We start from the raw sequence: 57,671 nt of genomic DNA, 5'->3' as shown, positions 1-57,671 counted from the left end.
ACTCGCGGCACGGTGCGACGCAGGTATCACCCGGCTGCTGCCCCGGGAAGCCGGGTCCCGGGAACTGAGGGACCGGTTGGCCCTGGAACTGGGGACCATCACCGATCTGGGGTTCAGCACCTATTTCCTCACCGTCGCCGAGGTCAGCGCGATGATCACCGACCTGGGGGTACGCAATGCCGCCCGGGGATCCGGGGCCTCCTCGCTGGTGAACTTCCTGCTGGGCATCAGCCAGGTGAACCCGTTGGCCCACGATCTGCTCTTCGAACGGTTCCTCTCCCGGGACCGGACCACCCTGCCCGATATCGACATCGACGTCGAGTCCGCCGAACGGCATCGGGTCTACGAGCACATCTTCGAACGGTTCGGTTCCGAACGGGTCACCTTGATGAGCATGCAGAACGGCTACCGTGCCCGCGGCGCCGTGCGTGATGCCGGGCAGGCCCTCGGCATGGAGGACGGCGAACTGGATGTGATCGCCAAGCAGCTGTGGCGCTTCTCGGCCAGCAACTTCCGCGAGGCGTTGGAGGAGAAACCCGAGCTGCGCCCCTTCGCCGAAAGGATGGGGGCCGAACGGCAACTGGACCTGCTGGTGGATCTGACCGAACGCCTGGATCGGCTGCCCCGGCACATCTCCATGCATCCGTGTGGTGTCATCCTCGGGGACAACACCTTGCTGGACCGCACCCCGGTCCAACCCAGCGGGCTCGGCCTGCCCATGAGCCAGTTCGACAAGCACGACATGGACCCCATGGGCATGCTCAAGCTCGATGTCCTGGGGGTGCGCATGCAATCGGCGATGGCCTATGCCGTCTCCGAGGTCGTCAGGATCCATGGCGACGCCGAATCCGTGGCCACCGCAGGAGCCCACCCCCGGGGCCCCGGGGGGACGTTGCCCGGCTACCTCGAGGCGGACGGGACGATTGCCCTGGATCGCGTGCCGCTGGATGACGAACCAACCTACGAGCTCATCCGCACCACCGATACGCTGGGGTGTTTCCAGATCGAGTCACCGGGCCAGCGCGAACTGATCGGCAAGCTCGCCCCCCGCGAGTTCAACGACCTGATCATCGACATCTCGCTCTTCCGGCCGGGCCCGATGCAGTCGAACATGGTCAAGCCCTACCTGGAGAACCGGCACGGATTCGCCCCGGAAACCTATCCACACCCGGATCTGAAACCGGCGTTGGCGGAAACCCACGGGGTCACGGTCTTCCACGAACAAGTGCTGCGCATCTTCGATGTCATGACCGGCTGCGGGCTGGCCAAGGCCGATGTCTACCGCCGGCTGCTCGGCAACGAACAGGCCGAGCCCCGGGTCGAGGAACTTTACCGGGCCCGCGCCCTGGAACGTGGCTACCCGTTGGTGGTGATCGACGAGGTCTGGCAGACCCTGAAGGCCTTTGGCTCCTTCGGTTTCTGCAAGGCCCACGGCGCAGCCTTCGCGGTCCCCACCTACCAGTCGGCCTGGCTGAAGGCCCACCACCCGGAGGCCTTCCTCGCCGGTATCTGGGAGCACGATCCCGGCATGTACCCCAAACGCCTCCTCGTCGCCGAGGCACGGCGGATGGGCATCCCGATCCTGCCCCTGGACATCAACCGCTCCGATGCCTCCTACCGGGTCGAGAAGATCCAGGGGCTGCTGCCGCCGGCCACCGTTCCGCCGGTCTACCGTGCCCCGGGGACGACACGGGCAGGACGGTTGGGCATCCGGCTGAGCCTGAGCGGCATCCACGGCGTCTCGGGCACGGAGGTCAAGCGGGTTGTTGCCGGCCAGCCCTATGATTCGCTGGCCGATGTGCGGGACCGCTCGGGTTTGAGCCGGTCCTCGTTGCGCACGTTCGCGGCGCTGGGGGCGTTCGATTCCCTCCAACAGGCAGCCGGCCGGGGAAACCGTGCCGATCTGATGCTCCACCTCGCCGGGCGGCCGGCCAAGGCCCTGCCGCAACGCCACCGCCCGATCACCGGGCAGCTCCCGCTGCCCCTGGGGGATGTGGAACTGGGCGGCCTGGCGGTGGGCGCTGCAGCCCCCGGCTTGGAGGAGACCATCCGCACCGAACTGGACCTCATGGCAGTGGATGTCAGCGGCCACCTCATGTCCTCCCATGCACCACTGCTCGCGAAATTGGGGACGACGCCGGCGAAGGACCTGTTGGGGCTGCGCAACGGAACCGAGGTCCTGGTCGCCGGGGTCCGGGTGGCCACCCAGACGCCCCCGATGCGCGGTGGACGCCGGGTGGTGTTCATTTCCCTGGACGATGGCACCGGCTGCGTGGACTGCACCTTCTTCCACGAGGCCCAGCAGAACTCGGGCCCCCTGCTCTTCGCGACCCGCCTGCTGCTGGTCCACGGCCTCACCCGGCGCACCGGGCCACGCGGGATCAGCCTGCAGGCGTTGCAGGCCTGGGACCTGGCCGATCAGGGCTCGCTTCCGGGCCCCGGACACTTGTCCAACCCCGCCCGGGTGAAGGAGACCTTCACCGGGGTGCGGGGCAAACCCACCCGGCACGACGGCGGTGTGCAGCCGCTGGCACGCAGGATGGAAGCAGAGGACCTGGACCACCGGGGCCCCGACGGCATCCCGGACAACTGGCCGGAATTCGACGTCGGCTAAGGCCGGGCAGCTGCCCGACACATAGGCTGGTGCAGAACAGGGCCAACGGCCGGCAACCGAGGGGAATCAACATATGACCAGTCCGGAACTCAGCGCCTGGCCGGCCACCGATCGCCGCTACCGCAGGTCGGAAGACACGGCGTTCCTCGGCCGTGGTGCCGCCGTCTGGGAACGCACAACGGCGCAGGTCCTGCGCTGGCGGGTCAAGACGGCCAGCGGTTTCACGGTGGACTCGACGGAACCGGTGTCCGTGGGAGAGCGGTTGGACATCAGGGTCCACCTGCTGGGCCGGGTGATCATCGAACCGGTGGAGGTGACCTCGGTGGTCGCGGAAGCCGACCGGGTCGGCTTCGCCTACACGACCAGGCCCGGCCACCCCGTGGAGGGCGAGGAGGCATTCATCGTGCATCGGCAGGACGACACGGTGCATCTCACGGTCCGCTCGCTCACCCGCGCGGCCGCCGAGCAACCCTGGCGGGCCCTCTTCCCCTTCTTGCTCGTGGCACAGCGCGTCGTTCGACGGCGCTACCTGCGCGCCCTGCGCTGATCAACGGCTCCAGCGCGCCGGGCCAGATTGGAACGGGTGCGAACCCGTCGGTTAAGCTGGTTCCTGGCTGGCTGTGGTCACCGTATGCCACAAGTCATGAAGCCCCCAACGAACCAGGAGACCCACGTGTCAGAGCAGATCACCCTCAGCGTCGACGGAGCACAGCGAGAGGTGGCTGCAGGCACTACCGGCGCCGAGCTGTACTTCGATGACCGTGACGTCGTCGTCATGCAGGTCGACGGGGTCCTGCGCGACCTGTCGCGCGAGCTCGAGGCCGGCACCGTCCTCGAACGGGTGACCATCGATTCCCCCGCCGGCCTGGAAGTCCTGCGCCACTCCACGGCCCACGTGATGGCCCAGGCCGTGCAGCAACTGCGCCCCGACGCCAAGCTCGGCATCGGCCCCTACATCACCGACGGCTTCTACTTCGACTTCGACGTCGACGAGCCCTTCACGCCCGAGGACCTCAAGACCCTCGAGAAGATGATGCTCAAGATCGTCAACCAGAACCAGAAATTCGCCCGCCGTGTCGTCAGCGAGGACGAAGCCCGCCAGGCGATGGCCAACGAGCCCTACAAGCTCGAGCTGCTGGGCAAGTCCGGCGACGCCGACGAGGTCGGCGAGGGCGCCAACATCGAGGTCGGCGCCGGCGAAATCACCATCTACGACAACGTCGACCGCAAGAGCGGGGACGTCATCTGGTGCGATCTCTGCCGCGGCCCGCACCTGCCCAACACCAAGCTGATCTCCAACGCCTTCGCCCTGACGCGCACGGCGGCGGCGTACTGGCTGGGCAACGAGAAGAACAAGCAGCTCCAGCGCATCTACGGCACCGCCTGGCCGACGAAGGCCGACCTGAAGGCCTACCAGGAGCGGCTGGCCGAGGCCGAGCGCCGCGACCACCGCAAGCTGGGCGCGGAACTTGACCTGTTCTCCTTCCCCGACGAGCTCGGGTCCGGCCTGCCGGTCTTCCACCCCAAGGGCGGCATCATCCGCCGGGCCATGGAGGACTACTCGCGCCAGCGCCACGAGGAAGCCGGGTACGAATTCGTCTACACCCCGCACATCACCAAGGGCCACCTCTATGAGGTCTCCGGCCACCTGGACTGGTACCGCGACGGCATGTTCCCCCCGATGCACGTCGACGAGGAACTCAACGAGGACGGATCGGTGCGCAAGCCCGGCCAGGACTACTACCTGAAGCCGATGAACTGCCCGATGCACACGCTGATCTACAGGTCCCGTGGGCGCTCCTATCGCGAGCTTCCGTTGCGGATGTTCGAGTTCGGATCGGTCTACCGCTACGAGAAGTCCGGCGTCGTGCACGGTTTGACCCGTGTGCGCGGCATGACCCAGGACGATGCGCACATCTTCTGTGCCCGCGACCAGATGAAGGACGAACTCACCACCACGCTGAACTTCGTCCTCTCGCTGCTCAAGGACTACGGCCTGGACGACTTCTACCTGGAGCTCTCGACCAAGGACCCCGAGAAGTACGTCGGCAGCGACGAGATCTGGGAGGAAGCCACCCGGACCCTCGAGGAGGTCGCCACCGCATCGGGTCTCGAACTCGTCCCGGATCCGGGCGGAGCCGCGTTCTATGGTCCGAAGATCTCCGTCCAGGCCCGCGATGCCATCGGCCGCACCTGGCAGATGTCCACCATCCAGCTCGACTTCAACACGCCGGAGCGCTTCGAAGTCGAGTACCAGGCCGCCGACGGCACCCGCCAACGCCCGGTCATGATCCACCGTGCGCTCTTCGGGTCCGTGGAGCGCTTCATGGGCGTGCTGATCGAGCACTACGCCGGCGCGTTCCCTGCCTGGCTGTCACCGGTCCAGGTGCTCGGGGTTCCCGTGGCCGAGACGTTCAACGACTACATCCAGGACATCGTGGCCCAGCTAAAGGCCCGCGGCATCCGAGCCGAGGCCGATCTGGGCACCGAACGCTTCCCGAAGAAGATCCGCAACGCCTCCAAGGACAAGGTCCCCTTCGTGCTCATCGCCGGCGGTGAGGACGCCGAAGCCGGGGCCGTCTCCTTCAGGTTCCGCGACGGCAGCCAGGACAACGGGGTGCCGGTGGCCGAGGCCATCGAGCGCATCGTCGCCGCCGTGAAGAACCGGGAGGCGTAGCACATGGGGACCCCGGAACACGACGAGGACATCACCGACGACTTCGAACTGGCCGGGGTCCCGGACTCCTTCCAACGGCTCTGGACGCCGTACCGCATGGCCTACATCAAGCGCGGCCAAGGCCAGGTCACCAACGAGGACGACTGCCCGTTCTGCGCGGGCCCGCAGCGCAGCGACGAGGAAGCGCTCATCGTGCACCGCGGCAAGACAGCCTTCGTGGTGCTCAACCTCTTCCCGTACAACTCCGGGCACCTGCTGGTGTGCCCGTACCGGCACGTGCCCGACTACACGGACATCACCGTGGAGGAGACCGCCGAGATGGGGGCGCTCGCCCAGCAGGCCATGCGCGTGCTGCGGGCGGTGGCCAAGCCGACCGGCTTCAACCTGGGCATGAACCAGGGCGTTTCCGGCGGCGCGGGGATCGCGGCGCACCTGCACCAGCATGTGGTCCCGCGGTGGAGTGGGGACGGGAACTTCTTCCCGATCATCGCCCAGACCAAGGCGATTCCTGCAGTGCTCGGCGACGTGCGCCAGGAGATTGCCGACGCCTGGCCTCATCACTGACGCGTTCCATGCGCAGGCCGTCTTCCCCGCGCGTCACGGTGGGCGGTGATGGGCGGCACAGAGGCTTAGGATGGAACGTACTTTCCCACCGTTTTGAAAGGACCCGACGTGTCCAGCACTGAAAACACCCCCGCGCAGCCTTCCACCACAGGCAGCTCCCGGGTGAAGCGCGGCATGGCCGAGATGCTCAAGGGAGGCGTCATCATGGACGTCGTCACCGCCGAGCAGGCCCGCATCGCCGAGGATTCCGGCGCCGTGGCCGTGATGGCCCTCGAGCGGGTTCCGGCCGATATCCGCGCCCAGGGCGGCGTTTCGCGCATGTCCGACCCAGACATGATCGACAGCATCGTCGAAACCGTCTCCATCCCCGTCATGGCCAAGGCCCGCATCGGACACTTCGTCGAGGCGCAGGTCCTGCAGTCCCTCGGCGTCGACTACATCGACGAGTCCGAGGTCCTGACCCCCGCCGACTACGTGAACCACATCGACAAGTGGGACTTCACCGTCCCCTTCGTCTGTGGAGCCACGAACCTCGGAGAGGCATTGCGCCGGATCAACGAGGGCGCGGCCATGATCCGCTCCAAGGGCGAGGCCGGCACCGGTGACGTCTCCAACGCCACGGGCCACATGCGCAAGATCCGTTCCGAGATCGCCCGCCTGTCCTCCCTGCCCGAGGACGAGCTGTACGTGGCCGCCAAGGAACTCCAGGCCCCCTACGAGCTCGTCCGCGAAATCGCCCAGACCGGCAAGCTGCCGGTCGTGCTGTTCACCGCCGGCGGCATCGCCACCCCGGCTGATGCAGCGATGATGATGCAGCTCGGCGCAGACGGCGTGTTCGTCGGCTCCGGCATCTTCAAGTCCGGCAACCCGGCAGAGCGTGCCGCCGCCATCGTGAAGGCCACGACCTTCCACGATGATCCGTCGGTCATCGCCCAGGTCTCCCGCGGACTGGGTGAGGCCATGGTCGGCATCAACGTCGAGGAGCTCCCCGAGCCGCACCGGCTCGCCGAGCGCGGCTGGTAGACGCCCGGCAGCACCACGAGGATGGCGGTTCCCCCGGGGGGCCGCCATCCGGCGTTAAAGCAGCAGTTCGGCCGGTGCCGATGGTATTACTGGCTCTTCCCAGATGAGGGTGTAGGTCGGCCGGGCGCGTCGGTCCGCAGATAGACGTCGAGGTCTCCCGACGATGGAGGTTCCTACGCCATCCATCCGAAAGACCTCGACGTGACCGACGCTACCCCGCCGGCCGGCTTCGGCCGCCCTGACCTGACCGCCTTCGCGTCTCATCCCCATCGACCCTGATCGGGTCTGCTGATCCTCTCGACGAGAACGCAGCGACATCATAGCCACCCAACCCCGACCGTCCGGGAAGCCGGGGCACGTCGCATGGCCTGTGCTGCGGGCGTGTCGAGTGGGGCGTCCAGGGGCGACGCAGGAGCGTCGACGCGACGTGCTGAGAGGTGGTTCTAAGGCATGGCGATAGGTCAGGAACGGCGTCGCTCCCTGCGCAGGAGGGAGCGCAGAGTCTCGGCGTTCGCGTAGCCGACCCGTAGCGCGATCTCGGCGGAGGTGAGGTCCGTGGTTGCTGAGAGGTGCCGAGCTCGTTCGATGCGAAGCCGTTGGACGAAGCCGAGCGGAGTGAGGTTGAGCGCCGCACGGACTCGTCGTTCGAGGGTGCGCCGGCTGGTGCCGAGCGACTGCGCGACGAAGGCGACGTTGAACGGTTCGTCCAGGCGGGCGCGCACGAAGCGTTCGAACTCGACGACGATCGGGTCCTCGTGCCGGAGATGTTCGTAGGCGACGAAGGCCGCCTGCGACGGACGCTCGTCGATGATGAGGAGCTTGGCGACATGTTGGGCCAGGTCGGGGCTGATCGATCGCACGAGTGAGAGCGCGAGGTCGATGTGGGCGAAGGCGGCGCCGGCGGTGACGAGGTTCCCGTCGACCACGACCATGGTGTCGAGATCGAGGGCGACGGTCGGATAGCGCTTCAGGAACTCCGGCCCCAGGAACCAGCTGGTCGTCGCCCGCCGATGATGCATCCGTCCGGTCTCGGCGACGGCGAACACGCCGGTGCACGCCGCGGCGATCCGGGTGGTCGCCTCGTCGAGGCGCCCGAGCGAGGCGATGACCGAACGAGCATCTCGGCTCTGGAGGGCGTCGTTGGTAGCGGCGGCCGTAAGGGTTCCAAGCGCAGGGACGACGACCACGTCGAACTCTCCGGACTCCGACAGCGGGTGGTCCACCGACAGGGTCATCGATGCCGTCGTGGTCACTCGCCGTTTCGGTCCGAGGATGGCGAGTTCGATCGGATCGATCCGCGGGTCGACATCGCCGCGGGCTCCGTCGGCCACCCGCACGATGTCGATGATCGACGCGATAGCCGAACCGAAGCAGCCGTCGATCGCGATCAGTCCGATACGCATGACGTAAACAATAGCAATACTGCCGTATACGCCACTTCTCACATGCCCTTGCTCGTCATACACTGAACTCGCTTCACCAAGAAACCTCGACACCTAGGAGAACCCCTCATGTCAACACCCGCATCACTTCCGTATGCCTTCGTCGCCAAGATCGTCGCGGCCGATGGACAGCACGACGCGCTCGCCGATCTGCTCGCCGGCGCTGTCGCGCTCGCCAACGAAGAAGTAGGAACGATTGTCTGGTTCGCGGTCAGGACCCACGCCGACACCTTCTGGATCTTCGATGCATTCCCCGACGAGGCCGCTCGCGACGCCCACGCCAACGGCGCCATCGTCGCAGCCCTGATGGCCAACCAGCACCTCCTCGGCGCAGCACCCGAGATCCTGGCGGCCGACGTCCTCGCGTCCAAGCTCCCGTAGTCCGCCAACGCACGAGACGATCGCGCCCCGCCGAGCCGTCGCCAGGTCGCGACGCAACGCCACGCTGCGTTGCCGAGCGGTGCGAGGCCTATCGGCACACGGACAGGATGCCGGCCGCGAGCGCTCAGCCTGCGAGGGGTCCGTCGCAGAGGAGAGCGACGTCGGTGTCGGGCAGAGCCGTGAGGCCAGCGCATCGCGCGACCACCAGAACCGAACAGCCCCTGCCCTGCGTTTCCGCAGGTCAGGGGCTGTTCGCCGGAGCCGCCTGTCGGAATCGAACCGACGACCGAATCACGTCGGCTTTGCGTCTATCGCTTGATGCGCCCACTGGGCGAACGAGCCGCTGACCTGCGCAAACGCCGAGCGTGGGGGACGCCGCCATCCGGTGGTGACCGACGACGACCGACCAGTACCGACCGTTTCACCGGAGCTTGCGGCGGCGTCGAAGCCGAGCAAGCTCCATTCCTTTAGCTCACCGCGCCCTCCTCCTCGCCGGTCCCGTCGTCGTCGAAGACGTTTCAGGGGTCTTCTCAGATGACTGTGTAGGTCGGCCGGGCGCGTCGGTCCGCAGATAGACGTCGAGGTCTCCCGACGACGGAGGTTCCTACGCCATCCATCCGAAAGACCTCGACGTGTCCGACGCTACCCCGCCGGCCGGCTTCGAGCGCCCTGACCTGACCGCCTTCGCTCGACTCGACGGCCTCGGTCTGAGCGTGACCGGACAACGACTTGAACCGGATCGTGCGGTCCTCGCGTGCCGCGTGGTGGAACCAGATCAGTGGTGCCGACGGTGCGGCAGCGAAGGCGCTGCTCGTGACACCGTGATCCGGCGGTTGGCCCACGAGCCGCTGGGCTGGCGACCGACCGTGCTGGAAGTTGTAGTGCGCCGCTACCGCTGTGCCGACTGCGGACACGTGTGGCGCCAAGACACCAGCGCCGTGGCGGAGCCACGCGCGAAGCTCTCGCGCACCGGGCTGCGGTGGACGCTGGAAGGGATCGTGGTCGCACACCTCACCGTCGCCCGTGTCGCCGAGGGACTCGGGGTCGCGTGGGACACCGCCAACAACGCGGTCCTGGCTGAAGGCAAGCGGCTGCTGATCAACGACCCCACGCGGTTTGTGGGCGTGAAGGTCATTGGCGTCGATGAGCACGTCTGGCGCCACACCAGGCGTGGCGACAAGTACGTCACCGTGATCATCGACCTCACCCCGGTCCGCGATGGCGCCGGCCCAGCAAGGCTGCTGGACATGGTCGAGGGCCGGTCGAAGGCGGCGTTCAAGACCTGGCTCGCCGACCGCGACGACGCCTTCCGTGACGCGGTCGAGGTGGTCGCGATGGACGGCTTCACCGGGTTCAAGACCGCCGCTGCAGAGGAGATCCCGGACGCGGTCACGGTGATGGATCCCTTCCACGTCGTGCGCCTGGCCGGTGACGCCCTCGACAGGTGCCGGCGCCGGGTCCAACTCGCGATCCACGGGCACCGTGGGTTCAGGGACGACCCGCTCTACAAGTCGCGGCGCACGCTGCACACCGGCGCGGACCTGCTCACCGACAAGCAGAGCGACAGGCTACGCGCGCTGTTCGTTGATGACGCTCACGTCGAGGTCGAGGCGACCTGGGGTGTCTACCAGCGCATGATCGCCGCCTATCGCCACGAGGACCGGCAACGTGGCCGCGAGCTCATGGAGAAGCTGTTCACCGACCTCAGCGCCGGCGTCCCCAAGGTGCTCACCGAGCTCACCACCCTGGGCCGGACCCTGAAGAAGCGAGCCGCTGACGTGCTCGCCTACTTCGAACGACCCGGCACCAGCAACGGGCCGACCGAGGCGCTCAACGGACGGCTCGAACACCTGCGCGGCTCCGCACTCGGGTTCCGCAACCTGACCAACTACATCGCCCGAAGCCTGCTCGAGACCGGCGGCTTCAGACCCCAACTCCTACACCCCCGATTGGGATGAGCCGTATTACTGGACCAGGTGCCGGCCCTTGCCGATCAGATCCATCCCGTTCGCCCGGAAGAAGGCGGACGCACCGGGGGTCGAAGCGGCCAACAGCTGGTCCGGACTCCCGATGGACCCCAGCGGTCGCGCCAGGGCAGCCAACAAGGCGGTGCCGACACCCTGCCGCCTCGAGGACGGCCCCACGGCCAGCGCATGGACGGACACGTCGCCTCCGTCGTGCCGGTAGGCCATTCCCCGCCCGGCCAATTCACCGGTCCGCGTGCGGGCCACCGCGTGCTCGATGTGCCCGGGATCGACGATGGCGAGCTCGTCATGGTCGGGGCCGGTGGCTTCGGGCAGGTCCGGCGTCAACTGGACGGCTCCGTCCCAGCCGTGCCGTTGGCTGGCCTCCGCGGCAACGTCGTCGAACCCCCCGGCGTGCCAGAACACCGGCGGGGCGTCGCGGAACCCCAGGTCCACCAGGGCGGTGTCCCGTGCGGCGGCGTTGAGCCAGACATGGACCTCGCGCGCACCCAGCCGGGCACCTTCGGCCAGCCCGGGGCGAAGGCCCGCAGCCTCCGGACGGGCGGGAAAGAGCAGCACCAGGCGCTCCCTGCTGGGCTGCCACACCCACTGGCATCCGTGGGTGGTGAACTCGCGGCCACCGGTCGCCGCCGCGAGCGAGCGGTTCCAGTCGGCAAAGGCGGCCTGCGCGCCGGCAATGGTCGTCACCGGGCGGCCGCATCGAGTCCGCGACGCACGAGCAGGGGCTCGAGCCGCGCCGGGCGGCCCCGGAAGTCCTCGTACGACTCCAGGGGGTCGCGGGTGTTGCCGCGGGCGAGCAGCCCGGCACGGAATCGGTCGCCGTTCTGCCGGGTCCCCCCTCCATGCTCCGCGAACCATTCCACCGTGTCGGCGTCGAGCACTTCGCTCCAGATGTAGGAGTAGTACCCGGCCGAATATCCGCCGTCGAAGATGTGCTTGAAGTAGCCGGTGCGGTAGCGCGGGGGGACGACGTCGGGATCGAAACCGGCCTCGCGCAGTGCCCGGTCCTCGAACTCCAGCGGATCGCCCGGGTCCTCCCCGGGGGCCAGCGAGTGCCAGGCGAGGTCGAGGACCGCAGCCGCGAGGTACTCGGTGGTGGCAAAACCCTCGCCCCAGAGTCCGGCGGCGTGGATCCGGTCCAACGCGCCGTCGGGCAGCGCCTCGCCGGTCTCGACATGGCGGGCGTAGCCGGCGATCAGTTCCTCGTCGTACTGCCACATCTCGTTGACCTGCGAGGGGTATTCCACGAAGTCGCGGGGGACCGCGGTGCCGGCCAGCGACGGGTAGACCCCGTCGGCGAAGAGCCCATGCAGGGCATGTCCGAACTCATGGAAGAGGGTGCGGACCTCGTCGAGGGTGAGCAACGCGGGTTGGCCGTCGGCCGGTGCCGGGATATTGAGGTTGTTGGTGACCACGGGCCGCTCCCCGAACAGCGAGGCGCCCACCCGGATGCTGTTCATCCACGCGCCCCCGGCCTTGGTCGGGCGGGCGAAGTAGTCGCCGAGGAACAAGCCCAGGGCGCTGCCATCGGCGTCGGAGACCTCCCAGACGCGGACGTCCGGGTGGTACACCGGCAGGTCGTGCCGTTCGGTGAACCCGATGCCATACAACCGGGTGGCCGCCGCGAAGACGCCACCGTGGATGACCCGGTCCAGCTCGAACCAGGGCTTCAGGGCTGCGGCATCGACCGCGTAGCGCTCGCGGTGGACGCGGGCGGAGAAGTAGGCGCGGTCCCACGGGGCCACGACGCCTCCGGCGACCTCGGCCATGACGGCCGCTTCCGTGGCGGCATTGGCCACCGCCGGCGGGACCAGTGCCGCGAGGCGTTCGCGGACCGCCTCCAGCGACGGGGCGGTCTGTGCCTCGAGCACGGAGGCCGCGTGGTTCGGGTACCCGAGCAGGCCGGCCCGTTCGGCACGCAATCGGGCCATCGACGCGGCCAGGTCCAGGGTGCGGTGCTGCCCGTCCTGCCCCCGGCCGATGGAGGCCTCGAAGAGCCGCCGGCGTGATGCTGCGTTTTCCAGGCGGGCCAGTGCCGGCTGGTGGGTGGGCAGGACCAGCGTGAGGAGGTAGCCGCCGTCGTGCCCTGCCTGGGTTGCGGCGCGGGCGGCGGAGGCGATCTCGGCCTCGGAGAGCCCGTCCAGCTCCGCGGCATCCCCGAAGAGCACTGCCGCGTCGTTCATCCCGGCGAGCAGTGCGGTGGAATACCGGGTGGACAGTGCCGAGATCTCCGCGTTGAGCCCGCGCAGGCGCGCTTTCCCCGCGGCATCTAGGCCCGCCCCGGCGCGGCGGAAGGCCCGCAGGGTTTCCCCGCTGAGCCGTTCCTGCTCGCCCTCGAGACCTCCGGCCGAGTCGACCGCCTCCAGGCGCGCATACAGTGCGCCATTCAGGTGCAGCGCGTCGCCGTGTTCGGTCAGCAGGGCCTGGATCCCCCCGTCCGCATCGACGATGTCGGGGGTGCCGTGGGAGGGCTTGACGTTGGAAAAGGCCATGACCGCCCGGCGCAGGGTCTCGCCGCTGGCCTCGAAGGCCTCCGTGGTGTTGGCAAACGTGGGGTCCTCGTTCGAGGAGGTGATCGCGTCGATGGCCGCGAGCTGCTCCGCGATGCCGGCCCGCACCGCGTCGACGTAGTCCCGCGCCGTCAGCGTGTCAAAAGCGGGCATCTCGAACGGCAACTGGCTGGCGGAGAGCAGGGGATTGTTCATGAAGGCAGTTTTTCACACCTGGGGCCCGGGCGCGACGCATAACATCAAGGCATGACATCCACCGGGGAGACGACGCGTGGCCGGACCGGACGGCGGCTGGCGGCACGACAACTGGCAGCAGCCGGCGCCATGATCCTGGTGTTGGCCGGCTGCACGCCAGCCGGTGGCCCCGCCGAGACACCGGGGACCAGCACGTCCCCGACCGTTCCTGCCACCACTGACGCTGCGCCGGGGTCCGATGCCGCGTCTTCCCCGACCTCATCCTCGCCGTCCGCCGCGGCCACCTCGACGAACACGGAGCGGGTCTCGGTCGTCGTCACCGGCGACGTCCTGCTGCATCCGCCCCTGTGGAAGCAGGCCCGCGCCGATGGCACGGCTGCCGACCCGGACTTCCGGTCCTTGTTGGCCGGTCTGGCCCCCTACCTGGACGACGCCGATCTGGCCGTCTGCTCCCTGGAGACCCCGGTCGGCGACGCCGACGGCCCGTACAGCGGCTATCCGTCCTTCGTCGTTCCGCCGCAGATCCTCCCGGCCCTGAAGGCCACCGGCTACGACGCCTGCACCACCGCCACCAACCACGCCGTCGACGGCGGAACCCCGGGACTGCTGCGCACCCTCGACGGGCTCGACAAGGCCGGACTACGGCACACCGGAACCTACCGCAGCGCGGCGGAAGCGGCCCGGCCGTTGATCCTGGAGGCCGGGGGAGTGCGGGTCGGTCTGGTCACCGGCACGTACGGACTCAACGGACTGCGGGCCGACACCGGCTGGCGGGTCGACCTCATCGACACCGGGCACATGATCGCCCAGGCGAAGAAGGCACGAAAGGCAGGTGCCGACGTCGTCCTCGCCGGTTTCCATGCCGGTCAGGAGTATTCACAACGGCCCACCGCCGACCAGCGCTCCACCGCCCACACCCTGGCGGAAAGCGGGGCCTTCGACTTCGTGTACTCGCACCACACCCACTCCGTGTTGCCCCTGGAAAAGCACGACGGCGTCTGGATCGCCTATGGGCTGGGCAACAGCGTCTCCGCCCACGCAACGGATCTGGCGGTCAATCGGGAGGGCGTGAGCCTGAAGCTGGACTTCATCCGGAGCGGCGCCTCGTGGAAAACGGCGCCACCCCGCTGGGCGGCAGACATCATGGCGCAGGACCCCGTGCGCTGGTGTGCGCTGCCGGCGACGACACCGTGCACCACGGCCGACGGGGACGCCGCATCGCTGAAACGCACCCGCACCACCCTCAACGCCCTGGGCGCTGAGAAGGACGGTGCAAGGCCCTGGCACCCCGGAGACCGCTGATCCTGCCCCCGCCGGTGGGCGGGCCGAAGACGCGGCGTGTCGCCGGACGCACGGCGGGGCGCCGCGTCGAACTATGCTGGAGCGTCCCCATGTCCCGGCCGCCCCGGCGCGGCCCGATCCCCGGTATGTGCCGGAAGAGGCGGTTGTGCATGCTCACAGTTGGTGTCCTGGCCCTGCAGGGGGACGTGCGCGAACACGTTGCGGCCCTCCAGTCCTGCGGTGCGCGGGCCGTTCCGGTCCGCCGCCCGGACGAGCTGGCCGGACTCGACGGGCTGGTGCTGCCGGGCGGGGAATCGACCACCATCGACAAGCTCGCCCGGATGTTCGGCGTCGCCGAGCCGTTGAAGGAACGCATCGCAGACGGGTTCCCGGTCTACGGATCCTGCGCCGGACTGATCCTGCTGGCCGAGCGCATCCTCGACCCCGCCACCGACAGCCGGGGCGCTGCCCAACAGAGCTTCGGCGGGATCGACATGAGCGTGCGCCGCAATGCGTTCGGCCGTCAGGTCGAATCGTTCGAGACCGACCTGGACTTCGCCGGGCTCGAGTCGTTGCCACGACCGGCAGGCGGATCGGCCGACGTCCCGCCCGAGCCGGTGCACGCCGTATTCATCCGCGCCCCGTGGGTCGAAAGCGTCGGCGACGGCGTCCAGGTCCTGGCCTCCGTCCAGGTCCCCGCGGCCGGCCCCGGCACGGATTCGGGAACTGACAGTAGAATCGTTGCAGTACGTTCGGGATCGCTGCTGGCCACCTCCTTCCACCCGGAGGTCACGGGGGAGCGCCGGATCCACGAACTTTTCATCCAGCTGATCAAGGGAGAAGCGTAAGCATGTCAGGCCACTCCAAATGGGCAACGACCAAGCACAAAAAGGCAGTCATCGATTCGCGACGTGCCAAGTCGTTCGCCAAGCTCATCAAGAACATCGAAGTCGCCGCACGTGCCGGTGGTGCCGACATGGCCGGCAATCCGGCACTGGAAGTCGCCGTTTCCAAGGCGAAGAAGACCTCGGTCCCCAATGACAACATCGACCGCGCCGTCAAACGCGGTGCAGGGCTCACCGGCGAGGTCATCGACTACGCCGAGATCATCTACGAGGCCCGTGGCCCCCAGGGGTCGGCACTGCTGATCGAGTGCCTGACCGACAACAAGAACCGGGCCGCCTCCGAGGTGCGCCTGGCCATCACCCGCAGCGGCGGCACCGTCGCCGACCCGGGTTCGGTCGCCTACCTCTTCGCCCGCAAGGGAGTCGTCTCGCTGCCCAAGAAGGACCTGACCGAAGACGACATCCTCCTGGCGGTCCTCGAGGCCGGCGCCGACGAGGTCAAGGAATCCGGGGACAACTTCGAGATCCACTCGGAGCCGACCGACCTGCGCGCCGTGGTCACCGCCCTGGAGGAAGCGGGCATCGAGTACGAGTCCGACGAGGTCGAGTTCGTCCCCTCCATGCAGGTGGACCTCGACGCCGACGCGGCCCGCAAGTTCCTCAAGCTGGCCGACGCGCTGGAGGACCTGGACGACGTGCAGAACGTCTACTCCAACGCGGATCTGTCACCCGAGGTCATGGCCGAGCTCGAAGCGGACGACTAGCACCGCGTGGCATTGCGTGTGGTCGGTGTCGACCCCGGCCTGACCCGTTGCGGGCTGGCCGTCGTCGACATCGAACCCAACCGCCGGGCCACCCTGGTCGATGTCACCGTCGTCGGCACGACCCCGGACACCCCCCTGGACCAGCGGCTGCTGGCCATCGCGGAGGGCATCGACGCGTGGCTGGAGAGGCACAGCCCGGACGTGTTGGCCGTCGAGCGGGTCTTCAGCCAGCTCAACGTCAGCACCGTCATGGGCACCGCCCAGGCGTCGGGCATCGTCATCGTCGCCGCAGCGCGCCGGGGCATCCCGGTGGCCCTGCACACGCCCACGGAGGTCAAGGCGGCGGTCACCGGCAGCGGACAGGCCAACAAGGCGGCCGTTGGCAAGATGGTCGCCAAGATCCTGCGCCTCGATGCGCCGCCCGCACCCGCAGATGCTGCGGATGCCGCGGCGTTGGCCATCACCCACGGTTGGCGCGGTGCCGTCCCCGGCGCCCAGACCTCGGCGGGTGTCAGTGGAGGTTCCAGCGGTTTGACGGCAGCCCAGCGGGCCTGGGCCGCCGCCGAGGCGGCCGCCCGGGCGCCGCGTGCACCGCGTCGCTGACCCGGTGCCGGCCCGCGAACGGGTAGGCTATTCGTAGATATGTTCGGATGCCCCGGTCGGGCGCCGAGACCAGGACGACGCCGGAGGAAGGCATTTCATGATCAGTTCCCTGAGCGGCGTGGTCACGCATGTGGCCCTGAACAGTGCGGTCATCGACGTCTCCGGGTTCGGGATGCTCATCCAGGCGACCCCGCAGACCCTCGCCGGGCTGCACGTGGGGCGCGACGCCCTGGTGCACACCTCCATGGTGGTCCGTGAGGATTCGATGACATTGTTCGGCTTCGCCACGCCGGGGGAGCGGGAGGTCTTCGAGGTGCTGCTCTCCGTCGCCGGCGTCGGACCACGCCTGGCCCTGGCCGTGCTGGCGGTGCATACCCCGGAGGACGTGCGTGTCGCGGCCTCCAGCGGCGATACCAAGGCCTTCACCCGGGTCCCGGGCATCGGCCCCAAGGGCGCCCAACGCATCGTGTTGGAACTGGCCGGCAAACTCGCACCCACCGGCGAGGCAACCACCTCCACACCGGCCGTCGCCGTCCCGATCTGGAAGGAACAGGTCCTGCAGGCCCTGGTTGGCCTCGGCTGGACGGAAAAGGACGCGGACAAGGCATTGGCTGCCACCGCCCAGGCCGAGCCCGAGCTCGTCGCGGCGGGCCAGGTCGGGGATATCCTCAAATCCGTCCTGCGCGACTTGGGCCGCGGGGCCTCGGTCGGCGGACGCTAGGCTACGACCATGTCCGAGAACCAGCAGATCACCGCCTCGACCTCGGAGCCGGAGGAACGCGCCCTCGAGGCGGCGTTGCGCCCCAAGAACCTGCACGACTTCGTCGGCCAGGCCCGGGTCCGCCAGCAGCTTTCCCTGGTCCTGGAGGCGTCGAAGATCCGCGAACGCTCGGCAGACCACGTCCTGCTGTCGGGCCCTCCGGGCCTGGGCAAGACCACGCTGGCGATGATCATCGCCGCGGAGATGAACGCCCCCCTGCGCATCAGCTCCGGACCGGCCATCCAGCACGCCGGGGACCTGGCCGCCATCCTCTCGTCCCTGACGGAAGGCGAAGTCCTCTTCCTCGATGAGATCCATCGCATGAGCCGTCCCGCCGAGGAGATGCTCTACATGGCAATGGAGGACTTCCGTGTCGACATCGTCGTCGGCAAGGGAGCCGGTGCGACGGCCATCCCGCTGGACCTTCCGCCGTTCACGCTCGTCGGCGCCACCACCCGTGCCGGCCTGTTGCCCGGCCCGTTGCGCGACAGGTTCGGATTCACCGGTCATCTCGAGTTCTATTCCACCGATGAACTGGAACTGGTGCTGCGCCGCTCGGCGATGTTGATGGACATGTCGGTCAATTCGGCGGCCTTCGCCGAGATTGCCATGCGATCGCGGGGAACGCCTCGAATTTCGAACCGTCTGCTGCGGCGGGTCAGGGACTGGGCGCTGGTGCACGGCATCGAGCAAATCGATGCCCGGTCGGCATCTGCCGCCCTGGACATGTATGAGGTCGACTCCCGTGGCCTGGACCGGCTGGACCGCAACGTCCTGACTGCCTTGTGCACCAAATTCGGGGGAGGGCCCGTCGGCCTGTCGACCCTCGCCATCGCCGTCGGGGAGGAAACCGAAACGGTCGAAACCGTCGCGGAACCATATCTGGTCCGTGAGGGCCTGCTCGGGAGGACCCCCCGCGGCCGCATTGCCATGCCCGCTGCCTGGGAACACCTCGGCCTCACCGTGCCGGCCGACGCCCCGCTCAACGAGGGTGCGGCCAGCCAATTCGGACGCCAGGTGCCCGCCCCGGAGGACGAATTCGACGCCTGAGGGCAGCTGATTCGACGGGCGTTGTGAGGTGCCGGTCACTGAATGTCCAGTATCGACCTATACAATGAGTACTTGCCCTCCAGTGCGCCCTCTAGCCAGCGTGCACGGAAGCCCCAAGAACAGAAACAGGTAGTAACCCTTGACCTCCACGATATTGGCCCAGGCTGGCGCAAAATCAGGCTTCGATCCGATGACCCTCATCCTCATCCTGGCGTTCGCCTTCCTCATCTTCATGATGTTCCGCGGTCGCAAGAAGGCACAGAAGCAGCAGCAGCAGCTGCGCTCGCAACTGGAGCCGGGCTCGGAGGTCATGACGAACTTCGGCCTCTTCGGCACTGTGCTCTCGATCAACCCCGATGACAACAAGGTCACCTTGGAACTGTCGCCGGGCAACACGGCCACGGTGCATTCCCAGGCCATCGCCAAGGTCGTGCCGGTAGCCTCCGCCGAGTCCGTCGACGAGGCACCCGCCTCGGAGCCCGACGCCGCCGAGACTCCGGAGGAGACGCTCCGCCGCCTCGACAACGACGGCAAGAACCAGAACGACTAAGTGCATCGCGGCGTCGGTCCCCTGGGGGGGACCGACGCCGCGTTCTGCCGTACTTCGATGCCTTCCGCGGTGTCTTGAGCAGAAAGTCCCATCATGACTAAGACTGGCCCGATCAGACACGCCCGCCGCGCGCTGCTGTGGCTCGGCGTGATCATCATCGCGCTGTCGGCGGTGCTGGTTTCCGGCATTGCCACCAACCACGCAACCTTCGCACCCAAGCTCGCCCTCGACCTCGAGGGCGGAACGCAGATGATCCTCTCCCCGAAGGTCCAAGGTGGAGCCGCCATCAACCAGGACCAGCTCGATCAGGCGGTCAAGATCATCCGCCAACGTGTCGACGGTTCCGGTGTCTCCGAAGCAGAGATCACCACGCAGTCGGGACGCAACGTCGTTGTCTCGATGCCCGGTGTTCCCGATGAGAAGACCCGGGAACTGATCCAGGCGTCCGCGAACATGGAGTTCCGTCCTGTCATCCAAGCCGGTAGCTGGGATGCCACGCCGAAGGACCAGCGCACCAAGGCCGCCGATCTGCCCAAGCCCACCAAGAAGCCGGCCAACGGGTCAGACACCAACTGGATCGATGCCGATCTCCAGAAGCGGTTCGAGGCCTACGACTGCACCGCGGAATTGGCCAAATCGGATATCGAATCGGCCGACCCCGACAAGCCGACCATCTCCTGCGATCCGGACCAGCATGTGAAGTACATTCTGGGTCCGGTGGCCATTCCGGGCACCGACATCGCCAATGCCACGTCGGGCATGCAGACCTCCCAGCAGGGCTTCAACACCGGCAAATGGGTGGTGAACCTCGAGTTCAACGGCCCGGGCACCACCAAGTTCCGTGAGGTCACCGAACGCCTGGTCAAGATGCAGGGTTCGCAGAACCAGTTCGCCATCGTCCTGGACGGCAAGGTCCTTTCCGCACCGACGACCAATGCCTTGATCGCCGACGGCAAGGCCGAGATCAGCGGCAACTTCACCGAGGAGTCCGCGAAGGCCCTGGCCGAGAAGCTCAAGTACGGCGCCTTGCCGATCAGCTTCGAGATCCAGAGCGATCAGCAGATTTCCGCAACGCTGGGCTCCGACCAGCTGCGGATGGGACTCATTGCCGGGCTCATCGGTCTGGCGCTGGTTGCCCTCTACTCGTTCTTCCAGTACCGGTTGCTCGGATTCGTCACCATCTTCTCCCTGGTGGTCGCGGGATTGCTGACCTATCTGGCGATCGTGCTGCTGGGGTGGGCGCAGAACTATCGGCTGTCCTTGGCCGGCATCGCCGGCATCATCGTCTCCATCGGCCTGACAGCCGACTCGTTCATTGTCTACTTCGAGCGAATCAGGGATGAACTCCGTGATGGCAGGAGCCTGCCGTCCGCCGTGGAAACCGGGTGGAAGCGGGCCAAGCAGACGATCATCGCCTCCAAGGCCGTGAACATGTTGGCCGCCGTCGTGCTGTACATCGTCGCGGTCGGCAACGTGAAGGGCTTCGCCTTCACATTGGGGCTGACGGCGATCGCCGACCTCATCGTCGTGTTCCTGTTCACGCACCCGACACTTCAGCTGCTCGCCAAGACCCGCTTCTTCGGGGAAGGGCACCGGCTCTCCGGGCTGGACCCGTCGCTGCTTGGCGCCGAGCCGCTCTACAAGGGAGCCGGTCGGCTCCGCGAATACCGTCCCACCCCGGAGTCCGGGAAGCGGAACGCCGGCGCATCCAAGGAAGCCGCCCGACGGCAGACGATCGCCGAACGACGGCAAGCTGCCCGCTCCGGCGCAGACCAGTCCTCCGCGACGAAGGAAAACGACAATGCCTAATCTCGCCACCTGGGGCAATGACCTCTACACCGGCCGGCGGTCCTATCCGTTCATCGCCAAACGCAATCTGTGGTTCGCCATTGCCGGGGCGCTGGTGCTCATCTCGATCATCATCCCCATCGCCAAGGGCGGCTTCAACCTGGGCATCGAGTTCAGGGGCGGCTCTGAATTCACCGTCTCGCAGGTCCAGCACACCGACATCAAGCCGGGTGAGGAGGCCGTCAAGGCCTCGGCCTCCGATCATGAGCCGACCGTGACGAACATTGCGGCGAACACCATGCGCATCCAGACCGACCGGCTCTCCAACGAGCAGACGTTGCAGGTGGCCGACGCCCTGGCCAGCGCCTACGGGGTATCCGCCTCGGAAGTGACCTCCTCGTTCGTGGGCCCGTCTTGGGGTGCCGATGTCTCCAAGCAGGCGTTCTGGGGCCTCATCGCGTTCGTCGTGCTGGTCGCGTTGCTGATGGCCATCTACTTCCGGACCTGGAAGATGTCGCTGGCGGCGATCATCGGGCTCTTCACGGTGGTCATCGTGACGGCAGGGATCTATTCGCTCTCGAACTTCGAGGTCACGCCCAGTGCGATCATCGGGTTCCTGACGATCCTGAGTTATTCGCTCTATGACACGGTCGTGGTCTTCGACAAGATCCGCGAAAACACGGCGCATACCTTTAACCAATCGGAGCGGACCTTCATCGAGCAGATCAACCTGGCCGTGAACCAGACGCTGGTCAGATCGATCAACACCTCGGTGGTGGCCGTTCTGCCGGTCGGCTCGATCCTGTTCATCGGTTCCTACCTGCTCGGCGCCGGCACCTTGAAGGACCTCTCACTGGCCTTGTTCGTCGGCATCATCGTGGGCACGTTGTGCACCATCTTTGTGCAGGCACCGCTCTATGCCGTCTTCCGCCATGCAGAGCCCGCGGTGCGCAAGCACAACGCCAAGGTCCTCGCCAAGCGGGGAGAGGCCTCCGTGTCCAAGGCCGCAACCGCCGGTTGAGGGAACGGCCGGGGTCGCATGTGACCCCGGAGCGCCACGGGTGCTATAACTTTGAATAATGGACGGGCCACGGTTGGGACTACCCAACCGTGGCCCACCGGCACCAGAGCCCGGACGCATGGAGCGAACGGCACCAGCGAGAGGAGCTGCCATGGCGGAACCCACAGCCCGGGCAGCGCGTGAGGCCGACGAAACGGCACCCACGCCCCCGCCCGCCCGACGCCGCGGCGGTACCATGTCGCGCCTGGCCAGGTTCGCCGGCCGGACCACGTCCGGGCAGCCCCCGATCCTGGAGCCATTGCTGCGCACGGTCCGCGCCAACAGCCCCCGCGAAGACCTGGATTTGATCACCCGCGCGTTCACCGTGGCAGAACGCTGCCATGAGAACCAGAAGCGCAAGAGTGGCGACCCCTACATCACCCATCCGGTCGCCGTGGCGACGATCCTGGCGGAGATGGGGATGACGGGTACGACGTTGGCGGCGGCACTGTTGCACGACACCGTCGAGGACACTGACTACTCCCTGGTTGACCTCAGCCGGGACTTCGGCGACGAGGTCGCCATGCTGGTCGACGGGGTCACGAAGCTGGACAAGGTCCAGTTCGGCGATGCCGCCCAGGCCGAGACCGTCCGGAAAATGGTCATCGCCATGGCCCGGGACATCCGGGTCCTGGTGATCAAGCTCGCCGACCGGCTGCACAATGCCCGCACCTGGCGGTATGTCTCACCGGAGTCCAGCGCCAAAAAAGCCAGGGAGACCTTGGAGATCTTCGCCCCGCTGGCCCACCGGCTGGGCATGAACACCATCAAGTGGGAACTCGAGGACCTCTCCTTTGCCGCCTTGCACCCCAAGGTCTACGAGGAGATCGTGCGCATGGTGGGGGACCGGACCCCCGAACGCGAAAAGTACCTGACCACTGTCAGGACCCTCATTGGCGAGGACCTGCACCAGGCGCGGATCAAGGCGACCATCACCGGACGCCCGAAGCACTACTACTCCATCTACCAGAAGATGGTCGTGCGTGGGAAGGAATTCGACGACATCCACGACCTCATGGGCGTCCGCGTCCTGGTCGACTCCGTCAGGGAATGCTACGCGACCCTGGGGAGCCTGCATGCGCGATGGAACCCGCTACCGGGGCGGTTCAAGGACTACATCGCCATGCCGAAGTACAACATGTACCAGTCGCTGCACACGACGGTCATCGGCCCCGGAGGCAAGCCGGTCGAAATCCAGATCCGCACGCACGACATGCACCGCCGTGCCGAATACGGCATTGCCGCCCACTGGAAATACAAGTCAGGGGCCGCCAAGACGAAGGCAGTCGGCCAGGACGGCCAGGACATGAACTGGCTGCGCAGCGTAATGGACTGGCAGCAAGAGACCCGCGATCCCAGTGAGTTCCTGGATTCGCTGCGCTTCGAGATCAACGCGGCCGAGGTCTTCGTCTTCACGCCCAAGGGCGAGGTCATGGCCCTGCCCGCCGGTTCGACGCCAGTGGACTTCGCCTACGCCGTCCACACCGAGGTCGGCCACCGCACCATCGGGGCCCGGGTGAACGGCAAACTGGTCCCGCTCAACAGCGAACTGCACCACGGCGACTGGGTCGAGGTCTTCACCTCCAAGGCCGAGGGAGCGGGTCCCAGCCAGGATTGGCAGGGATTCGTCAAGAGTCCGCGTGCCCGCAACAAGATCCGGCAGTGGTTCACGAAGGAACGCCGCGAAGAGGCCATCGACAAGGGCAAGGACCAGCTCACCCGCGCCCTGCGCAAGAACAACCTGCCACTGCAGAAGCTGATGACGCACGACACGCTCACCGCCGTCGCCCAGCAGTTGCGCCACAGCGACATCGCTGCGATGTATGCAGCCGTCGGCGACGGGCATACCTCGGCCCAGAACGTCATCGAACACCTCACGGCGCTGGTCGGCCCCGATCATCCCGACGAAGCCGACTTCGACGAGACACCGTCCTTCACCCCCGGGACATCCCGTCAGACCTCCGACGCCGGCGTGGTGGTCGCCGGCGCAGGTGATGTGATGGCCAAGCTGGCACGGTGCTGCACCCCGGTGCCCCCGGACGCCATCCGCGGGTTCGTCACGCGTGGATCGGGCATCTCGGTACACCGTGCCGATTGTGCGAACCTGCTCGCCCTGGGGGAGCACTCGGAGCGGCTCGTGGACGTGAAATGGGCCCCCACCCAATCCAGCGTGTTCCTCGTGGAGATCCAGGCCGAGGCCCTGGACCGCAAGTCCCTGCTGTCCGACGTGACCAAGGTGCTCTCCGACAACCAGGTGAACATCCTCTCGGCCAGCGTCGTCACCGGCCGTGACCGGGTGGCGATCTCCCGCTTCTCCTTCGAGATGGGCGACCCGAAGTACCTCAACCACATCCTCAATGCCGTCCGGCGCATCGATGGCGTCTACGACGTCTACCGGACCTCGGAGGGAAAGCGCAGGAGCTAGGGTACGGCGGCCAGATGTGGCAGACCGTGGACCAGGTCCAGGGCCGCGCGCTTGCCCGGGCGTCGCCCGGTCGCCTCGATCGCTGCCACGAGTTCTTCACGGTTGCAGGCGATGCGGCCGGTCCCGAGCATGCGTGCCAGGACCCGCCGGGCCGGACCCGGTGGCGCGTGGAAGGCCACATCGAGGGCAGTACGGACCGGTGTGGTCACCTGCATCCGACCGATTCTCAGGACGTCGTCATCGCCGAGCACGCACTCATGCAATGAGATGCCCAGGTCCCCGCGCCGCAACGGGAGCCGGTGGAACCTGGCCACCAGCAACTCCAGCTCCGCCGGCAGCGGGTGGCAACCGTGGACCCAGGCGGCCGTCAACCGGCCGATGACGGCCGCCTCGCGCAACCGTGGACCGAGAAACGAGGCAACAGCCGCCGTCCTGACCTCGGCCGTGTCGGGCCGGGCCGCGCAGACGTAGGCGCCTGGAAGGACGATCCGCAACGCACCCTCGGCCCGCAAAACGGCAAGTTCAGGTGCCGTGAAGGGTTCTCCCGGTTGGTAGATGGCGGTGTCGGACGGACCGGCCAGCAGCTCTGTCATGAACACACTCTGGCAAAGGCCGATCCGATGATAAAGGGCCCGCCACCAGTTGTGGATACTGGTGGCAGGCCCCTCACAGGTCCCGCCCTCGTCCGTGCGCGGCCCGGTGCTGGTCGCCCGGGCCCGACGGGATGCGCTCTACTCGAAGTCCTCCGCGGACTTCTGCAGCGTTTCAAGCCAGGCACGGCGGGCGGAGAGCGCCTCTTCGGCAGCGTGGATCTTGCGCTCGTTGCCGGAGGCCTTCGCAGTCTCCAGATCCGACTCGAGGTCGGCGATGGTGTCCTCGAGTTGGGAGAGCATGCTGTTCGTCCGGGCCTTCGTTTCCGGATTGGAACGACGCCACTTCTCGTCCTCGGCGTCGCGCAAGGCCTCTTCCACCGTCCGCATGCCACCCTCCATGCGCTGCATGGCCGAACGAGGCACCTTACCGGCGGCTTCCCACCGGTCGCGAATCGGCTCGAAGGCCTTCTTCGCGGCGGCCAGGTCCTTGATCGGCAACAGGGCGCGGGCCTCGGCCAGGATGGCCTCCTTGGTGGCCAGATTCGCCTCGAATTCCTGATCCAGTTCCTCATTGGCCTGGGACCGGGCGTTGAAGAAGACGTCCTGCGCCGCACGGAACCGTGCCCACAGGGCGTCATCATCCTTGCGGGAAGCGCGCTTGGAGGCCTTCCACTCGTCCATCAGCCGACGGTATTCCCCGGCGGTGGGTCCCCAATCCGTGGAGCCGGACAGTGCCTCGGCACGGGCAATGAGCTCTTCCTTGGCACGCTTGGCCTCCGAATTGTCGGCGTCCAGCTGGGAGAAGAAGGCCCGACGATGCCGGTCGAACGTGGTCCGGGCACCCCGGAAACGCTTCCAGAGTGCATCCTCGGTGGGCCGCCCCAGACGCGGCCCGTTCTTCTGGGCGGTCTTCCACAGGTCGAAGAGCTCGTTCATCCGGTTGCTGCCCTGCTTCCATTGCACGGAAGCCGGGTCCTGGGCGGCCAATGCCTCGGCCTCGGCGACGATGGCCTCACGGGCCGCGAGCTCCTTCGCCCTGTTGGCCTCCTGGGCCTGGCGTTCGGCCTTCTGGCGCTCGGCGACCTCGCCGCGGACGACATCCAGGCGCTGCTGCAGGGCCACCAGGTCCCCGACCATGATGCGCTCGGTGACCAGTTGCTGGAGGTGGTCCAGGGTCTTGTTCATGTCGGCGGACGGGGCCTGGGCGGCCACGCGCTGCTCCAACAGGAGCAGTTGGCTCACGACGTCGTCGTGCTTGCGGACGAAGTACGCCAGGGCCTCTTCGCGGGAGGCGTCGGGGTACTGCCCGACCGGGAATTCCTCGCCTTCGACCAGGACGAAGACATGGCCGTCGTCGGTGACGCGGCTGAACTTGGCGGCCTCGGCCGGGTCGCTGCTGTAGGCGGGCGGGGCGGGAACCACCGGGGTGGTGGGGGGCTGCTGGCCGGCGGTGGCCGTGGCCGGTGTCGGCTTGGCCGGCGGGTGGGGGACCGACCCGGGAGTGGGCATCGGCCGCGGCGTGGCGGCCGGCTTCGGGACCGGGGCGGGGCGGGGGGCCTCGGCGGGCGGAGCCGCTGTGTCCTCTGCCGCTGTGTCCTCCGCAGGTGTTTCCTCTGCCGGTGCCTCCTCCGCCGCGGGGGCGTTGGGCTCGACCGCTGCCGGGGCCGCGTCGTCGGGGGTTGCCGGGGCGTCAGTGGTTGCCGCGTCGCCGGTCACTGCCTCGGGCTGCTGGTCGTTGTCGTCGGATTGCTTGGAGCTGGTCACCGCTAGAACTCTTTCGTCGGGGATCGTCCCGGGAGTGCCCCGGGACCCATGTTTCCCCCGTCACTTTACCGAGTCGCCGCGGAAACACGGTAGTTTGCCACCGCCCGGGTCGCCGGGCCGGGATCGCACGGCCTAGAATTGTGCGGTCAGTGCCCGCTTCCCGACCCGTTTCCGGCGGTCCGGGGACGTGGCGCCCATGAACTTTCGCGAAGGAGCTCCACCCGATATGGCACGCAAGGCCTCCCTGTCCGGTTTCCCCGAATGGCTGCCCAACGAACGCCTGGTCGAGCTCCATGTGCTGGATACGCTCCGGCGCACCTTTGAACTGCATGGCTTTTCCAACATTGAGACCCGTGCCGTGGAAACCGTGGGCCAGCTGCTGCGCAAGGGCGAGATCGACAAGGAGGTCTACGGGCTCTCCCGCCTGCAGGCCGAGGAGGGCGAGGCAGCCGGTACCGACCCGAACGCGCTGGCCCTGCACTTCGACCTCACGGTGCCCTTCGCCCGCTACGTGGTGGAAAACGCCGGACACCTGGCCTTCCCCTTCCGGCGCTACCAGATCCAGAAGGTCTGGCGGGGCGAACGCCCCCAGGATGGCCGGTTCCGCGAGTTCACCCAGGCCGACATCGACGTCGTTGGCGACGGCGCCCTGCCCTTCCGCTACGACGTCGAACTGGCCCTGGTCATCGCCGACGCCCTGGGGTCGCTGCCGATCGGGGAGTTCACCGTCCGCGTGAACAACCGCAAGCTGGCCGAGGGCTTCTACCGCGGCCTCGGGTTGGAGGACACCGCTGCGGTGCTGCGCAGCATCGACAAGCTGGAGAAGATCGGTCCCGACAAGGTGGCCGAATTGCTCATCAGCGAAACGGGCGCCACCGAAGACCAGGCCCGGGCCGCCCTGGCCCTGGCCTCCATCCGGACCGCCGACACCTCCTTCGTCGAACAGGTCCGCGCCCTGGGCGTTCAGCACGAACTCCTGGACGAGGGCCTGGCCGAACTGACCGAGGTCATCGAGGCAGCCAGCCGGCGCGCGCCCGGCACCGTGGTCGCCGACCTGTCCATCGCCCGCGGACTGGACTACTACACCGGCACCGTCTACGAGACCGTGCTGGTCGGCCACGAGAAGCTCGGCTCCATCTGCTCGGGCGGACGCTACGAGTCGCTGGCCTCCAAGGGCAACCGGGTCTTCCCCGGCGTCGGGCTGTCCATCGGTGTCTCCCGCCTGGTCTCCCGGCTGCTGGCCGACGGCGGCCTGCAGGCGTCCCGGGACGTGCCCAGTGCCGTGCTGGTGGCACTGATCGACGACGACTCCTGGTACCAGGCGCAGGATGTCGCCACCGCCTTGCGGGCACGCGGCATCGCCGTGGAGGTCGCCGCCAAGGCCGAGAAGTTCGGCAAGCAGATCCGCTACGCTGACCGGCGCGGCATCCCCTTCGTCTGGTTCACCACAGCTGAGGGAACGCACGAGGTCAAGGACATCCGCAGCGGCGACCAGGTGGCCGCCGACCCGCAGTCCTGGACCCCACCCGCCGAGGACCTGCAGCCGGGAATCACCACCTCCTGACCCCCGATTGCCCCGGCGCCACCGGCTGCCGGTAAACTCCAAGGAAATCCACGAACCACAGCGCGTGCCGTGGCCCGGCCATCCGCCGGTTCGCACGCGAAGAACCCTTCGAAAGGACATCAGTGCTGCGCACTCACGACCTGGGCACGCTCAGGGCCGAGCACATTGGACAATCCGTCACCCTGGCCGGCTGGGTTGCCCGCCGCCGGGACCACGGAGGGGTCGCCTTCCTGGACCTGCGTGATGCCTCGGGAGTGGCCCAGATCGTCGTGCGCGACGAGGCCGACTTCCACTCGCTGCGCAACGAATTCGTCCTGCAGATCACCGGCACCGTCGAGCGGCGCCCCGAGGGAAATGAGAACCCTGCCCTCGCCACCGGCGAGATCGAGGTCATCGCCGAGTCCGTCGTCGTGCTCAACACCTCGGCACCGCTGCCGTTCCAGGTCGACGAGCACGTCGAGGTCGGCGAGGAGGCGCGCCTGCGCCACCGCTACCTGGACCTGCGCCGCCCCGGCCCGCACGCCAACATCCGGCTGCGCTCCGAGGTCAACCGGGTGGCGCGCGAACTGCTCCACGGTGAGGGCTTCGTCGAGATCGAGACCCCGACGCTGACGCGGTCGACCCCCGAGGGCGCCCGTGACTTCCTGGTCCCGGCCCGCCTGGCCCCCGGGTCCTGGTACGCCCTGCCGCAGTCGCCGCAGCTGTTCAAGCAGCTGCTGCAGGTCGGCGGGTTCGAGAAGTACTACCAGATTGCCCGTTGCTACCGCGACGAGGACTTCCGTGCCGACCGCCAGCCGGAATTCACCCAGCTGGACATCGAGGCCTCCTTCGTCGAACAGGACGACATCATCGCGTTGGGCGAGGGGATCGTGAAGGCCCTCTGGCAGCTGATCGACGTCGAGGTCCCGACCCCGATCCAGCGGATGACCTACGCCGACGCGATGCAGAAGTACGGTTCGGACAAGCCGGACCTGCGCTTCGGCCTGGAGCTGACCGAGCTGAAGGACTTCTTCAAGGACACCACCTTCCGCGTCTTCCAGGCACCGTACGTCGGCGCCGTCGTCATGCCCGGCGGGGCCTCGCAGCCGCGCCGCACCCTGGACGCCTGGCAGGAATGGGCGAAGCAGCGCGGCGCCAAGGGCCTGGCCTACGTCCTGCTCCAGGAGGACGGCACGCTCACCGGACCGGTGGCCAAGAACCTCACCGACTTCGAGCGCGAGAACCTCGCAGCCACCGTGGGCGCCAACCCCGGCGACTGCATCTTCTTCGCCGCCGGAACCCCCGCGGAGTCCCGTGCCCTGCTGGGCGCGGCCCGGGTGGAGATCGGCCACCGCACCGGACTGATCAAGGACGGCGACTGGGCCTTCGTCTGGGTCGTCGACGCCCCGATGTTCGAATCCGCGGAGGCGGCAGTGGCCTCCGGCGACGTGGCCGTCGGCGCCGGCAAGTGGACGGCAGTCCACCACGCCTTCACCTCCCCGAAGCCGGAGTTCCTGGACACGTTCGATAAGGATCCGGAAAACGCACTGTCCTACGCCTACGACATCGTCTGCAACGGCAACGAGATCGGCGGCGGCTCCATCCGCATCCACCAGGGCGACGTGCAGGAACGCGTGTTCAAGCTGATGGGCCTGGACGAGGAGGCCGCGCAGTCCAAGTTCGGCTTCCTGCTCGAGGGCTTCAAGTACGGCGCCCCGCCGCATGGCGGAATCGCCTTCGGCTGGGACCGCGTGGTGCAGCTGCTGACCAACTCGGATTCGATCCGCGACGTCATCGCGTTCCCGAAGACCGGCGGCGGCTACGACCCGCTGACCCAGGCACCGGCACCGATCACCGCCCAGCAGCGCAAGGAGGCCGGGGTCGACACCAAGCCCGAGGCCAAGAAGGCACCGAAGGACGAGGAAGCGGCGAAGTAGCCGCCCCTCCACTCCAGCAGCTCACCCGGGGGCGCCCGCAACCGTTGCGGGCGCCCTTGGTGCATCTACCGCAACCGATCCCACCAGCGAGAGGACTCCCATGCCGACGAGGGAAGAGCACATCAGCACGGTGCTGGACCACGACCGCTTGGCTTCCACCGGGCGCCGCCTGGTCCGGCTGCTCTTGTTCGGGTTCGGGGTGATGCTGGTCTTCGTCGCCGTGCGCCTGTCCTTCGAGGGCGGCTGGGCCGGCAGTTCCTTCAACGGGCCCTTCGTCCCGCTGCTGCCCGTCATCGCCCTGGGACTGGCACTGCTCTATGGCGGGTGGATGATGTGGACCCGGGGCCGGCTCCGGCGCGCGGTGTGCCTCGGGGCGGCCGCGGTGCTGGTCTTCGGCGGAGGCATCGCAGTCGTGAGCCGCTTGCCCGAGGACCTGTTCCCTGGGTTCCCGCACTGGATGATGGCCCTGGCAGGGGTGGTCGCGATCGTGCTCGGTGTGCTCCTGCGCGAGGGCCCGGCCCGCCCGCTGGACGGCGTGGACGGCAACGACCCGGACGCCAAGGCGACCCGCATCCGGCACCTGCTGATCGGCCGCTACGGATTCCCCCGGGCCGTGGCCGCCTCCGCCACCGCTGCCCTGCCCGAGGCTCCCGCGTCCAACTCTGCATCCTCCAACTCCGCGTCCCCCGTCGCCGATGCCCTGGACGGACACCCGGAGGTCGTCGCGGCACGGCTGGCCGCCCGTACCCCGGAAGCCGCGGCACGGACCATTCTTCTCAAGCGGCTGGCCTGGCTGGTGGCCGTGGCACTCTGGTTGGGCCTGGTGGGCGTGCCGGGGATCCTCGAGGACGGACTCGACGGGCAGGGTGCGCTCATGGTGGCCCTCGGCGTCCTGGTCCTGGCGTGGTCGCTGTGGCGGCTGGTGCCGGCCCGCCGCGCCGGAGACGCCGACACGTTGCTTCGGCTCCGCAGCGCCCGTGCCCGGCGCATCGACCTGGTCATCGACCCGCACGCTTAGGCCGCACCCGCGCGATTCAGCCGGGCAAGTCCGCGGTGTCGACGATGAGGGTGAACGGCCCGGAATTCACCAGCGACACCTCCATGTGCCCGCCGAACACCCCGTGCTCCACGCGGGCCCCGAGCCCGCGCAGCCGTTCCATGAACTCCTCGTACAGGGGTTCGGAGACGGCACGTGGCGCCGCGGCCGACCAGCTGGGCCGCCGCCCCTTGCGCACGTCCCCGTAGAGCGTGAACTGGCTGACCACCAGTACCGGTGCCCCGGTATCGGCACACGACCGCTCATCGTCGAGCATGCGCAACCTGAAGATCTTCTCCGCCAACCGGCCGGCCTCATCGGCGGTGTCGGTGGTCGTCACCCCCAGCAGGACCAGCAGGCCCGGCTCATCGATGGCGCCGACGACCGCCCCGTCCACCTCGACCGAGGCCCGTCCCACCCGTTGCACTACAGCCCTCACACCCGTGTCCTTGTCTCCGTGGCCAGTTCCCCGTCCACCGTATCCGGCCGCGGCAGGCACACCGGCACGCCCCCCGGGCAGGCACTAGGGTGGATGGGTGAGAGATTTGCTCAGCCCCCAGGACGACGCCGAGGACGAGCCCGGCCGCGCCTCGCGGCCGCGTCCACCGCTGGCGGTGCGCATGCGCCCCCGCACGGTCGCCGAGCTCGTCGGGCAGCAGCACCTGCTCAAGCCCGGCTCCCCACTCCGACAGCTCGCCGGCGTCGACGGCCCCGGCCCCTCAGGCCCCTCCAGCGTCATCCTCTGGGGTCCACCGGGCACCGGCAAGACCACCATCGCGCACGTCATCGCCCGCGCCCCGGGCCGCCGGTTCGTCGAACTCAGCGCCATCACCGCAGGCGTCAAGGACGTCCGCCGCGTCATGGACCAGGCGCTGACCGACCGCGACATGAACTCCATCACCACCGTGTTGTTCCTGGACGAGATCCACCGGTTCACCAAGGCCCAGCAGGACGCACTGCTGCCCGGGGTGGAGAACCGCTGGGTGGTGCTCATCGCCGCCACCACGGAGAACCCGTCCTTCTCGGTCGTCTCCCCGCTGCTTTCGCGCTCCCTGCTGCTCACGCTCAAACCCCTCGAAGAGGACGACATCCGCGACCTGGTCCTCCGCGCCGTCGGGGATCCCCGCGGACTCGAGGACACGGTGGCCCTGGAACCCGCGGCGTTGGACCACATCGTCCGGCTCTCCGGAGGTGACGCCCGCCGCGCCCTGACCGCACTGGAAGCCGCAGCCGGCGTCGCCTGGGGCGAACAGGCCGGCGCCACCTCCCCGGAGCACGACGGCGATGCCCCCGCCGCGGGCGAAGAGGCACCACCGGAGCGGATCACCGTGGACGCCTCCCACGCCGAACGGGCCATGGACGCAGCCGTCCAGCGCTACGACCGGGCCGGGGACCAGCACTACGACGTCATCAGCGCGTTCATCAAATCCATCAGGGGTTCCGACGTCGACGCCGCCCTGCACTACCTCGCCAAGATGATCGAGGCGGGGGAGGACCCCCGGTTCATCGCCCGGCGGATCATGATCAGCGCCTCGGAGGACATCGGCATGGCGGACCCCACCGCGCTGCAGACAGCTGTGGCTGCCGCCCAGGCGGTCCAGCTGATCGGCATGCCGGAGGGGCGGATCATCCTGGGCCAGGCGGTGGTCCACCTGGCCACCGCACCGAAATCGAACGCCGCCTACAACGGGATCAACGCGGCCATCGCCGACGTGCGGGCCGGCAAGGGCCAGGGCATCCCCACCCACCTGCGCGACGCCCACTATCCGGGGGCCGGCCAGCTCGGCCACGGCAAGGGGTACATTTACTCCCACGACGCCCCGCACTCGATCGCCGAACAGCAGTACGCGCCGGATGACCTGGTGGGACGGGACTACTACACCCCGAACGCCAACGGCAATGAACGGGGCATCGGGGAGCGCCTGGCCCGGATCCGGAGGATCATCCGCGGGCGCTGAATGCACGACGGCGGTGCCCACGATGCTAGGATGGACCCTTGGCTGGCAAGCCGATCCCTTCCGCATGACCCTTCGGGGGCACCCTGGTGCCGTGGATGGAGGTCGAGTTGTAGTACCAAGGGAGCGACTTCCCTTAACTCTCCGACATGGAGGCCAGTAACACACAGTCGCCGTAAGAGAAGAAGGACACCAGTGGCTAACAACACCCGTGCCCGCCGTAAGGTCCGCCTGTCGCGTTCCCTCGGCCTCGCCTTGACCCCCAAGGCAGAAAAGTACATGGAGCGTCGTCCCTATGGCCCCGGCCAGCATGGACGCGCCCGCAAGAAGCAGGACTCCGACTACGCGGTGCGCCTGCGCGAAAAGCAGCGTCTGCGCGCCCAGTACGGCATCCGCGAATCGCAGATGGCCCGCTACTTCGAGGAAGCCAAGCGCACCGCCGGCCAGACCGGTGAGAACCTGGTGGAACTGCTCGAAATGCGTCTGGACGCCCTGGTCCTGCGTGCCGGGTTCGCCCGCACCATCGCCCAGGCCCGTCAGCTCGTCGTCCACCGCCACATCGTGGTTGATGGCCAGCGCGTTGACCGTCCGTCGTTCCGCGTGAGCGAAGGCCAGCTGGTCGCCGTGCACGAGCGGTCCGAGACCATGGTTCCGTTCCAGGTGGCCGCCGCCGGCGCCCACCGCGATGTCCTCCCGGCCGCCCCGGCCTACCTGGACGTCAAGCTGGAATCGCTGCAGGCCCGCCTCGTGCGCCGCCCGAAGCGCTCCGAGGTCCCCGTGACCTGCGAAGAGAACCTCGTCGTCGAGTACTACGCCCGCTAGGAACCAGCAGCAGCTGAATCCCGGGGCGCGGTACGCGCACCACACGGAGCCCGTGACCGACAGGTCACGGGCTCCGTGCGTTGGAGCCGTCGTCGTTCCCCTGGTTGCCGTTCGGGAGCGATGGGGACACCGCCGTGACTTTCCGAACCGGATCCGGGGTGTGCCGCAGGCCCCCGGTGCGCGGAAACGGTACTGTAGGTCATTGTTGATTAGCGCCTAGCAGGAGGAGCAGTTCCATATGACCGGGTCCGATATCGCCGGCCTCATCGCGGCAGGGGTCTTCGCCATCCTCGTCGCCTTGTTGGCAGTGCCCGTGCTGAAGCTCGGAAAGGTCTTCGACGAACTGCGCCTGGCCGTCCGCGAGCTCTCCGACGGCACCAGCCCGCTGCTCGAAGAGGTCACCACCACCGTGGCCTCCACCAACGCCCAGCTGCAGAAGGTGGACGGGATCACCAACAACGTCTCCGATGCCACGGCCAATGTCACGGCGCTCTCCTCGCTGGCCGCCACGGTCCTGGGCGGTCCGCTGATCAAGGTTGCGGCGTTCACGCATGGCGTCCGCAGCGCCGTCAACGCACGATCCGGCGGCACCGGCCGCCGCAGCCGCTAGGAGGCCAGCATGATCAGGAAGCTCTTTTGGGTCGGCATCGGCGTGGGCGTCGGCGTGCTCGCCGCCCGCAAGGTCGGCTCGGTGAAGCAGAACCTCGGCCGGGACGGCCTGAACCGCTCCGTCGGCCGGCTCGCCGATGCGCTGGCCTACTCGGCCGACGCCTTCCGCGACGGCATGCACGGCCGGGAAACCGAACTGCGTGCCGCCCTGGGCCTGGACCAGCCGCCGGCCGGCGGACCCAGCCACCGCGGCTGAGCCGCAGCACCGCCTCGAACACCCATTCCACGAAGGGATCATCAGCAGTCATGAAATCGCAGGAAATCGCCAGCCGGTGGATTGAGTTCTTCGCCGCCAAGGGCCACACCCCGGTGCCCAGCGCCTCGCTGGTCTCCAGCGATCCCTCGTTGCTGTTCACCGTCGCCGGGATGGTCCCCTTCATTCCCTACCTGACTGCCCGGGAACAGGCACCCTACAACCGCGCCGTCAGCGTGCAGAAGTGCATCCGCACCGCCGACATCGAAGAGGTCGGCAAGACCGTCCGCCACGGAACCTTCTTCCAGATGGCCGGGAACTTCTCCTTCGGCGACTACTTCAAGGCCGAGGCGATCCCCTTCGCCTGGGAACTGCTCACCGGTTCCGTCGAGGACGGCTGCTTCGGCCTGGATCCCGAGCGGCTGTGGGTGACCGTCTACGAGGACGGCGACGAACGCGACGACGAGGCCCGCCACATCTGGCGCGACGTGGTCGGGATCCCCGAGGAACGCATCGTGGGCACCGGCAAGGAGGACAACTACTGGAGCACCGGCCAGCCCGGCCCCGGTGGTCCCTGCTCGGAGATCTACTACGACCGCGGTCCCGCCTACGGGCTCGACGGCGGCCCGGCGGTCGACGAGACCCGGTTCATCGAGATCTGGAACCTCGTGTTCATGCAGTACCGCCTCTCGGCGGTCCGCTCCAAGACCGACTTCGACGTCGCCGGGGAACTGCCGCAGAAGAACATCGACACCGGGCTCGGCCTCGAACGCCTGGCGATGATCCTGCAGGGCGTGGAGAACATGTACGAGACCGACCAGGTCCGCCCCGTGATCGACCGGGCGGCCGACCTGGCGGGACGCGAATACACCTCGACGGAGGATCCCGCCGACCCGAACCACACCGACGACGTGCGCCTGCGGGTCGTCGGCGACCACATCCGTTCGTCACTGATGCTCATCAGCGACGGGGTGTCCCCCTCCAACGAGGGGCGCGGCTACGTGCTGCGCCGCCTGATCCGCCGTGCGGTGCGGGCCATGCGCCTGCTCGGCGTGGAGGACCCCGTGCTTCCGGAGCTGCTGCCGGTCTCCCGCGACGCCATGAAGGGCGTCTACCCGGAGGTCGACACAGACTTCGCGCGCATCTCGCGCATCGCCTACGCCGAGGAGCGTGCCTTCCTGCGCACCATCGCCAGCGGCACCGCGCGCCTGGAACAGGCGGTGACCGCGTCGAAGGCCGCAGGAACCCACCTGTCGGGCGAAGAGGCGTTCGCCCTGCACGACACCTACGGATTCCCCATTGACCTGACGCTGGAGATGGCCTCCGAGGCCGGCCTGGCCGTCGACGAGGAGGCTTTCAGGTCGCTGATGTCCGAACAGCGCCAGCGGGCGCAGAAGGATGCCAAGTCCAAGAAGGCAGGACATGCCGACCTGAGCGTGTTCTCCCAGCTGCACGGCGCCGGGGACACGATCTTCACCGGCTACGACGAACTGGCCAGCGGATCCAGCGTCCGCGGCATCGTCCGCGACGGGGTACTGGTGCCGTTCGCCGAACAGGGCCAGGAAATCGAACTCGTGCTCAACGAGACCCCGTTCTACGCCGAAGCCGGCGGACAGGCAGCCGACGTCGGATTGATCACCGGTGACGGATTCGTGGTCGAGGTCCTGGACGTCCAGGCGCCGGTCAAGGGGCTCTCGGTGCATCGCGCCGTCGTGCGCGAGGGCGAACTGCCCGCCGACGCCCAGGTGACCGCCCAGGTCGACACCCAGCGGCGGCGTTCGGGGGAGCAGGCCCACTCGGCCACCCACCTGGTCCATGCGGCCCTGCACCAGATCCTCGGCCCGGAGGCCCTGCAGTCGGGATCCTTCAACAAGGCCGGCTACCTGCGCTTTGACTTCAGCTGGACCGAGGCCCTCTCCGCCGCCGCGCGCTCCGAGGTGGAGGAAGTCGCGAACCTGGCCATCCGCAACGACTTCGACGTGCAGACCACCGTGATGCCGCTGGCCGAGGCCAAGAACCTCGGTGCCATGAGCCTGTTCGGGGAAAAGTACGGCAATACGGTACGCGTCGTGGAGATCGACGGCGCCTGGTCGCGTGAACTCTGCGGCGGCACCCATGTGGCGAACACCTCGCAGATCGGCACCCTGACCCTGCTCGGCGAACAGTCGGTGGGCTCGGGAAACCGGCGCGTGGAGGCCCTGGTGGGCATGGAGGCGTTCCGCCACGGTGCCGCCGAACGGACCCTGGTCAACGAGTTGACCGACCTCTTCCGCGTCCCGTCGGCCGAACTCACGGACCGCATCCACGCAACGCTGGCCAAGCTGAAGGCCGCCGAAAAGGAAATCGAGAAACTCCGGGCCGAGCAGCGGACCGCCCAGGCCGGCGCGCTGGCCTCGCAGGCACGCGACGTCGCCGGGGTCAAGGTCCTGGCGCACGACGCCGGTCCGGTGGCCTCCGCGGATGACCTGCGGGCCCTGGCCCTGGACCTGCGCTCGCGCCTGGGATCCGAGGCAGCCGCCGTCGCGCTGACCGGTGTCGCCAACGATCGTCCCCTGGTCCTGGTGGCCACCAATGACGCGGCCCGTGCCGCCGGGGTGAAGGCCGGCGCGCTGGTGCGCACCGCCGCGGGCATCCTCGGAGGCGGCGGCGGCGGCAAGGACGACGTGGCCCAAGGTGGCGGCTCCGATGCCTCCAAGACCCCCGACGCACTGGCAGCCGTGCTCCGCCAGATCTCGGAGCGATCCTGAGCGGCGCGGACGCCGCGGGTTACCCCCGCGGCGTCAAGCTCGGCGTCGACGTGGGCCTGGCCCGTGTCGGTGTCGCGCTCTGCGACCCCGACGGCGTGCTGGCAACCCCGTTGAAGACCCTGGCCAGGGATGCAAAGAAGAACAGCGACGTGCGTGTCCTCGCCCGCTTGGCCCGCGAGCACGCTGCCGTCCAGGTCTTCGTCGGCCTCCCCCGCTCGTTGCAGGGCCGTGAAACCGGGTCCACCCGCATGGCCCGGGAGTATGCAGACCTGCTGGCCGGGGAGCTCTCCGAGCCGGCACCGGGCATCCCGGTGCGGTTGATCGATGAGCGGCTGACCACCGTTTCGGCCCATCGCGCGCTGCGTGAATCGGGGCTTGACGGACGCAAACACCGCCAGGTCGTGGACCAGGTTGCGGCTGCGGATATTCTGCAACAAGCGGTGGACATGCAAAAATCGCTACAGCGGGATGTCGGCGAGGCCGTGGAACACGGCACACTTCCCGCCAGCACGGAACTTGACTGAAGGACATCATCTGATGAACGACAAGCACCCCGGAGGTCCCGGCGCCGAGCCGGGGGACCCCCAGGAGCGCGCCGGCGGCGCCGACGCTCCCCACGGGAACGCTCCGTTCCGTCGCCTCCGCTCGGGCCGTCGGCGCGCCGAACCCACGGCACCGCTGGACCACGCACCTGACGCGGACTCCTCCGAGGAGCCCCGGCATCCATCGCGCCATGGCGCACCCGCTACCGCTCCGGAGTCCGGGCCGCAGGAGAGCGTGCCGGCCGCCGAGGCCGCTCCACTGGAGGAATTGCCCGTCAGGGACCACCACCACGCAGAAGTCCTCCAGGCGCACCCCGTGGACGACGGGGCCACCGACGCCGCGCCCGAATCCGACGCGGTGCACGAGCACCCCGAGGCCGCATCCGACGACGGTGAACCGGTCGAGGACGAGGACCCCACCACGAGTTTCCTGCTGTCCGGGGGACGAACCACCCCGGGGGTCCGCAAGCGCCGGCGGCGCCGCCGCAACATCATCATGGCCATCATGGTGGGCGTCTTCGCGGTGATCCTGGCCGGCACCGTGCTGATCTTGCAGAACTTCCTGGGCATGTGGGCCCCTGAGGACTACCCGGGCCCCGGCGAGGGCAGCGTCACCTTCACCGTGGAGCCGGGGTGGGGCCCGGGACAGATCGGGGGCCACCTGGCCGACGACGGCATCGTGTCCGACAAGACGATCTTCATCGACGCTATCCAACAGGTCGACGCGGAGAACAAGACCATCCACCCCGGCAAATACGAGCTCAAGTACAAGATGCGCGCCCTCGACGCAGCAACGATCCTCGTGGGCCAGGCAGCCGAGAAGGTCAACTATGTCGCCATCAAGCAGAACGTGCGCACGACGGCGGTCTTCGAGGCGGTCAACAAGGCCACCGGCATTCCCGTCGCCGACCTGGCGGCGCTGAACAAGAAGCCAGGGGACTTCGGCCTCAAGGCACCGGTGAGCAACCTCGAGGGCTTCCTGCACCCCGGCGAATACCGTTTCCCACTCGATGCCAGCGCCAAGGACATCCTGCAGCAGATGGTGGACGCGACGCTGAAGGAACTCACCAGCCAGGGCGTGACGGATCCCGCGGAGCAGTACAAGATGCTCAAGATCGCCAGCATCCTCCAGGCCGAGGCACGCCCGAAGGACTACAAGACCGTCTCCGGCGCGTTGGACAACCGCCTGAAACCCGACAACACCGAAACCGGCGGCTATCTCCAGGTCGACTCCGCCGTCATCTATGGACTGGACCGCTACACGCTGCAGTTGACCAAGCAGGAGAAGGCCGACAAGTCCAACAAATACAACACCTACGCCCATCAGGGACTTCCGCCCACGCCCATCGGCTCCCCGGCCGACACGGCGATCGAGGCGGCCATCCACCCGGAGAAGAACGACTACTACTACTGGGTCACCGTCAACACCCAGACGGGCGAGACGAAGTTCGCCAAGACCTACGAGCAGCACAAGGTCTACCAGCAGCAGTTCCGCGACTGGTGCCAGGCGAACGAGGCGACCTGCAAGTGAGCATCACCGGACGGGCCGCGGTCTTCGGCCAGCCGATCAGCCATTCCAAGTCCCCGGCCCTGCACCTGGCCGCCTACGCGGCGCTGGGGGTGGACCTCCAGTACGGTTCCATCGATGCCGGAGCCGCAGAGGCGGCTCAGCTGGCCCAGATGCTGGGCACCGAACCCGGGTGGCGGGGGGCCTCGGTGACCATGCCGCTGAAGCAGGCGATGGTCCCGTTCATGGATGAGGTCTCCGAGCGGGTCAGGCGCCTGGGGGTGCTGAACACCATCGTGGTCAGCGGGGAACCGGGGGCCATCCGGCTGCGCGGGGAGAACACCGACGTCGAGGGAATCGTCCGCGCCCTCACCGACGCCGGTGCCACGCGGGTGGACACCGTGGCCGTGTTGGGTGCCGGTGGCACCGCCAGTGCGGCCACCGAGGCACTGTCGCTGCTGGGGGCCACCCACCTGGACTTCGTGGTCCGCACGCCCGAGCGGGCCCGCGGTGTCATCGAGTTGGCCTCCTCCCTGGGGCACACCACCGAGGCCATCGACGTGGACGCCGCTGCGGATCGGATGGGCGGATACGACGCAGTCGTCTCCACGCTTCCACCCCACGCAGCCGACGGGCTCCCCGAACGGCTGGGATTGAAGGCCCTGCGCGCGGGAACGCCGCTGTTGGATGTCGCCTACGACCCGTGGCCCAGCGCGCTGGGCTCCGCCTGGTCCGCCGCCGGTGGATCGGTGGTCGGGGGGCTGTCCATGTTGCTGCACCAGGCGGTGGAGCAGGTACGCCTGTTCACCGGCATCCGCGACGCCGATTGGCCCGAAGTCACAAATGTGATGTGTGACGCAGTAGGGCTGCCGCACCCGATCCACTGACCCCCGGACATGGCAGTATGGTCTTCATGTTGCGTTGGTTGACGGCGGGCGAATCACACGGCCCCGCACTCGTTGGAATCCTGGAGGGCCTGCCTGCCGGCGTGCCCCTGACCACTTCCGATGTCCAGGATGCGCTGGCACGGCGCCGTCTCGGATACGGCCGCGGTGCCCGCATGAAGTTCGAAAAGGACCAGGTCACCTTCCTGGGAGGCGTCCGCCACGGGCTGACCCAGGGCGGACCGGTGGCCATCGAGGTCGCCAACACCGAATGGCCCAAATGGGAAAAGGTCATGAACGCCGACCCCGTCGACGCCACCGAACTTGAATCTCTCGCCCGCAATGCGCCCCTGACACGGCCACGCCCGGGACACGCCGACTTCACCGGCATGCAGAAATACGGCTTCGACGACGCCCGCCCGGTCCTGGAGCGCGCCAGCGCCCGCGAAACCGCGGCCCGCGTCGCCCTCGGCACCGCAGCGGCACGATTCCTCGCCGGCCTGGGCATCGAACTGGTCAGCCACACGGTGGCCGTCGGCACCGTCTCGTCCCCCGAGGGCTCCGCGGTCCCGATCCCCTCCGACGTGGTCGCCCTGGATGCCGACCCGCTGCGCTGCTTTGACCGCGACACCTCCGACGCCATGGTCGCCGAGGTCGACGCCGCGCACAAGGACGGCGAGACCCTGGGCGGCATCGTGGAGGTCATCGCCTACAACCTGCCCTCCGGGCTGGGTTCCTACGTCCACTGGGACCGCCGCCTGGACGGCCGCCTGGCGGCCGCCCTCATGGGCATCCAGGCGATCAAGGGCGTCGAGGTCGGCGACGGCTTCCTGACGGCCTCCCGCCGCGGTTCGGCCGCCCACGACGAGATCGTGCGGGACGGCGACGGAACCATCCGCCGCACCTCCAACCGTGCCGGCGGCATCGAAGGCGGCATGAGCATCGGGGACCCCCTGCGCGTACGTGCCGCCATGAAGCCGATCGCCACCGTCCCGCGCGCCCTGCGCACCGTGGACGTGGCCACCGGCGAACCCACCACGGCCCACCACCAGCGTTCCGATGTCTGTGCGGTTCCGGCAGCCGGAGTCGTGGCCGAGGCGATGGTCGCCCTGGTCCTGGCCGAGGCGGTCACCGAGAAGTTCGGTGGCGATTCCCTCGCCGAGACGCGTCGGAACCTGGAGGCCTACCTGGCAGCCATTCCCGCGGAACTGGGCTCGGGCCGCCCCTGATGTCCGCAGGCATCTTCCTGATCGGCCCCATGGCCACCGGCAAGTCGGTGGTGGGGCGCGAACTGGCATCCCGGCTCGGTGTCGCCTTCATCGACACCGACGCCGAGGTCACCGCGGCCCACGGCAGCATCGCCGACATCTTCGCCGCGGGAGGCGAACCGGCCTTCCGCGCCCTGGAGTCGGCCGCCCTGGCCGAGGCATCCACCACCGGGGAACCGGCAGTCATCGCCACCGGGGGAGGGGCGGTGCTGGCCCCGGAGAACCGGGCCCTGCTGCGCGCGGGGTATACGGTCTATCTGGAAACCGACCTGGAAACCGTCACCGCACGCATCGCCGGTGCACCGGGACGCCCGCTGCTGGAGGGCAACCCGCTGGACCGCTGGGTCAAGATCTTCGCGGCCCGCGAAGCCCACTACCGCCACTGCGCGACACTGACCGTCGACGCACGCACCGGTACCGTGGCGGAACTGGCCGAGCACATCCTCGACGCCTACCGGCGTCGTGCATCAACCACTGGAGGCATCACCACATGAGCAGCGCTTCAACCCGAATCTCCGTCACGGGTTCGGCCCCCGAGCAGAACTACGACGTCGTGGTCGGCGGGGGACTGCTGGGCGAGTTGCCGGCGCTGCTCGGTGAACGCGTCCGCAAGGTCCTGATCATCCACCCGCGCGCCCTGCGGACCACCGGGGACACCGTCAAATCCGACCTGGAATCCGCGGGATTCACAGCCATGACCGCCGAGATCCCCGACGCCGAGGAAGGCAAGCACATCGAGGTCGCCTCGTTCTGCTGGAAGGTCCTGGGCCAGAACGACTTCACCCGTTCGGACGCCATCGTCGCCGTCGGCGGCGGCGCGGTCACCGACCTTGCAGGTTTCGTCGCCGCCACCTGGCTGCGCGGGGTCAAGGTCATCCACGTGCCCACCAGCCTGCTGGGCATGGTGGACGCCGCGGTCGGCGGCAAGACCGGCATCAACACAGCGGAGGGCAAGAACCTGGTCGGCGCCTTCCACCCGCCGGCCGGCGTGCTCGTTGACCTGGACGCCCTGGCGACGCTGCCCCCGAACGAACTGGTCACCGGCCTGGCCGAGGCCGTCAAATGCGGTTTCATCGCCGATCCGCGCATCCTCGAGATCATCGAAGCCGACCCACAGGCCGCCTCCACCGCCGGGACACCCGAACTGCGCGAGATCATCGAACGCTCCATCGCCGTGAAGGCGGCCGTCGTCTCCGCCGACCTGCGCGAGGCCGGGCAGCGCGAATTCCTGAACTACGGACACACCCTGGCCCATTCGATCGAACTGGCCGAGCGGTACCAGATGCGCCACGGCGCGGCGGTGTCCATCGGGCTGGTCTTCGCCGCCGAGCTGGCCCGGTCCATGGGCCGCATCAGCGACGAGCTGGCCGACAGGCACCGTGACATCCTGGCCTCGCTCGGCCTGCCGGTGACCTACCGCAAGGACCGTTGGGCCGCCCTGCTGGACGGGATGCGCCGGGACAAGAAGGCACGCGGTGACCTGTTGCGCTTCGTCGTCCTGGACGACCTGGCCAAGCCGGGCATGCTGGAGGTCCCGGACACCTCGCTGCTGTTCGCCGCCTACCAGGAGATCGCCGAATGAGTGCCGACATCGACTGGATCCCCACCGGCATCCCGGGACTGTCCATCCACCCCGGGACGCTGCTGGCCGAGGTCATGGACGAGGCAGCCGCCAGCGGCGCCTTCGACACGGCCAACCCCGTGGAACAGGTGATGATCGAGGTGGCACGGGGCAACGTCTCCGCCGCTGCCGAGCTGGTCACCGAGACCCGGCTGCTGGATCCGCAGAACTTCCCGATGCGGGTGGTCGACGCCGACGTGGTGCGGGCCAGTGGCGACCCGGAACGCGCCATCAAGCGCCTGCGCAACCTCATCGAGGAGTACAAGGACAGCGCCCACGAGGCGGTGCTGCAGCAGCAGCTCGGGGTCCTGTACTACACGGTGGGCGACTACCACGCTGCCGTGACGCGCTTCCGCACGGCCTTGGAACTGCGCATCGAAGCCGGGGACGAGCAGTTCCGGATCGAGATCTCCCGCCGGTCGCTGGCCGCCGCGCAGGCCAAGTCCGCGGCCGTACGTTAGAATGGCTATGGTTTTTTGACAATTGCGCCCTGGACCGCCGCACCGCTGGACATCCCGGTGTCGGGTCCGGACCGGGACTGAACAGAGAGAGTACCCATGGCTACGACCAACGACATCAAGAACGGCACGGTCCTGAAGATCGACGGCCAGCTGTGGACCATCACCGAGTTCCAGCACGTCAAGCCCGGCAAGGGCGGCGCCTTCGTGCGCACCAAGATGCGCAACGTGCTCTCCGGCAAGACGGTGGACAAGACCTTCAACGCCGGCCTCAAGATCGAGACCGCCACCGTGGACCGCCGCGACTACCAGTACCTGTACCAGGACGGCGCGGACTACGTGTTCATGAACACCTCCGACTTCGACCAGCTCACGGTCGAGGGCAAGGTCGTCGGCGACGCCGCCAACTTCCTGCTCGAATCCGACATGGTCACCATCGCCATGCACGAAGGCGCGGTCCTCTACGTCGAACTGCCCCCGTCGGTGACCCTGGAGATCACCTACACCGAGCCCGGCCTGCAGGGCGACCGCTCATCCGCCGGCACCAAGCCGGCCACCGTGGAGACCGGCTACGAGATCCAGGTCCCGCTGTTCCTCGAACAGGGCGTCAAGGTCAAGGTCGACACCCGCACCGGCGACTACCTGGGGCGTGTCAACTAGTGAGTGCCCGCACCAAGGCCCGTCGACGGGCGCTGGACGTCCTCTTCGAGGCCGAGCAGCGCGACGTCTCGCCCCTGGAGGCGATGCGCCTGCGCCGCGAAACCACCGACATCACCGTCAACGACTACACGCTGACGCTGATCGAGGGGGTCATGGCCCATGGGGAGCGGATCGACGAGATCCTGGGCACCTACGCCAAGGGCTGGACCCTGGACCGGATGCCGTCAGTGGACCGGACCATCCTGCGCCTGGGCACCTGGGAACTGCTCTACAACGACGACATTCCTGATGCCGTGGCCGTGGCCGAGGCAGTGGCCTCCGCCACGGTCCTGTCCACCGATGACTCACCGGAGTTCATCAACGGGCTCCTCGGACGCATCCAACAGCTCAAGCCGACACTGCTGGCCTGACCGGCAAGACACCACGTACGACACGGGGTGCCGTCCCCACGGGACGGCACCCCGTTCGTGTACCCGGGCACCGGCTGTCAGAGGCCCGGAGCCTGGGGGGTGCCGGTCAGCTCGGTGCGGTAACGCAGGATCAGCGCCAACAACCGCGCCTCGTCCCGCAGCGCTGCCTCGCGCCGGGTGCCGGCAACGATCCGGTTGCGGGTGGCAGCCAACCGCATCGCAGTGCGGGTGAAACCGCGCATCGGCACCCGCTGCCCGGTGGCGGCCGCCCAACCGGCGGCCTGCCTGCGCCCGGTGCGGGTGGAGAACATGGTGACTTCTTCGGGACTGAACCACCCGGCCTGCGCATAATCGGCCAGCCGGCGGTTGATGAGCCGGCGTTCGGCCCGCCGCAACAGCAGCACGGCCACGACAGCGCTGATGAACAGCGGGACCTGCAGCAACAGGTAGAACGTCCAGAAGTCCTGGAAGATCAGGCCCATCCCGCCGTTCCACAAGAAGTGCCCGACCATGGCCGGCAGCAGACCCAGCAGGAAGTAGACCGGCCACAGCCGACGGGCACCGCGCTGGGCCGCCAGCCCCAGGGCGAACCCCGTCCACGCGGTGAACATCACATGCGCAAACGGCGAGAAGAGGCCACGCAACACGAAGACCTGGATCATCGTGGACCCGGCGTCGGCGTAGGCATCGGAAAAATACAGGATGTTCTCGGTGAACGCGAACCCCGCTGCGATGGTCCCGCCATACACGATGCCGTCCACCGGCCCGTCGAAGTGCGAGCGGGCCACCGCGAAGATCAGCAGCACGCCGATGCCCTTCATCGTCTCCTCGACGACCGGGGCCTGCACGACGGCGCTGAACAGGTCGGGACCGGTCGCCGCAGCCAGTGCGGCAAACGCCTTGCCGAAGGCCTCACCGAAGATCAGGCTCCCCGCGATGGAGGCACCGGCACCCCAGGCAAAGGCACACCACAGCGCCAGGCGCGGCTCCGGATCCCACCGGTCCACCCAACGCAGCGCCACCAGGCACAGGCCCAACGGGACCAGGGCCAGCAACCCCACGACGAACAAGGTCCCGGTGCCCAACACGGTGCCCAGCCAGATGGCCACCCCGAGCAGCAGCAGGACACTGAGCACCGACACGATGACCAGCCCGGGGCTGTAGCGCCGCGGTGCCCTCGCCTTGGCCAGACGCGCGGCCAGTGACAGGTCAACGGCCGGTTCATCGCGGGGCCAGGCAGGGGTGAGCGGAGCGGTGGGATCCGCGCCGTTGCCCTGCGGATCCGCGGGTGGGTATGCGCTCATGGACCTCAGCGTAGTCCGGCCCGGCAACGGCGGCATCCACGGGCGGGCGTGGCGCCGATCACCGCCACCGCGTCACAGTGAAGTCGCAATGTCCCCGGTGGCCAGCGTGACTCGGGGACCGGCGTCGTCCTGTGCTAATTTGGAGCGGGCAGTCACCCTTTAAATTCCGTCCTGTGAGGCGGGGAAGGAGGCGGCATCATGGAAACATTCGGCGCCACCCAGGGATCCGGGCCCACCGGTCCCACCAGCGTTCGTACGGTACTTTCAGAAGCCGACATCTCGCGCGTGCTCACCCGCATCGCGCACGAAATCATCGAAGCCAACAAGGGCACCCGGGACCTGGTCCTGCTGGGGATCCCCTCCCGCGGCTTCCCCCTGGCGCAGCGGCTCGCCGAGCGCATCTCCCGGACCGAACCCGGCACCGACCCGGCGGCCATCACCGGTCAACTCGACATCACCATGTACCGGGACGACCTGCGCCATTCCACCACCCGCACCCCCTCGCCCACCCGCCTGCCGGCCGGCGGGATCGACGGCAAGGTCGTGGTCCTGGTCGACGACGTGCTCTACTCGGGGCGCACCATCCGCGCCGCCCTGGACGCCCTGTCCGATCTGGGCCGGCCCCGGATCGTGCGCCTGGCGGTGCTGGTGGACCGTGGCCACCGCGAACTGCCCATCCGCGCCGACCATGTGGGCAAGAACCTGCCCACCGCCGCCTCCGAGAAGGTCAGGGTCAGGCTCGGCGAAATCGACAGCGAAGACGGCGTGCCGGTCAACGACGTCGTGATCGTGGGGCAGCCATGAGGCACCTGCTCTCCACCGCGGACCTGGCCCGCGACGACGCGATCCGCATCCTGGACATCGCCGAGGACATGGCCGCCGTGGGCACCCGCGAGGTCAAGAAGCTCCCCGCCCTGCGCGGTCGCACCGTGGTGAACCTGTTCTTCGAGGACTCCACCCGGACCCGGATCTCCTTCGAGGCAGCCGCCAAGCGGCTCTCCGCCGACGTCATCAACTTCTCGGCCAAGGGCTCCTCGGTGTCCAAGGGCGAATCGCTGAAGGACACCGCCCAGACCCTGAAGGCGATCGGCGCCGACGGGGTGGTCATCCGGCACGGCTCCTCCGGGGCACCCGCCCGCCTGGCCGCCGCCGGCTGGATCGACGCGCCGGTGGTCAACGCCGGCGACGGCACCCACGAACACCCCACCCAGGCCCTGCTGGACGCGTTCACGCTGCGCAACCACTGGGCCGGCGTGCGCGGCGTCGACACCACCGGATCCGACCTGTCGGGCATGCGCGTGGCCATCGTGGGGGACATCCTGCACTCCCGGGTCGCCCGCTCCAACCTGTGGCTGCTGCGCACCCTGGGCGCCGAGGTGACCATGGTGGCCCCGCCGACCCTGCTGCCCATCGGTGCCAGCTCCTGGCCGTGCACGATCAGCTACGACCTGGACGCCACCCTGGCCGGGGGCATCGACGCCGTCATGATGCTCCGCGTCCAGGGCGAGCGCCAGCACGCCTCCTTCTTCCCCAGCGCCCGCGAATACTCGCGCCGCTGGGGCTTCGACGACGCCCGCCTGGCCGCCCTGGACAGCCAACCCGGACGCGAGACGGTCATCCTGCACCCCGGACCGATGAACCGGGGATTGGAGATCTCCTCCGCCGCCGCCGATTCGCCACGCTCGACCGTCCTGGAGCAGGTCTCCAACGGCGTCGCCGTGCGCATGGCCGTCCTGTACCTCCTGCTTTCCGCGGACCCCCAGCGTCCCGGCGCCCTCTGAGAATCGAGAACCACATGAGCACCACCTACCTGATCCGCGGTGCCGCCCTCGCCGGCGGGCCCGCCACCGACCTGCTGATCGGCGACGGGATGATTCTCGCCACCGGCCCCGGGGCCTCCACCCACGCCGACGCCGGGACCGCCGAGGCCATCGACGCCGCCGGGCTCATCGCCCTGCCCGGCCTGGTCGACCTGCACACCCACCTGCGTGAACCCGGCCGCGAGGATGCCGAAACCGTCGAGACCGGAACGCGGGCTGCGGCCCGCGGCGGCTTCACCGCGGTGCACGCCATGGCCAACTCCACCCCGGTCGCCGACACCGCCGGCGTGGTGGAACAGGTCCACAACCTGGGACAGCGCAGCGGCTGGGTCGACGTGCGCCCCGTCGGCGCGGTCACCGTGGGCCTGGCCGGAACCCAACTGTCCGAACTCGGGGCCATGGCCGACTCCAGGGCCCAGGTCCGGGTCTTCTCCGACGACGGGATGTGCGTCTGGGACCCAGTGCTGATGCGCCGCGCGCTGGAATACGTGAAGGCCTTCGACGGGGTCATCGCCCAGCACGCCCAGGAACCCCGGCTGACCGAGGGCGCCCAGATGAACGAGGGCGAGGTCTCCGCGGTCCTGGGGCTGGCCGGCTGGCCCGCCGTCGCCGAGGAATCGATCATCGCCCGCGACGTGCTGCTGGCCCAACACGTCGGGTCCCGGCTGCACGTCTGCCACGTCTCCACCGCCGGGTCGGTGGAGATCATCCGCTGGGCCAAGTCCCTGGGCATCAACGTCACCGCCGAGGTCACCCCGCACCACCTGCTGCTCACCGACGAGCTGGTGCGCAGCTACAACCCGGTCTACAAGGTCAACCCGCCGCTGCGCCGCGAGGCAGACGTCATGGCCTTGCGGGCCGGACTCGCCGACGGCACCATCGACGTCATCGGCACCGACCACGCGCCGCACCCGTCGGAGGCCAAGGACTGCGAATGGGCCCAGGCCGCCATGGGGATGACCGGGCTGGAAACCGCGCTCTCCGTCGTCCAGCACACCATGGTCGAGACGGGACTGATCGGCTGGAACGACGTCGCCCGGATCACCTCCACGACCCCCGCCGTCATCGGCAGGCTTCCCGACCAGGGACGCCCGCTGGCGGCCGGGGAACCGGCCAACCTCATCCTGGTGGACCCGGCGGCCCGCTGGACGGTCAAACCTGAGGAGATGGCCACCAAGGGACGCAACTCGCCCTTCGCCGGCATGGAATTGCCCGGCAGCGTGCGCGCCACCTTCTTCCACGGCCACCCCACGGTCCTGGACGGCGCCCTGAACACCCCCCGCCCCTACACCGGAGCCGCCTCGTGAACGAATACGTCCCCTACATCATCGGGATCATCGTCGTGGCTGCGGTGGCCATCGCGATGATGCGCGTCGGCTGGCGGCACCGCCAGGGACGCCAGTCCGACGTCGCGCCCCCGCCGGCGATCCCCGGCGACCTGTCGGCACCGGTGGCCGAGGCCACCGGCCAGTACGTCTCCACCACGACGGCGGGGGACTGGCTGGACCGGATCAGCGTCCACGGACTGGGCATGAAATCAAACGCCACCCTCACCGTCCATCCGCAGGGCGTGTTGTTCACCCGCACCGGTTCCCCCGACGTCTTCATCCCGGCCGCCGACCTGGAATCCGTGCGACGGGAGGCCGGCATGGCAGGAAAGTTCGTCGAGGCCGGAGGCCTGCTGGTGCTGGGCTGGCGTCTGGGCGAACACCACCTCGACACCGGGTTCCGACCCCGACGAGCCGAGGACATGGCCACCCTGGTGGCCGCCACCGAAGCATTGATCCCCGCCGGCACCACCGGCCCGGCCCACGACCACACAGCAGCGAAGAAGGACAACGAATGAGCCCGATGACGACCACCGAACCCGCAGTCCTGGTCCTGGAGGACGGACGCATGTTCCGCGGCCGCGCCTACGGCGCCGGCGGCACCGCACTGGGCGAAGCCGTGTTCGCGACCGGCATGACCGGATACCAGGAGACGATCACCGACCCCTCCTACGCCCGCCAGCTGGTGGTGCAGACAGCACCGCATATCGGCAACACCGGGGTGAACGAGGCCGACAACGAATCGCGTCGCATCTGGGTCGCCGGCTACATCGTCCGCGATGCCGCCCGCCGACCCTCGAACTGGCGTTCCGAGGGCACCCTGGACGATGAACTGGCCCGCCAGGGGGTCGTGGGCATCCAGGGCGTGGACACCCGCGCCATCACCCGCCACCTGCGCGAACGCGGTGCCATGAAGGCCGGGATCTTCTCCGGCGATGCCGCCCGCGCCAGCGACGCCGACCTGCTGGCGCAGGTCTGCGGCCAGGCGCCGATGGCCGGCGCCCGGCTGGCCGAAGAGGTCAGCGTCGACGCCGCCTACACCGTCGAGCCGGCCGACCACGGCTGGACCGGGGAACCGCGCTTCAGCATTGCAGCCATCGACCTGGGGCTGAAGGGCATGACCCCGGTGCGCTTCGCCGAACGCGGCGTCCGCGTCCACGTCCTGCCCGCCAGCTCGACCTTCGAGCAGATCACCGCGACCGGCGCGGACGGCGTCTTCCTCTCCAACGGGCCCGGGGACCCCGCCACCGCCGACGAGCAGGTGGCCACGCTGCGCCAGGTGCTGGACGCCAGGATCCCGTTCTTCGGCATCTGCTTCGGCAACCAGATCCTCGGCCGCGCGCTGGGCTTCGGCACCTACAAGCTGCCCTACGGCCACCGCGGCATCAACCAGCCGGTCATGGACCTGGGCACCGGCAAGGTGGAGATCACCAGCCAGAACCACGGCTTCGCCGTGGACGCACCCCGTGACGGCGCCCACGAGGCCCCCGAGTCCCGCTACGGCCGCGTGGAGGTCTCCCACATCTCGCTCAACGACCACGTCGTGGAGGGGCTGCGCTGCCTGGACCTGCCGGCCTTCTCGGTGCAATACCACCCCGAGGCCGCCGCCGGACCCCACGATTCGGCCTACCTCTTTGACCGCTTCATCGACCTGATGGCCGCCCACGGCGCCACCACCACGACCTCCCAGAAAGGGAACTAATGCCCAAGCGCGAAGACCTCAAGTCAGTCCTGGTCATCGGGTCGGGCCCGATCGTCATCGGCCAGGCCGCCGAGTTCGACTACTCCGGCACCCAGGCCCTGCGCGTGTTGCGCGAGGAGGGCCTGCGGGTCATCCTGGTCAACTCGAACCCGGCCACCATCATGACCGATCCGGAGTTCGCCGACGCGACCTACATCGAACCGATCACCCCCGAGGTGGTCGAGAAGATCATCGCCCAGGAGCGCCCGGACGCCATCCTGCCCACCCTCGGCGGACAGACCGCGCTGAACACCGCCATCGCCCTGGACAAGTCCGGTGCGCTGCAGCGCTACAACGTCGAGCTCATCGGCGCCAACATCGAGGCCATCGAGCTCGGTGAGGACCGCGAGAAGTTCAAGGGCGTCGTCGAACGCTGTGGTGCCGAGTCGGCGAAGTCGATCATCGTGCATTCCATGGACGAGGCGTTCGCCGCCGTCGAGCAGTTGAACTACCCCGTCGTCGTGCGCCCTTCCTTCACCATGGGCGGGCTGGGCTCGGGCATGGCCTACAACGCCGAGGACCTGCGCCGCATCGCCGGTGCCGGCATCCAGTACTCGCCGACCTCCGAGGTGCTGTTGGAGGAGTCCATCCTGGGGTGGAAGGAATACGAGCTGGAGATGATGCGCGACAAGAACGACAACGTCGTCGTCGTGTGCTCCATCGAGAACTTCGACCCGGTCGGCGTGCACACCGGCGACTCCATCACCGTCGCCCCGGCCATGACGCTGACCGACCGCGAGTACCAGAAGCTGCGCGACATCTCCATCGCCGTCATCCGCGAGGTCGGGGTGGACACCGGCGGCTGCAACATCCAGTTCGCGATCGAACCTGACACCGGACGCGTGGTCGTCATCGAGATGAACCCGCGCGTCTCGCGCTCCTCGGCACTGGCGTCCAAGGCCACCGGCTTCGCCATCGCCAAGATCGCCACCAAGCTCTCGCTGGGCTACACGCTGGACGAGATCCCCAACGACATCACCCGCAAGACCCCGGCCAGCTTCGAGCCCACGCTGGACTACGTCGTGGTGAAGGTCCCGCGGTTTGCCTTCGAGAAGTTCCCGGCGGCCGATCCGACCCTGACCACCACCATGAAGTCGGTCGGCGAGGCCATGGCGATCGGCCGCAACTTCACCGAGGCGCTGCAGAAGGCGCTGCGCTCACTTGAGCAGCGCGGTGCCCAGCTCACGTTCACCGCCCCCGACCCGGTGGACGTCCCGTCGCTGCTGGCGCGCAGCCGTGTCGGCTCCACCGGCCGGTTGGCCATGGTGCAGCAGGCGCTGCTGGGCGGGGCCACCATCGAGGAGGCGTACGAGGCCACGGGGATCGACCCCTGGTACCTGGACCAGCTGGTGCTCATCAACGAGATCGCCGAGCAGATCCGCGAGGCAGGGTCCCTGGGCGAGGACGTGCTGCGCCTGGCCAAGCGCCACGGCTTCTCCGACGAGCAGATCGGCGAGCTGACCCACACCCCCGAGGCCGTCGTGCGCGGGGTACGCCACGCGCTCGGGGTCCGCCCGGTCTACAAGACGGTCGACACCTGCGCCGCCGAGTTCGCCGCCTACACCCCGTACCACTACTCCTCCTACGACGAGGAGACCGAGGTCGGAGCCCACGCCAAGCCCTCGGTCATCATCCTGGGGTCCGGCCCCAACCGGATCGGGCAGGGCATCGAGTTCGACTACTCCTGCGTCCACGCCACCATGGCGTTGCGCGAGGCCGGCTACGAGACGGTCATGGTCAACTGCAACCCGGAAACCGTCTCCACCGACTACGACGTCTCCACCCGCCTGTACTTCGAGCCGCTCACGCTCGAGGACGTGCTGGAGGTCATCCACGCCGAACAGGAGACCGGGGGAGTGCTCGGCGTCTACGTCCAGCTCGGCGGGCAGACCCCGCTGAAGCTCGCGCAGGAGCTCGCCGACGCCGGCGTGCCGATCCTGGGCACCTCCCCGGAGGCGATCGACCTGGCCGAACACCGTGGCGCCTTCTCCCGGGTGCTGGAGGAAGGCGGGCTGATCTCCCCGAAGAACGGCACCGCCGTCTCCTTCGAGGACGCCAAGAAGATCGCCGACGAGATCGGCTACCCCGTGCTGGTCCGCCCCTCCTACGTGCTCGGTGGGCGCGGCATGGAGATCGTCTACGACGAGGCGAACCTGGAGCGCTACATCGCCCACGCCACCGAGATCACCGAGGACCACCCGGTGCTGGTGGACCGGTTCCTGGAGGACGCCATCGAGATCGACGTCGACGCCCTCTACGACGGCACCGACATCTACATCGGCGGCATCATGGAGCACATCGAGGAGGCCGGCATCCACTCGGGCGACTCCGCCTGCGTGCTGCCCCCGATCACCCTGGGCACCGACGTGCAGGCCCGGGTCGCCGAGGCCACGCTGGCCATCGCGAAGGGCGTGGGGGTGCGCGGACTGATCAACATCCAGTTCGCCCTGGCCTCCGACGTCCTCTACGTCATCGAGGCCAACCCGCGCGCCTCGCGGACCGTCCCGTTCGTCTCCAAGGCCACCGGCGTCCAGCTGGCCAAGGGGGCCGCACTGATCGGCACCGGGGTGTCCATCGCCGAACTGCGCGAGGTGCACCACCTGCTGCCCGCCACCGGCGACGGCTCCCAGCTGCCGGCGGACTGCCCCGTCTCCGTGAAGGAGGCGGTACTGCCCTTCGCCCGCTTCCGCACCCCGGAGGGCAAGGTCGTCGACTCGCTGCTCGGCCCGGAAATGCGCTCCACCGGCGAGGTGATGGGCATCGACAAGTACTTCGACACCGCCTTCGCCAAGAGCCAGGCCGCGTCGAACTCGCCGCTGCCCACCGGCGGACGGGTCTTCGTCTCGGTCGCCAACCGGGACAAGCGCTCCATCGTGCTGCCGGTCAAGCACCTGGCCGACCTCGGCTTCGAGATCGTCTCCACCGGCGGCACGGCCGAGGTCCTGCGCCGCAACGGCATCACCGCCACGGTGGTCCGCAAGGTCCGCGAGGGCGCCGAAGAGGGCGACCCGACGATCACCGACCTGATCACCGAGGGCAGGATCGACATGATCCTGAACACCCCCTCCGGCGGCGACGCGCGCGGGGACGGCTACGAGATCCGGGCCGCTGCCACCTCAGTGGGCACCCCGGTGATCACCACGGTCGCCGAATTCGGTGCGGCCATCCAGGCGATCCAGGCCATGCGCGAATACAAATGGTCGGTCACCAGCCTGCAGGATCACGCCGAACGCCTCAACGCCTCCCGCGCGGGGGCCTGAGCCGTGGCATCGGCAGCCGCACAGGCGGGGCACGACGGCGGCACCCGGGACCCGTTCGGCACCCGCCTGGCGCGGGCGATGGGGGAGCGGGGACCGCTGTGCGTGGGCATCGACCCGCATCCCGGACTGCTCGCCGACTGGTCGCTGCCGGACACCGCTGCGGGCGTGGAGCGCTTCGCGCTGACCATGGTGGAGGCCATGGCGGGGAACGTCGCGCTGGTCAAACCGCAGGTGGCGCTGTTCGAACGCCACGGTTCGGCGGGGATCGCCGCACTGGAGCGCACGCTGGCCGCCTGCGCCGACGCGTCGCTGCTCTCGTTGGCGGACGCCAAGCGCGGCGACATCGGCTCCACCATGGCCGCCTATGCCGACGCCTGGCTGGCCGACGGTTCACCGTTGGCCGCCGACGCGGTGACCCTGAGCCCCTACCTGGGCTTCGGTTCGCTGCGCCCGGCACTGGATCTGGCGGCACGGACGGGGCGCGGGGTCTTCGTCCTCGGGCTCACGTCCAATCCGGAAGGCGCCTCCGTCCAGCACGTCGGGGGAGCGGCCTCGGTGGCCCGTTCCATCGTGGAGGCCACCGCAGCCGAGAACGCCGGGGCAACCCCCTTCGGGTCAACGGGCCTGGTCATCGGCGCCACCGTGGGGCCGGCGCTGGGTGAGCTGGGCATCGACCTGGCCGCCAGCCATGCCCCGATCCTCGCCCCGGGGCTGGGCGCCCAGGGTGCCACGGGGGCCGACCTGCGGGCCGTCTTCGGGTCGGTGTGGAACCAGCTGGTCCCCACCTCCAGCCGGGACATCCTGCGCCACGGGCCCACGGTGGCTGCCCTGCGGGACGCCACGGCACGGGTCCAGGAGGACCTGCGTTCCTGAAGCCGGCGGGTGCCGGGCCATTGCGCCCGGTGCCCGGGTTCGCTAGGTTCGGATCACGTCGTCGAAGATGGCGTGTGGTGCCTAGTCACGACCGATTCCTAGCCGGCAGGGGATTACGCTATGGTTTTGAAGTCATTATCGGAGGAGGACCGCGCCAAGGCGCGGGCCAAGGCCCTGGTCTCGCGGACCCGCAGGGCCGAAGTCAAGAGCGACTTCGGCAGCGGGAAGCTCGGGATCGCCGACCTGCTCGAACTGGCCCGGACCGAGGAGGCCGTGGGGCGCCTGCGCGTTGCGGATCTGCTCGAGTCGGTACCCGGTGTCGGGACGGTCAGGGCCGCGGCGCTGATGGAACGCATCGGCATCTCGGCGAACCGCAGGCTGCGTGGCCTGGGTCGCAAACAGCAGGGCGCCCTGCTGGCACACTTCGCCGACACGCCGCCGCACGCAAAAAAGTAACAAAGGACACCATGCCGGCTTCCAGCCACCCGACAGTCACCGTTCTCGCGGGCCCCACCGCCGTGGGCAAGGGCACCATCTCGACCTACATCCGCGACCACTACCCGGAGGTCTGGTTGTCCGTTTCGGCGACCACGCGGGAACCGCGGCCGGGGGAGCAGGACGGCGTCCACTACTTCTTCGTCGGTCCCGACGCGTTCCAGGAACTGGTCGCCGGCGGTGACATGCTCGAATGGGCGGTGGTCCATGGGCGGAACAGCTACGGCACCATTCGCAGCAAGGTGCAGGAGGCGGTGGATGCCGGGCGCAGCGTGCTGCTGGAGATCGACCTGCAGGGCGCACGCCAGGTCAAGGAGTCGATGCCGGAGGCGAAATTCGTCTTCCTGGCGCCTCCCAGCTGGGATGAACTGGTGCGTCGGCTCATCGGCCGCGGCACCGAAACGGCCGAGGAACAGCAAAGACGACTCGATACCGCTAAACTGGAACTTGCTGCCGAAAAGGAATTCGACGTCACGATCGTGAATGACGACATCCGGCGTGCAGCCGACGAGCTGGTATCCCAGATGGGGCTGACACCGCACCAGCGGTAGGCAGGACCCGCCGGCACCGAGAAACACCACACAGAATTTGGAGGATTCGTGTCCACGAACCTTGAAGGCATCATCAACCCGCCGATCGACGAGCTGCTGACCACCACCGATTCGAAGTACGCCCTGGTCATCAACTCGGCCAAGCGTGCACGCCAGATCAACGCCTACTACTCGCAGCTGCACGAGGGCCTGTTCGAGTATGTCGGCCCGCTGGTCGACACCCAGCTGAACGAGAAGCCGCTGTCCATCGCCCTGCGCGAGATCAACGAGGGGCTCCTGCAGGTCAACCCGTCAGTCCCCGAGACCGCCGAGTAGCACCAGCGCCGTGACGGCCCAGCAGCGCATCGTCCTTGGAGTGGGCGGCGGGATCGCCGCCTACAAGGTCGCGGCGCTGCTGCGCTTGTTTAAGGAGTCGGGACGCCACGTTGACGTGGTGCCCACCGAGGCGTCCCTGCAGTTCGTCGGCCGGGCCACCTGGGAGGCCCTCTCGGGCCGCCCGGTGCACACCAGCGTGTTCGAGGCAGTGGAGGACGTCAACCACGTCCGGCTCGGCCAGGAAGCGGACCTGGTCCTCATCGCCCCGGCGACCGCTGACCTGTTGGCCCGTCTGGCGGCGGGCATGGCCAACGACCTGCTCACCAACACAGTGCTGGCCAGCCGCGCACCGGTCATGGTGGCCCCGGCCATGCACACCGAGATGTGGGAGAACCCGGCCACCACTGCCAACATCGCGACCCTGCGTTCCCGCGGCGTCACCGTCATCGACCCGGCGATCGGGCGGCTGACGGGCAAGGACTCCGGGCCGGGGCGCTTGCCGGAGGCCGCCGACTTGTTCGCCGCCGCCGAACGCCTGCTGGCGCAGCGGGCGCCCTCGGCCTCCCACGCCGTGGCCCCGGGCCCGTTGGCCGGACGGACAGTGGTGGTCTCGGCCGGCGGCACCCGCGAACCGCTGGACCCCGTGCGGTTCCTGGGCAACCGCTCCTCGGGCAAGCAGGGCACGGCCATCGCCCGCGCCGCCCTCGCCGCAGGGGCCCAGGTGAGACTGGTCGCAGCCCATCTGGAAACGGGGGTTCCGGACGGCGTCGAACTGCTCACCGCCTCCACCGCCCTGCAACTGCGCGATGCGGTGGACCAGGCCTGTGAGGGGGCCGACGCCGTCGTCATGGCGGCGGC

General features: G+C 68.5%; 52 protein-coding genes (2 of these 52 cut by a window edge). 45 read left to right on the top strand and 7 right to left on the bottom strand.

Annotation, left to right across the window (positions count from 1 at the left end; all coding sequences use genetic code 11):
* The 5 genes from ACN0TP_RS15695 to pdxS form a co-directional block, all read left to right on the top strand.
* On the top strand, positions 1-2,614 hold the 3' portion of the coding sequence (locus ACN0TP_RS15695; protein WP_417220454.1) for a DNA polymerase III subunit alpha. 1,010 nt of this gene lie to the left of the window's left edge; 2,614 of the gene's 3,624 nt are visible here — the last part of the coding sequence; the start codon falls outside the window, past its left edge; its stop codon occupies positions 2,612-2,614.
* 73 nt (positions 2,615-2,687) lie between these two features.
* The gene (locus tag ACN0TP_RS15690; protein WP_417220452.1) at positions 2,688-3,161 is read left to right on the top strand and encodes a DUF1990 family protein; all 474 of its coding nucleotides are present in this window, start codon (positions 2,688-2,690) and stop codon (positions 3,159-3,161) included.
* Between the two features lie 96 nt (positions 3,162-3,257).
* The gene (gene thrS / locus ACN0TP_RS15685) at positions 3,258-5,291 is read left to right on the top strand and encodes a threonine--tRNA ligase (protein ID WP_417220450.1); all 2,034 of its coding nucleotides are present in this window, start codon (positions 3,258-3,260) and stop codon (positions 5,289-5,291) included.
* A 3-nt stretch (positions 5,292-5,294) separates the two neighbouring features.
* Positions 5,295-5,855 (top strand): HIT family protein, encoded by a 561-nt coding sequence (locus ACN0TP_RS15680; RefSeq protein WP_417220448.1) that lies wholly within the window; start codon positions 5,295-5,297, stop codon positions 5,853-5,855.
* A gap of 93 nt (positions 5,856-5,948) precedes the next feature.
* On the top strand, positions 5,949-6,878 hold the full coding sequence (gene pdxS, locus ACN0TP_RS15675) for a pyridoxal 5'-phosphate synthase lyase subunit PdxS (RefSeq protein ID WP_417220447.1): 930 nt from the start codon (positions 5,949-5,951) through the stop codon (positions 6,876-6,878).
* 461 nt (positions 6,879-7,339) lie between these two features.
* Here the strand turns inward: pdxS and ACN0TP_RS15670 are convergent, their stop codons facing one another.
* A complete protein-coding gene (locus ACN0TP_RS15670) occupies positions 7,340-8,281 on the bottom strand; it encodes a GlxA family transcriptional regulator (RefSeq protein WP_096222961.1) in 942 nt (313 codons plus the stop codon).
* 108 nt (positions 8,282-8,389) lie between these two features.
* On the opposite strand from ACN0TP_RS15670, the gene ACN0TP_RS15665 reads away from it, so the two are divergent.
* Together ACN0TP_RS15665 and ACN0TP_RS15660 are read left to right on the top strand one after the other, a co-directional pair.
* Entirely contained in the window at positions 8,390-8,701 is a 312-nt protein-coding gene (locus tag ACN0TP_RS15665) for a putative quinol monooxygenase (protein WP_003941073.1), read from the top strand.
* Positions 8,702-9,333: 632 nt separating this feature from the next.
* Positions 9,334-10,659 carry an ISL3-like element ISPfr2 family transposase gene (locus tag ACN0TP_RS15660; RefSeq protein WP_417220443.1) on the top strand — a complete coding sequence of 442 codons (1,326 nt, stop codon included), beginning with the start codon at positions 9,334-9,336 and terminating at the stop codon, positions 10,657-10,659.
* Between the two features lie 6 nt (positions 10,660-10,665).
* Here the strand turns inward: ACN0TP_RS15660 and ACN0TP_RS15655 are convergent, their stop codons facing one another.
* Together ACN0TP_RS15655 and ACN0TP_RS15650 are read right to left on the bottom strand one after the other, a co-directional pair.
* Positions 10,666-11,373, bottom strand: a complete 708-nt coding sequence (locus tag ACN0TP_RS15655) for a GNAT family N-acetyltransferase (protein WP_417220441.1) — start codon at positions 11,371-11,373, stop codon at positions 10,666-10,668.
* Positions 11,370-13,391, bottom strand: coding sequence for a M3 family metallopeptidase (locus ACN0TP_RS15650; RefSeq protein ID WP_417220439.1), 2,022 nt, complete (start codon positions 13,389-13,391; stop codon positions 11,370-11,372). The genes ACN0TP_RS15655 and ACN0TP_RS15650 overlap by 4 nt, the downstream gene beginning before the upstream one ends.
* A gap of 51 nt (positions 13,392-13,442) precedes the next feature.
* On the opposite strand from ACN0TP_RS15650, the gene ACN0TP_RS15645 reads away from it, so the two are divergent.
* From ACN0TP_RS15645 to ACN0TP_RS15600, 10 genes are all read left to right on the top strand, one after another.
* Positions 13,443-14,693, top strand: a complete 1,251-nt coding sequence (locus ACN0TP_RS15645; protein WP_417220438.1) for a CapA family protein — start codon at positions 13,443-13,445, stop codon at positions 14,691-14,693.
* 149 nt (positions 14,694-14,842) lie between these two features.
* On the top strand, positions 14,843-15,520 hold the full coding sequence (pdxT, locus tag ACN0TP_RS15640; RefSeq protein WP_417220437.1) for a pyridoxal 5'-phosphate synthase glutaminase subunit PdxT: 678 nt from the start codon (positions 14,843-14,845) through the stop codon (positions 15,518-15,520).
* Between the two features lie 2 nt (positions 15,521-15,522).
* Complete coding sequence (locus tag ACN0TP_RS15635; protein ID WP_417220436.1) at positions 15,523-16,281, top strand: YebC/PmpR family DNA-binding transcriptional regulator; 759 nt, start codon at positions 15,523-15,525, stop codon at positions 16,279-16,281.
* Positions 16,282-16,287: 6 nt separating this feature from the next.
* A complete protein-coding gene (gene ruvC, locus ACN0TP_RS15630; protein ID WP_417220434.1) occupies positions 16,288-16,884 on the top strand; it encodes a crossover junction endodeoxyribonuclease RuvC in 597 nt (198 codons plus the stop codon).
* Positions 16,885-16,981: 97 nt separating this feature from the next.
* Positions 16,982-17,605 (top strand): Holliday junction branch migration protein RuvA, encoded by a 624-nt coding sequence (ruvA, locus tag ACN0TP_RS15625; protein ID WP_417220433.1) that lies wholly within the window; start codon positions 16,982-16,984, stop codon positions 17,603-17,605.
* 9 nt (positions 17,606-17,614) lie between these two features.
* Positions 17,615-18,694, top strand: coding sequence for a Holliday junction branch migration DNA helicase RuvB (ruvB, locus tag ACN0TP_RS15620; protein WP_417220431.1), 1,080 nt, complete (start codon positions 17,615-17,617; stop codon positions 18,692-18,694).
* A 190-nt stretch (positions 18,695-18,884) separates the two neighbouring features.
* Positions 18,885-19,244, top strand: coding sequence for a preprotein translocase subunit YajC (gene yajC, locus ACN0TP_RS15615; protein WP_417220429.1), 360 nt, complete (start codon positions 18,885-18,887; stop codon positions 19,242-19,244).
* Positions 19,245-19,337: 93 nt separating this feature from the next.
* Complete coding sequence (secD, locus tag ACN0TP_RS15610; RefSeq protein ID WP_417220428.1) at positions 19,338-21,053, top strand: protein translocase subunit SecD; 1,716 nt, start codon at positions 19,338-19,340, stop codon at positions 21,051-21,053.
* Positions 21,046-22,053 carry a protein translocase subunit SecF gene (gene secF, locus ACN0TP_RS15605; protein ID WP_417220426.1) on the top strand — a complete coding sequence of 336 codons (1,008 nt, stop codon included), beginning with the start codon at positions 21,046-21,048 and terminating at the stop codon, positions 22,051-22,053. The genes secD and secF overlap by 8 nt, the downstream gene beginning before the upstream one ends.
* A 235-nt stretch (positions 22,054-22,288) precedes the next feature.
* Positions 22,289-24,517 (top strand): RelA/SpoT family protein, encoded by a 2,229-nt coding sequence (locus ACN0TP_RS15600; RefSeq protein WP_417220465.1) that lies wholly within the window; start codon positions 22,289-22,291, stop codon positions 24,515-24,517.
* Here the strand turns inward: ACN0TP_RS15600 and ACN0TP_RS15595 are convergent.
* Positions 24,514-25,110 carry a hypothetical protein gene (locus tag ACN0TP_RS15595; RefSeq protein WP_417220424.1) on the bottom strand — a complete coding sequence of 199 codons (597 nt, stop codon included), beginning with the start codon at positions 25,108-25,110 and terminating at the stop codon, positions 24,514-24,516. The two genes, ACN0TP_RS15600 and ACN0TP_RS15595, sit on opposite strands and share 4 nt — an antisense overlap.
* A 138-nt stretch (positions 25,111-25,248) precedes the next feature.
* Positions 25,249-26,874, bottom strand: a complete 1,626-nt coding sequence (locus ACN0TP_RS15590; RefSeq protein ID WP_417220422.1) for a DUF349 domain-containing protein — start codon at positions 26,872-26,874, stop codon at positions 25,249-25,251.
* A 226-nt stretch (positions 26,875-27,100) separates the two neighbouring features.
* Between ACN0TP_RS15590 and hisS the strand changes: the two genes are divergently transcribed.
* From hisS to ACN0TP_RS15575, 3 genes are all read left to right on the top strand, one after another.
* Positions 27,101-28,438: a histidine--tRNA ligase gene (hisS, locus tag ACN0TP_RS15585; RefSeq protein ID WP_417220420.1), complete on the top strand. Its 1,338-nt coding sequence runs from the start codon at positions 27,101-27,103 to the stop codon at positions 28,436-28,438.
* A 122-nt stretch (positions 28,439-28,560) separates the two neighbouring features.
* Complete coding sequence (gene aspS / locus ACN0TP_RS15580; protein ID WP_417220418.1) at positions 28,561-30,354, top strand: aspartate--tRNA ligase; 1,794 nt, start codon at positions 28,561-28,563, stop codon at positions 30,352-30,354.
* Between the two features lie 100 nt (positions 30,355-30,454).
* On the top strand, positions 30,455-31,372 hold the full coding sequence (locus tag ACN0TP_RS15575; RefSeq protein WP_417220417.1) for a hypothetical protein: 918 nt from the start codon (positions 30,455-30,457) through the stop codon (positions 31,370-31,372).
* Between the two features lie 16 nt (positions 31,373-31,388).
* On the opposite strand, the gene dtd is transcribed toward ACN0TP_RS15575, so the two are convergent.
* Positions 31,389-31,829 carry a D-aminoacyl-tRNA deacylase gene (gene dtd / locus ACN0TP_RS15570; RefSeq protein ID WP_417220416.1) on the bottom strand — a complete coding sequence of 147 codons (441 nt, stop codon included), beginning with the start codon at positions 31,827-31,829 and terminating at the stop codon, positions 31,389-31,391.
* A gap of 181 nt (positions 31,830-32,010) precedes the next feature.
* On the opposite strand from dtd, the gene ACN0TP_RS15565 reads away from it, so the two are divergent.
* The 14 genes from ACN0TP_RS15565 (at position 32,011) to nusB (ending at position 45,126) form a co-directional block, all read left to right on the top strand.
* Positions 32,011-33,348 (top strand): replication-associated recombination protein A, encoded by a 1,338-nt coding sequence (locus ACN0TP_RS15565; protein WP_417220463.1) that lies wholly within the window; start codon positions 32,011-32,013, stop codon positions 33,346-33,348.
* A 192-nt stretch (positions 33,349-33,540) separates the two neighbouring features.
* Positions 33,541-34,167, top strand: a complete 627-nt coding sequence (gene rpsD / locus ACN0TP_RS15560) for a 30S ribosomal protein S4 (RefSeq protein ID WP_417220414.1) — start codon at positions 33,541-33,543, stop codon at positions 34,165-34,167.
* 238 nt (positions 34,168-34,405) lie between these two features.
* Positions 34,406-34,777 (top strand): DUF948 domain-containing protein, encoded by a 372-nt coding sequence (locus ACN0TP_RS15555; RefSeq protein ID WP_417220413.1) that lies wholly within the window; start codon positions 34,406-34,408, stop codon positions 34,775-34,777.
* Positions 34,778-34,786: 9 nt separating this feature from the next.
* On the top strand, positions 34,787-35,032 hold the full coding sequence (locus tag ACN0TP_RS15550; protein WP_417220411.1) for a hypothetical protein: 246 nt from the start codon (positions 34,787-34,789) through the stop codon (positions 35,030-35,032).
* 50 nt (positions 35,033-35,082) lie between these two features.
* Positions 35,083-37,776 (top strand): alanine--tRNA ligase, encoded by a 2,694-nt coding sequence (gene alaS, locus ACN0TP_RS15545; RefSeq protein WP_417220410.1) that lies wholly within the window; start codon positions 35,083-35,085, stop codon positions 37,774-37,776.
* A complete protein-coding gene (gene ruvX / locus ACN0TP_RS15540) occupies positions 37,770-38,300 on the top strand; it encodes a Holliday junction resolvase RuvX (protein ID WP_417220461.1) in 531 nt (176 codons plus the stop codon). The genes alaS and ruvX overlap by 7 nt, the downstream gene beginning before the upstream one ends.
* Positions 38,301-38,313: 13 nt before the next feature.
* On the top strand, positions 38,314-39,849 hold the full coding sequence (mltG, locus tag ACN0TP_RS15535; protein ID WP_417220408.1) for an endolytic transglycosylase MltG: 1,536 nt from the start codon (positions 38,314-38,316) through the stop codon (positions 39,847-39,849).
* Positions 39,846-40,712, top strand: coding sequence for a shikimate dehydrogenase (locus ACN0TP_RS15530; RefSeq protein WP_417220407.1), 867 nt, complete (start codon positions 39,846-39,848; stop codon positions 40,710-40,712). The genes mltG and ACN0TP_RS15530 overlap by 4 nt, the downstream gene beginning before the upstream one ends.
* A gap of 26 nt (positions 40,713-40,738) precedes the next feature.
* Positions 40,739-41,938, top strand: a complete 1,200-nt coding sequence (gene aroC, locus ACN0TP_RS15525; RefSeq protein ID WP_417220405.1) for a chorismate synthase — start codon at positions 40,739-40,741, stop codon at positions 41,936-41,938.
* The gene (locus ACN0TP_RS15520; protein WP_417220404.1) at positions 41,938-42,471 is read left to right on the top strand and encodes a shikimate kinase; all 534 of its coding nucleotides are present in this window, start codon (positions 41,938-41,940) and stop codon (positions 42,469-42,471) included. The genes aroC and ACN0TP_RS15520 overlap by 1 nt, the downstream gene beginning before the upstream one ends.
* The gene (gene aroB / locus ACN0TP_RS15515; RefSeq protein WP_417220402.1) at positions 42,468-43,559 is read left to right on the top strand and encodes a 3-dehydroquinate synthase; all 1,092 of its coding nucleotides are present in this window, start codon (positions 42,468-42,470) and stop codon (positions 43,557-43,559) included. Before ACN0TP_RS15520 ends, aroB begins: the two co-directional genes overlap by 4 nt.
* Positions 43,556-44,059, top strand: coding sequence for a tetratricopeptide repeat protein (locus ACN0TP_RS15510; protein WP_417220400.1), 504 nt, complete (start codon positions 43,556-43,558; stop codon positions 44,057-44,059). Before aroB ends, ACN0TP_RS15510 begins: the two co-directional genes overlap by 4 nt.
* A 96-nt stretch (positions 44,060-44,155) precedes the next feature.
* A complete protein-coding gene (efp, locus tag ACN0TP_RS15505; RefSeq protein ID WP_417220398.1) occupies positions 44,156-44,716 on the top strand; it encodes an elongation factor P in 561 nt (186 codons plus the stop codon).
* A complete protein-coding gene (gene nusB / locus ACN0TP_RS15500; RefSeq protein WP_417220397.1) occupies positions 44,716-45,126 on the top strand; it encodes a transcription antitermination factor NusB in 411 nt (136 codons plus the stop codon). The genes efp and nusB overlap by 1 nt, the downstream gene beginning before the upstream one ends.
* A 77-nt stretch (positions 45,127-45,203) precedes the next feature.
* Here nusB and ACN0TP_RS15495 read toward each other — a convergent pair whose 3' ends face one another.
* A complete protein-coding gene (locus ACN0TP_RS15495; RefSeq protein ID WP_417220395.1) occupies positions 45,204-46,430 on the bottom strand; it encodes a PrsW family intramembrane metalloprotease in 1,227 nt (408 codons plus the stop codon).
* Between the two features lie 198 nt (positions 46,431-46,628).
* Between ACN0TP_RS15495 and pyrR the strand changes: the two genes are divergently transcribed.
* The 11 genes from pyrR to coaBC form a co-directional block, all read left to right on the top strand.
* Positions 46,629-47,234: a bifunctional pyr operon transcriptional regulator/uracil phosphoribosyltransferase PyrR gene (gene pyrR / locus ACN0TP_RS15490; protein WP_417220393.1), complete on the top strand. Its 606-nt coding sequence runs from the start codon at positions 46,629-46,631 to the stop codon at positions 47,232-47,234.
* Positions 47,231-48,211 carry an aspartate carbamoyltransferase catalytic subunit gene (locus ACN0TP_RS15485; protein ID WP_417220391.1) on the top strand — a complete coding sequence of 327 codons (981 nt, stop codon included), beginning with the start codon at positions 47,231-47,233 and terminating at the stop codon, positions 48,209-48,211. The genes pyrR and ACN0TP_RS15485 overlap by 4 nt, the downstream gene beginning before the upstream one ends.
* A 14-nt stretch (positions 48,212-48,225) precedes the next feature.
* The gene (locus ACN0TP_RS15480) at positions 48,226-49,557 is read left to right on the top strand and encodes a dihydroorotase (protein ID WP_417220389.1); all 1,332 of its coding nucleotides are present in this window, start codon (positions 48,226-48,228) and stop codon (positions 49,555-49,557) included.
* Complete coding sequence (locus tag ACN0TP_RS15475; protein ID WP_417220387.1) at positions 49,554-50,096, top strand: hypothetical protein; 543 nt, start codon at positions 49,554-49,556, stop codon at positions 50,094-50,096. The genes ACN0TP_RS15480 and ACN0TP_RS15475 overlap by 4 nt, the downstream gene beginning before the upstream one ends.
* Positions 50,093-51,280 (top strand): glutamine-hydrolyzing carbamoyl-phosphate synthase small subunit, encoded by a 1,188-nt coding sequence (gene carA / locus ACN0TP_RS15470; protein WP_417220385.1) that lies wholly within the window; start codon positions 50,093-50,095, stop codon positions 51,278-51,280. Before ACN0TP_RS15475 ends, carA begins: the two co-directional genes overlap by 4 nt.
* Entirely contained in the window at positions 51,280-54,579 is a 3,300-nt protein-coding gene (gene carB, locus ACN0TP_RS15465; protein ID WP_417220383.1) for a carbamoyl-phosphate synthase large subunit, read from the top strand. Before carA ends, carB begins: the two co-directional genes overlap by 1 nt.
* A gap of 3 nt (positions 54,580-54,582) precedes the next feature.
* Positions 54,583-55,452, top strand: coding sequence for an orotidine-5'-phosphate decarboxylase (pyrF, locus tag ACN0TP_RS15460; protein WP_417220381.1), 870 nt, complete (start codon positions 54,583-54,585; stop codon positions 55,450-55,452).
* Positions 55,453-55,572: 120 nt separating this feature from the next.
* Positions 55,573-55,908: an integration host factor, actinobacterial type gene (gene mihF, locus ACN0TP_RS15455; protein WP_417220379.1), complete on the top strand. Its 336-nt coding sequence runs from the start codon at positions 55,573-55,575 to the stop codon at positions 55,906-55,908.
* Between the two features lie 11 nt (positions 55,909-55,919).
* On the top strand, positions 55,920-56,498 hold the full coding sequence (gene gmk, locus ACN0TP_RS15450) for a guanylate kinase (RefSeq protein WP_417220377.1): 579 nt from the start codon (positions 55,920-55,922) through the stop codon (positions 56,496-56,498).
* A gap of 48 nt (positions 56,499-56,546) precedes the next feature.
* Entirely contained in the window at positions 56,547-56,813 is a 267-nt protein-coding gene (gene rpoZ / locus ACN0TP_RS15445; RefSeq protein WP_417220375.1) for a DNA-directed RNA polymerase subunit omega, read from the top strand.
* A gap of 10 nt (positions 56,814-56,823) precedes the next feature.
* Positions 56,824-57,671, top strand: partial view of a bifunctional phosphopantothenoylcysteine decarboxylase/phosphopantothenate--cysteine ligase CoaBC gene (gene coaBC / locus ACN0TP_RS15440; RefSeq protein ID WP_417220373.1) — the 5' portion only. 406 nt of this gene lie beyond the right edge of the window; the window shows 848 of its 1,254 coding nt (coding positions 1-848); it begins with the start codon at positions 56,824-56,826; its stop codon lies off the right edge, out of view.

Source organism: Arthrobacter sp. (assembly GCF_048266065.1).
GTDB lineage: Bacteria > Actinomycetota > Actinomycetes > Actinomycetales > Micrococcaceae > Arthrobacter_H.
The sequence above is the reverse complement of the archived record's forward strand: the minus strand, read 5'-3'. Positions and strand labels throughout refer to the sequence as shown.

Bases quoted from the DNA above. Each gene is read 5' to 3' on its own strand.
- ACN0TP_RS15665 (WP_003941073.1), top strand. From the start codon at position 8,390: ATGTCAACACCCGCATCACTTCCGTATGCCTTCGTCGCCAAGATCGTC.
- ACN0TP_RS15595 (WP_417220424.1), bottom strand. From the start codon at position 25,110: ATGACAGAGCTGCTGGCCGGTCCGTCCGACACCGCCATCTACCAACCG.
- ACN0TP_RS15480 (WP_417220389.1), top strand. From the start codon at position 48,226: ATGAGCACCACCTACCTGATCCGCGGTGCCGCCCTCGCCGGCGGGCCC.
- ACN0TP_RS15495 (WP_417220395.1), bottom strand. From the start codon at position 46,430: ATGAGCGCATACCCACCCGCGGATCCGCAGGGCAACGGCGCGGATCCC.
- ACN0TP_RS15520 (WP_417220404.1), top strand. From the start codon at position 41,938: ATGTCCGCAGGCATCTTCCTGATCGGCCCCATGGCCACCGGCAAGTCG.
- thrS (WP_417220450.1), top strand. From the start codon at position 3,258: ATGAAGCCCCCAACGAACCAGGAGACCCACGTGTCAGAGCAGATCACC.
- carA (WP_417220385.1), top strand. From the start codon at position 50,093: ATGAGCCCGATGACGACCACCGAACCCGCAGTCCTGGTCCTGGAGGAC.
- ACN0TP_RS15635 (WP_417220436.1), top strand. From the start codon at position 15,523: ATGTCAGGCCACTCCAAATGGGCAACGACCAAGCACAAAAAGGCAGTC.
- secF (WP_417220426.1), top strand. From the start codon at position 21,046: ATGCCTAATCTCGCCACCTGGGGCAATGACCTCTACACCGGCCGGCGG.
- ACN0TP_RS15565 (WP_417220463.1), top strand. From the start codon at position 32,011: ATGCGCCCCCGCACGGTCGCCGAGCTCGTCGGGCAGCAGCACCTGCTC.
- mihF (WP_417220379.1), top strand. From the start codon at position 55,573: ATGGTTTTGAAGTCATTATCGGAGGAGGACCGCGCCAAGGCGCGGGCC.
- ruvB (WP_417220431.1), top strand. From the start codon at position 17,615: ATGTCCGAGAACCAGCAGATCACCGCCTCGACCTCGGAGCCGGAGGAA.
- ruvA (WP_417220433.1), top strand. From the start codon at position 16,982: ATGATCAGTTCCCTGAGCGGCGTGGTCACGCATGTGGCCCTGAACAGT.
- ACN0TP_RS15645 (WP_417220438.1), top strand. From the start codon at position 13,443: ATGACATCCACCGGGGAGACGACGCGTGGCCGGACCGGACGGCGGCTG.
- ACN0TP_RS15690 (WP_417220452.1), top strand. From the start codon at position 2,688: ATGACCAGTCCGGAACTCAGCGCCTGGCCGGCCACCGATCGCCGCTAC.
- mltG (WP_417220408.1), top strand. From the start codon at position 38,314: ATGAACGACAAGCACCCCGGAGGTCCCGGCGCCGAGCCGGGGGACCCC.
- pdxT (WP_417220437.1), top strand. From the start codon at position 14,843: ATGCTCACAGTTGGTGTCCTGGCCCTGCAGGGGGACGTGCGCGAACAC.
- aroC (WP_417220405.1), top strand. From the start codon at position 40,739: ATGTTGCGTTGGTTGACGGCGGGCGAATCACACGGCCCCGCACTCGTT.
- yajC (WP_417220429.1), top strand. From the start codon at position 18,885: ATGACCCTCATCCTCATCCTGGCGTTCGCCTTCCTCATCTTCATGATG.
- gmk (WP_417220377.1), top strand. From the start codon at position 55,920: ATGCCGGCTTCCAGCCACCCGACAGTCACCGTTCTCGCGGGCCCCACC.
- ACN0TP_RS15550 (WP_417220411.1), top strand. From the start codon at position 34,787: ATGATCAGGAAGCTCTTTTGGGTCGGCATCGGCGTGGGCGTCGGCGTG.
- carB (WP_417220383.1), top strand. From the start codon at position 51,280: ATGCCCAAGCGCGAAGACCTCAAGTCAGTCCTGGTCATCGGGTCGGGC.
- pyrR (WP_417220393.1), top strand. From the start codon at position 46,629: ATGGAAACATTCGGCGCCACCCAGGGATCCGGGCCCACCGGTCCCACC.
- ACN0TP_RS15575 (WP_417220417.1), top strand. From the start codon at position 30,455: ATGCCGACGAGGGAAGAGCACATCAGCACGGTGCTGGACCACGACCGC.
- secD (WP_417220428.1), top strand. From the start codon at position 19,338: ATGACTAAGACTGGCCCGATCAGACACGCCCGCCGCGCGCTGCTGTGG.
- ACN0TP_RS15670 (WP_096222961.1), bottom strand. From the start codon at position 8,281: ATGCGTATCGGACTGATCGCGATCGACGGCTGCTTCGGTTCGGCTATC.
- ACN0TP_RS15650 (WP_417220439.1), bottom strand. From the start codon at position 13,391: ATGAACAATCCCCTGCTCTCCGCCAGCCAGTTGCCGTTCGAGATGCCC.
- ACN0TP_RS15555 (WP_417220413.1), top strand. From the start codon at position 34,406: ATGACCGGGTCCGATATCGCCGGCCTCATCGCGGCAGGGGTCTTCGCC.
- ACN0TP_RS15600 (WP_417220465.1), top strand. From the start codon at position 22,289: ATGTCGCGCCTGGCCAGGTTCGCCGGCCGGACCACGTCCGGGCAGCCC.
- alaS (WP_417220410.1), top strand. From the start codon at position 35,083: ATGAAATCGCAGGAAATCGCCAGCCGGTGGATTGAGTTCTTCGCCGCC.
- hisS (WP_417220420.1), top strand. From the start codon at position 27,101: ATGGCACGCAAGGCCTCCCTGTCCGGTTTCCCCGAATGGCTGCCCAAC.
- ACN0TP_RS15485 (WP_417220391.1), top strand. From the start codon at position 47,231: ATGAGGCACCTGCTCTCCACCGCGGACCTGGCCCGCGACGACGCGATC.
- ACN0TP_RS15680 (WP_417220448.1), top strand. From the start codon at position 5,295: ATGGGGACCCCGGAACACGACGAGGACATCACCGACGACTTCGAACTG.
- efp (WP_417220398.1), top strand. From the start codon at position 44,156: ATGGCTACGACCAACGACATCAAGAACGGCACGGTCCTGAAGATCGAC.
- ACN0TP_RS15510 (WP_417220400.1), top strand. From the start codon at position 43,556: ATGAGTGCCGACATCGACTGGATCCCCACCGGCATCCCGGGACTGTCC.
- aroB (WP_417220402.1), top strand. From the start codon at position 42,468: ATGAGCAGCGCTTCAACCCGAATCTCCGTCACGGGTTCGGCCCCCGAG.